54 protein-coding genes (2 of these 54 only partly in view) are annotated in these 55,008 nt (G+C 71.2%); 29 read left to right on the top strand and 25 right to left on the bottom strand.

The genetic code is table 11. From position 1 onward, the window contains the following. Both MWM08_RS25435 and iolG read right to left on the bottom strand, forming a co-directional pair. On the bottom strand, nt 1-264 hold the beginning of the coding sequence (locus tag MWM08_RS25435) for an SDR family oxidoreductase (protein WP_244457259.1). The gene continues 519 nt to the left of window position 1, outside the view; the window shows 264 of its 783 coding nt (coding positions 1-264); the start codon lies at nt 262-264; its stop codon lies beyond the left edge, outside the window. Continuing rightward, nucleotides 261-1,250 carry an inositol 2-dehydrogenase gene (gene iolG / locus MWM08_RS25430; RefSeq protein ID WP_244457258.1) on the bottom strand — a complete coding sequence of 330 codons (990 nt, stop codon included), beginning with the start codon at nt 1,248-1,250 and terminating at the stop codon, nt 261-263. Before iolG ends, MWM08_RS25435 begins: the two co-directional genes overlap by 4 nt. Nucleotides 1,251-1,332: 82 nt before the next feature. On the opposite strand from iolG, the gene iolD reads away from it, so the two are divergent. The 3 genes from iolD to MWM08_RS25415 all read left to right on the top strand — a co-directional run bounded on the left by iolD (nt 1,333) and on the right by MWM08_RS25415 (nt 4,959). Beyond that, the gene (gene iolD, locus MWM08_RS25425) at nt 1,333-3,159 is read left to right on the top strand and encodes a 3D-(3,5/4)-trihydroxycyclohexane-1,2-dione acylhydrolase (decyclizing) (protein ID WP_244457257.1); all 1,827 of its coding nucleotides are present in this window, start codon (nt 1,333-1,335) and stop codon (nt 3,157-3,159) included. Next, complete coding sequence (iolE, locus tag MWM08_RS25420; RefSeq protein ID WP_244457256.1) at nt 3,156-4,043, top strand: myo-inosose-2 dehydratase; 888 nt, start codon at nt 3,156-3,158, stop codon at nt 4,041-4,043. Before iolD ends, iolE begins: the two co-directional genes overlap by 4 nt. Nucleotides 4,044-4,116: 73 nt before the next feature. Then, on the top strand, nt 4,117-4,959 hold the full coding sequence (locus MWM08_RS25415; protein WP_244457255.1) for a universal stress protein: 843 nt from the start codon (nt 4,117-4,119) through the stop codon (nt 4,957-4,959). Here the strand turns inward: MWM08_RS25415 and MWM08_RS25410 are convergent. From MWM08_RS25410 to MWM08_RS25390, 5 genes are read right to left on the bottom strand one after another with little or no spacing between them, the layout of a single operon-like run. Further along, nucleotides 4,951-5,871 carry a DUF6282 family protein gene (locus tag MWM08_RS25410; RefSeq protein ID WP_244457254.1) on the bottom strand — a complete coding sequence of 307 codons (921 nt, stop codon included), beginning with the start codon at nt 5,869-5,871 and terminating at the stop codon, nt 4,951-4,953. The two genes, MWM08_RS25415 and MWM08_RS25410, sit on opposite strands and share 9 nt — an antisense overlap. A 14-nt stretch (nt 5,872-5,885) precedes the next feature. Then, complete coding sequence (locus tag MWM08_RS25405) at nt 5,886-6,575, bottom strand: amino acid ABC transporter permease (protein WP_244457253.1); 690 nt, start codon at nt 6,573-6,575, stop codon at nt 5,886-5,888. A 2-nt stretch (nt 6,576-6,577) separates the two neighbouring features. Beyond that, nucleotides 6,578-7,252, bottom strand: a complete 675-nt coding sequence (locus MWM08_RS25400) for an amino acid ABC transporter permease (protein WP_244457252.1) — start codon at nt 7,250-7,252, stop codon at nt 6,578-6,580. A 6-nt stretch (nt 7,253-7,258) separates the two neighbouring features. Beyond that, complete coding sequence (locus MWM08_RS25395; protein ID WP_244457251.1) at nt 7,259-8,083, bottom strand: transporter substrate-binding domain-containing protein; 825 nt, start codon at nt 8,081-8,083, stop codon at nt 7,259-7,261. A 25-nt stretch (nt 8,084-8,108) separates the two neighbouring features. Next, a complete protein-coding gene (locus MWM08_RS25390; protein WP_244457250.1) occupies nt 8,109-8,849 on the bottom strand; it encodes an amino acid ABC transporter ATP-binding protein in 741 nt (246 codons plus the stop codon). A gap of 106 nt (nt 8,850-8,955) precedes the next feature. Here MWM08_RS25390 and MWM08_RS25385 point away from each other — a divergent pair, with 106 nt between their 5' ends. From MWM08_RS25385 to MWM08_RS25370, 4 genes are read left to right on the top strand one after another with little or no spacing between them, the layout of a single operon-like run. Next, nucleotides 8,956-9,228, top strand: coding sequence for a (2Fe-2S)-binding protein (locus MWM08_RS25385; protein ID WP_244457249.1), 273 nt, complete (start codon nt 8,956-8,958; stop codon nt 9,226-9,228). Further along, nucleotides 9,225-10,622 (top strand): FAD-dependent oxidoreductase, encoded by a 1,398-nt coding sequence (locus MWM08_RS25380; protein ID WP_244457248.1) that lies wholly within the window; start codon nt 9,225-9,227, stop codon nt 10,620-10,622. The genes MWM08_RS25385 and MWM08_RS25380 overlap by 4 nt, the downstream gene beginning before the upstream one ends. Further along, nucleotides 10,619-11,731 (top strand): NAD(P)/FAD-dependent oxidoreductase, encoded by a 1,113-nt coding sequence (locus MWM08_RS25375; RefSeq protein ID WP_244457247.1) that lies wholly within the window; start codon nt 10,619-10,621, stop codon nt 11,729-11,731. The genes MWM08_RS25380 and MWM08_RS25375 overlap by 4 nt, the downstream gene beginning before the upstream one ends. Continuing rightward, nucleotides 11,728-12,642, top strand: coding sequence for a dihydrodipicolinate synthase family protein (locus tag MWM08_RS25370; protein ID WP_244457246.1), 915 nt, complete (start codon nt 11,728-11,730; stop codon nt 12,640-12,642). The genes MWM08_RS25375 and MWM08_RS25370 overlap by 4 nt, the downstream gene beginning before the upstream one ends. On the opposite strand, the gene MWM08_RS25365 is transcribed toward MWM08_RS25370, so the two are convergent. From MWM08_RS25365 to MWM08_RS25350, 4 genes are all read right to left on the bottom strand, one after another. Then, complete coding sequence (locus MWM08_RS25365; RefSeq protein WP_244457245.1) at nt 12,623-13,333, bottom strand: amino acid ABC transporter permease; 711 nt, start codon at nt 13,331-13,333, stop codon at nt 12,623-12,625. The genes MWM08_RS25370 and MWM08_RS25365 overlap by 20 nt on opposite strands. A gap of 3 nt (nt 13,334-13,336) precedes the next feature. Beyond that, complete coding sequence (locus MWM08_RS25360) at nt 13,337-14,005, bottom strand: amino acid ABC transporter permease (protein ID WP_244457244.1); 669 nt, start codon at nt 14,003-14,005, stop codon at nt 13,337-13,339. 133 nt (nt 14,006-14,138) lie between these two features. After that, on the bottom strand, nt 14,139-14,960 hold the full coding sequence (locus MWM08_RS25355) for a transporter substrate-binding domain-containing protein (RefSeq protein WP_244457243.1): 822 nt from the start codon (nt 14,958-14,960) through the stop codon (nt 14,139-14,141). Nucleotides 14,961-14,993: 33 nt separating this feature from the next. Continuing rightward, nucleotides 14,994-16,745 (bottom strand): metallophosphoesterase family protein, encoded by a 1,752-nt coding sequence (locus tag MWM08_RS25350; protein ID WP_244457242.1) that lies wholly within the window; start codon nt 16,743-16,745, stop codon nt 14,994-14,996. Nucleotides 16,746-16,823: 78 nt separating this feature from the next. Between MWM08_RS25350 and MWM08_RS25345 the strand changes: the two genes are divergently transcribed. The 6 genes from MWM08_RS25345 (at nt 16,824) to MWM08_RS25320 (ending at nt 25,625) form a co-directional block, all read left to right on the top strand. Then, nucleotides 16,824-17,654, top strand: a complete 831-nt coding sequence (locus tag MWM08_RS25345; RefSeq protein WP_244457241.1) for a GGDEF domain-containing protein — start codon at nt 16,824-16,826, stop codon at nt 17,652-17,654. Nucleotides 17,655-17,799: 145 nt separating this feature from the next. Beyond that, a complete protein-coding gene (locus MWM08_RS25340; RefSeq protein WP_244457240.1) occupies nt 17,800-18,846 on the top strand; it encodes an AbrB family transcriptional regulator in 1,047 nt (348 codons plus the stop codon). A 382-nt stretch (nt 18,847-19,228) separates the two neighbouring features. Next, nucleotides 19,229-21,448 (top strand): polyribonucleotide nucleotidyltransferase, encoded by a 2,220-nt coding sequence (gene pnp, locus MWM08_RS25335; RefSeq protein ID WP_244457239.1) that lies wholly within the window; start codon nt 19,229-19,231, stop codon nt 21,446-21,448. An 88-nt stretch (nt 21,449-21,536) separates the two neighbouring features. Next, on the top strand, nt 21,537-22,937 hold the full coding sequence (locus tag MWM08_RS25330) for an NAD(P)H-dependent flavin oxidoreductase (RefSeq protein WP_244457238.1): 1,401 nt from the start codon (nt 21,537-21,539) through the stop codon (nt 22,935-22,937). A gap of 10 nt (nt 22,938-22,947) precedes the next feature. Beyond that, on the top strand, nt 22,948-24,660 hold the full coding sequence (locus MWM08_RS25325) for a DUF8201 family protein (protein ID WP_244457237.1): 1,713 nt from the start codon (nt 22,948-22,950) through the stop codon (nt 24,658-24,660). Then, nucleotides 24,657-25,625 carry a glycosyltransferase gene (locus tag MWM08_RS25320; protein ID WP_244457236.1) on the top strand — a complete coding sequence of 323 codons (969 nt, stop codon included), beginning with the start codon at nt 24,657-24,659 and terminating at the stop codon, nt 25,623-25,625. The genes MWM08_RS25325 and MWM08_RS25320 overlap by 4 nt, the downstream gene beginning before the upstream one ends. A gap of 10 nt (nt 25,626-25,635) precedes the next feature. On the opposite strand, the gene trpS is transcribed toward MWM08_RS25320, so the two are convergent. After that, nucleotides 25,636-26,637 (bottom strand): tryptophan--tRNA ligase, encoded by a 1,002-nt coding sequence (trpS, locus tag MWM08_RS25315; RefSeq protein ID WP_244457235.1) that lies wholly within the window; start codon nt 26,635-26,637, stop codon nt 25,636-25,638. Between the two features lie 82 nt (nt 26,638-26,719). Here trpS and MWM08_RS25310 point away from each other — a divergent pair, with 82 nt between their 5' ends. Further along, nucleotides 26,720-27,244, top strand: a complete 525-nt coding sequence (locus MWM08_RS25310) for a hypothetical protein (RefSeq protein WP_244457234.1) — start codon at nt 26,720-26,722, stop codon at nt 27,242-27,244. Nucleotides 27,245-27,273: 29 nt separating this feature from the next. On the opposite strand, the gene MWM08_RS25305 is transcribed toward MWM08_RS25310, so the two are convergent. Then, entirely contained in the window at nt 27,274-27,954 is a 681-nt protein-coding gene (locus MWM08_RS25305) for a YggS family pyridoxal phosphate-dependent enzyme (RefSeq protein WP_244457233.1), read from the bottom strand. Nucleotides 27,955-28,011: 57 nt separating this feature from the next. On the opposite strand from MWM08_RS25305, the gene MWM08_RS25300 reads away from it, so the two are divergent. The 4 genes from MWM08_RS25300 to MWM08_RS25285 all read left to right on the top strand — a co-directional run bounded on the left by MWM08_RS25300 (nt 28,012) and on the right by MWM08_RS25285 (nt 33,220). After that, nucleotides 28,012-28,590, top strand: coding sequence for a thiamine phosphate synthase (locus MWM08_RS25300; RefSeq protein ID WP_244457232.1), 579 nt, complete (start codon nt 28,012-28,014; stop codon nt 28,588-28,590). A 170-nt stretch (nt 28,591-28,760) separates the two neighbouring features. Further along, nucleotides 28,761-30,197, top strand: a complete 1,437-nt coding sequence (locus MWM08_RS25295; RefSeq protein ID WP_244457231.1) for a porin — start codon at nt 28,761-28,763, stop codon at nt 30,195-30,197. Between the two features lie 106 nt (nt 30,198-30,303). After that, entirely contained in the window at nt 30,304-32,604 is a 2,301-nt protein-coding gene (locus tag MWM08_RS25290) for a tetratricopeptide repeat protein (RefSeq protein ID WP_244457230.1), read from the top strand. Between the two features lie 58 nt (nt 32,605-32,662). Beyond that, nucleotides 32,663-33,220, top strand: a complete 558-nt coding sequence (locus MWM08_RS25285; RefSeq protein WP_244457229.1) for a DUF3576 domain-containing protein — start codon at nt 32,663-32,665, stop codon at nt 33,218-33,220. 94 nt (nt 33,221-33,314) lie between these two features. Here MWM08_RS25285 and MWM08_RS25280 read toward each other — a convergent pair whose 3' ends face one another. Beyond that, entirely contained in the window at nt 33,315-34,424 is a 1,110-nt protein-coding gene (locus MWM08_RS25280; RefSeq protein WP_244457228.1) for an alpha/beta hydrolase family protein, read from the bottom strand. Nucleotides 34,425-34,454: 30 nt separating this feature from the next. Between MWM08_RS25280 and leuS the strand changes: the two genes are divergently transcribed. The 3 genes from leuS (at nt 34,455) to holA (ending at nt 38,793) form a co-directional block, all read left to right on the top strand. Further along, nucleotides 34,455-37,100 (top strand): leucine--tRNA ligase, encoded by a 2,646-nt coding sequence (gene leuS / locus MWM08_RS25275; protein ID WP_244457227.1) that lies wholly within the window; start codon nt 34,455-34,457, stop codon nt 37,098-37,100. Between the two features lie 67 nt (nt 37,101-37,167). Then, complete coding sequence (gene lptE, locus MWM08_RS25270; RefSeq protein WP_244457226.1) at nt 37,168-37,761, top strand: LPS assembly lipoprotein LptE; 594 nt, start codon at nt 37,168-37,170, stop codon at nt 37,759-37,761. Between the two features lie 6 nt (nt 37,762-37,767). Next, nucleotides 37,768-38,793, top strand: a complete 1,026-nt coding sequence (gene holA, locus MWM08_RS25265) for a DNA polymerase III subunit delta (protein WP_244457225.1) — start codon at nt 37,768-37,770, stop codon at nt 38,791-38,793. Between the two features lie 20 nt (nt 38,794-38,813). Here holA and MWM08_RS25260 read toward each other — a convergent pair whose 3' ends face one another. The 7 genes from MWM08_RS25260 to MWM08_RS25230 are packed head-to-tail and all read right to left on the bottom strand — an operon-like array spanning nt 38,814 to nt 45,451. Beyond that, nucleotides 38,814-39,602 carry a class I SAM-dependent methyltransferase gene (locus tag MWM08_RS25260; protein WP_244457224.1) on the bottom strand — a complete coding sequence of 263 codons (789 nt, stop codon included), beginning with the start codon at nt 39,600-39,602 and terminating at the stop codon, nt 38,814-38,816. An 8-nt stretch (nt 39,603-39,610) separates the two neighbouring features. Further along, the gene (locus MWM08_RS25255) at nt 39,611-40,468 is read right to left on the bottom strand and encodes a ParB/RepB/Spo0J family partition protein (RefSeq protein ID WP_244457223.1); all 858 of its coding nucleotides are present in this window, start codon (nt 40,466-40,468) and stop codon (nt 39,611-39,613) included. Next, entirely contained in the window at nt 40,465-41,277 is an 813-nt protein-coding gene (locus MWM08_RS25250; RefSeq protein WP_244457222.1) for a ParA family protein, read from the bottom strand. Before MWM08_RS25250 ends, MWM08_RS25255 begins: the two co-directional genes overlap by 4 nt. Further along, nucleotides 41,264-41,851: a 16S rRNA (guanine(527)-N(7))-methyltransferase RsmG gene (gene rsmG / locus MWM08_RS25245; RefSeq protein ID WP_244457221.1), complete on the bottom strand. Its 588-nt coding sequence runs from the start codon at nt 41,849-41,851 to the stop codon at nt 41,264-41,266. The genes MWM08_RS25250 and rsmG overlap by 14 nt, the downstream gene beginning before the upstream one ends. A gap of 8 nt (nt 41,852-41,859) precedes the next feature. Next, nucleotides 41,860-43,731 (bottom strand): tRNA uridine-5-carboxymethylaminomethyl(34) synthesis enzyme MnmG, encoded by a 1,872-nt coding sequence (gene mnmG / locus MWM08_RS25240; RefSeq protein ID WP_423816059.1) that lies wholly within the window; start codon nt 43,729-43,731, stop codon nt 41,860-41,862. Between the two features lie 32 nt (nt 43,732-43,763). Further along, a complete protein-coding gene (mnmE, locus tag MWM08_RS25235) occupies nt 43,764-45,086 on the bottom strand; it encodes a tRNA uridine-5-carboxymethylaminomethyl(34) synthesis GTPase MnmE (RefSeq protein WP_244457219.1) in 1,323 nt (440 codons plus the stop codon). Nucleotides 45,087-45,097: 11 nt separating this feature from the next. Beyond that, nucleotides 45,098-45,451, bottom strand: a complete 354-nt coding sequence (locus MWM08_RS25230; RefSeq protein WP_244457218.1) for a (2Fe-2S) ferredoxin domain-containing protein — start codon at nt 45,449-45,451, stop codon at nt 45,098-45,100. Between the two features lie 108 nt (nt 45,452-45,559). Between MWM08_RS25230 and MWM08_RS25225 the strand changes: the two genes are divergently transcribed. Together MWM08_RS25225 and MWM08_RS25220 are read left to right on the top strand one after the other, a co-directional pair. After that, nucleotides 45,560-46,066 (top strand): methylated-DNA--[protein]-cysteine S-methyltransferase, encoded by a 507-nt coding sequence (locus MWM08_RS25225; RefSeq protein ID WP_244457217.1) that lies wholly within the window; start codon nt 45,560-45,562, stop codon nt 46,064-46,066. After that, nucleotides 46,063-47,037 carry a quinone oxidoreductase family protein gene (locus MWM08_RS25220; protein ID WP_244457216.1) on the top strand — a complete coding sequence of 325 codons (975 nt, stop codon included), beginning with the start codon at nt 46,063-46,065 and terminating at the stop codon, nt 47,035-47,037. Before MWM08_RS25225 ends, MWM08_RS25220 begins: the two co-directional genes overlap by 4 nt. 84 nt (nt 47,038-47,121) lie before the next feature. Here the strand turns inward: MWM08_RS25220 and zigA are convergent, their stop codons facing one another. The 3 genes from zigA to MWM08_RS25205 form a co-directional block, all read right to left on the bottom strand. Beyond that, nucleotides 47,122-48,348 (bottom strand): zinc metallochaperone GTPase ZigA, encoded by a 1,227-nt coding sequence (gene zigA, locus MWM08_RS25215; protein WP_244457215.1) that lies wholly within the window; start codon nt 48,346-48,348, stop codon nt 47,122-47,124. After that, the gene (locus tag MWM08_RS25210) at nt 48,345-48,983 is read right to left on the bottom strand and encodes a DUF1826 domain-containing protein (protein WP_244457214.1); all 639 of its coding nucleotides are present in this window, start codon (nt 48,981-48,983) and stop codon (nt 48,345-48,347) included. The genes zigA and MWM08_RS25210 overlap by 4 nt, the downstream gene beginning before the upstream one ends. 240 nt (nt 48,984-49,223) lie before the next feature. Next, the gene (locus tag MWM08_RS25205) at nt 49,224-49,619 is read right to left on the bottom strand and encodes a zinc-ribbon domain-containing protein (RefSeq protein ID WP_244457213.1); all 396 of its coding nucleotides are present in this window, start codon (nt 49,617-49,619) and stop codon (nt 49,224-49,226) included. 76 nt (nt 49,620-49,695) lie between these two features. On the opposite strand from MWM08_RS25205, the gene MWM08_RS25200 reads away from it, so the two are divergent. The 4 genes from MWM08_RS25200 (at nt 49,696) to MWM08_RS25185 (ending at nt 52,895) form a co-directional block, all read left to right on the top strand. Then, nucleotides 49,696-50,370 carry a cell division ATP-binding protein FtsE gene (locus tag MWM08_RS25200; RefSeq protein WP_244457212.1) on the top strand — a complete coding sequence of 225 codons (675 nt, stop codon included), beginning with the start codon at nt 49,696-49,698 and terminating at the stop codon, nt 50,368-50,370. Then, nucleotides 50,363-51,220: a cell division protein FtsX gene (locus MWM08_RS26455; protein WP_279323222.1), complete on the top strand. Its 858-nt coding sequence runs from the start codon at nt 50,363-50,365 to the stop codon at nt 51,218-51,220. Before MWM08_RS25200 ends, MWM08_RS26455 begins: the two co-directional genes overlap by 8 nt. A 314-nt stretch (nt 51,221-51,534) precedes the next feature. Further along, nucleotides 51,535-52,104 carry a YdcF family protein gene (locus MWM08_RS25190; RefSeq protein ID WP_244457211.1) on the top strand — a complete coding sequence of 190 codons (570 nt, stop codon included), beginning with the start codon at nt 51,535-51,537 and terminating at the stop codon, nt 52,102-52,104. Beyond that, nucleotides 52,101-52,895: a lysophospholipid acyltransferase family protein gene (locus MWM08_RS25185; RefSeq protein ID WP_244457210.1), complete on the top strand. Its 795-nt coding sequence runs from the start codon at nt 52,101-52,103 to the stop codon at nt 52,893-52,895. Before MWM08_RS25190 ends, MWM08_RS25185 begins: the two co-directional genes overlap by 4 nt. A gap of 14 nt (nt 52,896-52,909) precedes the next feature. Here MWM08_RS25185 and MWM08_RS25180 read toward each other — a convergent pair whose 3' ends face one another. Next, nucleotides 52,910-53,533, bottom strand: a complete 624-nt coding sequence (locus MWM08_RS25180; RefSeq protein ID WP_244457209.1) for a gamma-glutamylcyclotransferase — start codon at nt 53,531-53,533, stop codon at nt 52,910-52,912. A gap of 61 nt (nt 53,534-53,594) precedes the next feature. Here MWM08_RS25180 and MWM08_RS25175 point away from each other — a divergent pair, with 61 nt between their 5' ends. Continuing rightward, a complete protein-coding gene (locus tag MWM08_RS25175; RefSeq protein ID WP_244457208.1) occupies nt 53,595-54,680 on the top strand; it encodes a DUF2125 domain-containing protein in 1,086 nt (361 codons plus the stop codon). Nucleotides 54,681-54,938: 258 nt separating this feature from the next. Then, on the top strand, nt 54,939-55,008 hold the 5' end (the start) of the coding sequence (locus tag MWM08_RS25170; RefSeq protein WP_244457207.1) for a hypothetical protein. The gene runs 155 nt beyond the window's last position; the window shows 70 of its 225 coding nt (coding positions 1-70); the start codon lies at nt 54,939-54,941; its stop codon lies off the right edge, out of view.

Raw genomic sequence — 55,008 nt, 5'->3', positions numbered from 1 at the left:
GTCGACCGGGCCGAGCGCGTCCTCGGCCAGCGCCAGGATGCGCGCGCACGCGTCGGCATCGGCCAGGTCGGCGGGAATGAACAGGGTTGGCACGCCGAGCGAATCCGCCACCGCCCGGCCGCGCCCGATGTCGCGGCCGGTGATGGCGATGCGGTCCGCGCCGGCTTCCACCGCGGCGCGCGCGATGCCCTCCCCGATACCCTGGGTACCGCCGGTGACCAGCACCACGCGGCCCTTCAGCGAGACCTTCGGCAGCGCGCTCATGCGACACGCACCGGACGGTTCTCGCGCAGCGACTGCAGCGCGGCGTCGGCCAGGACGAGTGCCCGGCGGCCATCCTCGGCGCCCACCGGCATCGGCGCCTGGTTCACCACCGCGTCGATGAAGGCGGCGAGCTCGATGCGATAGGCCTCTGCGTAGCGTTCGAGGAAGAAGTGCAGCGGCTTGTCGGTGGCGATGGAGGTGGCGTCCGCCTGTTCCACCGTGGTGCCCACGCGGTTGCCGGCGACGAGGCGGCCGAGGCTGCCATGCACCTCCACCCGCTGGTCGTAGCCATAGGTGGCGCGACGCGAGTTGTTGATATGCGCCATGCGGCCCGAGGCGCAGCGCAGCAGCACCATGGCGGTGTCGATGTCGCCCGCAGCAGCGATAGCCGGGTCGACCAGCGCGGCGCCGTTGGCGAAGACCTCGATGGGTTCCTCGTTCAACATCCAGCGCGCCATGTCGAAGTCGTGGATGGTCATGTCGCGGAACATGCCGCCCGAGACGCGGATGTAGTCGAGCGGCGGTGGGCCGGGGTCGCGGCTGGTGATGACCACTTGCTCCACCGTGCCGATGGCGCCGGCGCCGATGCGGCGATGCAGTTCCGCGAAATTGGGGTCGAAGCGACGGTTGAAGCCGACCAGCATCGGCATGCCGGCGTCACGCACCGCGGCCAGCGCTTCGTCGACGTGGGCCAGCGACAGGTCGATCGGCTTTTCGCAGAAGATCGCCTTGCCCGACCGGGCGGCGGCGATCACGAGGTCCGCATGCGTGTCGGTCGATGACGCGATGATCACAGCGCCGACCGCCGGGTCGGCCAGCGCGGTGGCGGTATCCGACACGCGCGCGCCGTGTTTCCGCGCAAGCGCGGCGCCCGCGGCCGCGTTCACGTCCACCACATGCGCGAGCCGCGCGCTGCCACTCGCCGCAAGGTTGGCGGCGTGGATGGCCCCGATGCGGCCGGCACCGAACTGCGCGAAGACGAGCATGGCGTTTCCCTGGGCGGCCTGCTTGTGGCCGGCGCCATCCATCCGTATCACTGGGCCGCCGTCAATGCGTGGAGGAGACGCCATGGCCACCATCCGCCTGACTGCGGCCGAGGCCACCATTCGCTTCCTCGCTGCGCAGGACACCGAGATCGACGGCAAGCGCGTGCCGCTGTTCGGCGGCGTCTTTGCCATCTTCGGGCATGGCAACGTCGCTGGGCTCGGGCCCGCGTTGCAGGCGGCGGGCCGCGCGCTGCCCACCTTCCGCGCGCACAACGAGCAGGCCATGGCCCTTGCGGCCATCGCCTATGCCAAGACCCATGCGCGGCGGCGGATGATGGCCTGTACAAGTTCGATCGGGCCGGGTGCCACCAACATGGTGACGGCGGCGGCGGTGGCTCATGTGAACCGGCTGCCCGTACTGCTGCTGCCTGGCGACGTTTTCGCGGATCGTCGGCCTGACCCGGTGCTGCAGCAGGTCGAGCATTTCGGCGACCCGACCATCAGCGCGAATGACTGCTTTCGCCCGGTCTCGCGCTTCTTCGACCGCATCATGCGCGCCGAGCAATTGCTGCACAGCCTGCCCGCCGCGCTGCGTGTGCTGACCGACCCGGCTGAATGCGGCCCTGCCACCATCGCCTTCCCGCAGGATGTGCAGACCGAGGCACATGACTTCCCTGCGTCCTTCTTCGCCCGCCGCCTGCACCGTATCCGCGCGCCCGAACCGGATGCGCGCGACATCGCGGATGCGGGCGAGGCCTTGCGCCGCGCGAAGCGACCCCTGCTCATCGCCGGTGGTGGCGTGAAGTATGCCGGCGCCGCGGCTGCGCTGGGGGACTTCGCGCAGCGCCACGGCCTGCCCGTCGTGGAGACCCAAGCCGGCAAGGGCAGCCTGTCCTGGGACCATGCGTGGAACATGGGTGCGATCGGCGTGACCGGATCGGCGGCGGCGAATGCGCTGGCCGAAAAGGCCGACCTGGTCGTCGCGATCGGCACGCGCCTGGCCGACTTCACCACCGGGTCGCGCGCGCTATTCGCGCAGGCGCGACTGGTCACGCTGAACGTGGCACCCTTCGACGCTGCGAAGCATGGTGCGCTGGCGGTCGTTGGCGACGCGGCCCGCGGGTTGGTCTCTCTGGATACCGCGCTGGGCGACTGGGCGGCGCCAGCGACCTGGACGCGGCGCATGGCGCCCGCCATCGCGCAGTGGAACGCCACCGTCGCGCGCGTAACTGCCGCGCCGGCGCCTGTGGCCTTGCCGACCGACGCGCAGGTGCTGGGCGCAGTTAACCGCGCCATCCCGCACGACGGCATCGTGGTCTGCGCCGCCGGCGGCCTGCCGGGCGAGTTGCACAGGCTGTGGCGGGCGACCGACGCGGCCTCCTACCACCTGGAATACGGCTTCTCCTGCATGGGCTACGAGATTGCCGGCGGGCTCGGTGCGAAGCTGGCCATGCCGAGGCGCGAGGTGGTCGTACTGGTTGGCGACGGGTCGTACCTGATGATGAACAGCGAGATCGCGACGAGCGTGGCGATGGGGCTGAAGCTGACCATCGTGCTGCTCGACAACCGTGGTTTCGGCTGCATCAACCGATTGCAGCAGGGCACTGGCGGCGCGCCGTTCAACAACCTGCTGGACGCCGCCGCGCCGCCGGTCGATTTCGCCGCGCATGCGCGCAGCCTCGGCGCCGAGGCCATGGTGGTCGATGGCATCGCCGCGTTGGAATCGGCACTGCCCGCCGCACTGCACGCGAAGCGCACCACTGTGCTTGTGGTCGCGACCGACCCCCAGGCCGCCACGCAGGAGGGCGGCGCCTGGTGGGACGTGCCGGTCACCGCCGTCCCGCGTGACGCCGCGCAGAAGTGCGCCCGCGCCGCGTACGAAACCCGGCGCGCCGGAGTCGCCACATGATCCGCCTCGCCATCAATCCGCTGACCTGGACCAACGACGACATGCCGGAGCTCGGCGCGGAGACACCACTCGAGACCTGCCTGGCCGAGGCGAAGCAGGCCGGCTTCGCGGGCGTGGAATTGGGGAACAAGTTCCCGCGCGATGCCGGCACGCTGCGGCCGATCCTGGCGCGTCACGACCTTGCGCTGGCATCGGGCTGGTACGGATCGCGCCTGCTGGAGCGCGACGTGGACGCCGAGATGGCGGCGGCCGAACCCCACCTCGCGCTGCTGCAGGCGATGGGCTGCACGGCCTGCGTCTTCGCCGAGGTCTCGCGTGCCGTACATGGCGAACGCACCACGCCGCTGTCCCGCCGCCCGGTGCTCAGCGAGGCCGACTGGACGGTCCTGACGCCGCGGCTGGACGAGATGGCACGGCGCATTGCGGCGCGGGGCCTGCGCCTCGCTTACCATCACCACATGGGCACGGTGATCGAGACGGCGGCCGAGATTGACCGGCTGATGACTTCGACCGGGCCGGCGTTCCACTTGCTGCTCGATACCGGGCACCTGACCTTCGCGGGTGGCGATCCGGTGCTGGCGGCGCGCCGGCATGCCGCGCGTATCGCGCATGTGCATTGCAAGGATGTCCGCGCGCCGGTGATGGCGCAGGCTAAGGCGCGCGACCTGCCCTTCCTGGCGGCGGTGCTCGAGGGCGTGTTCACCGTGCCGGGCGATGGCTGCGTCGATTTTTCGGCGGTGTTCGCCGCGTTGCCTGGCTACGAGGGCTGGCTGGTGGTGGAGGCGGAGCAGGACCCGGCCCTCGCGCATCCACTCACCTATGCGCGCATGGGCCACGACCATGTTGCGGCGCTGGCACGGCGAGCCTTCGCGGAGCAGCCTTGACGCGGATCAAGCGCCGCGGCGAAGGCAGGGCTAGTCTGTCGCCGACAGCATCAGCGAAACGCGGGAGGATCCCATGGCCTTGAACGACGTCCTCGTGCATCTCGACAGCACGCCGCAGGCAGCAACACGGCTTGCCGTCGCCGCCGACGTGGCGCGGCGCCACCAGGCGCATCTCACCGGCCTGTTCGTGGTGGACGTCTCGCCGCCGATCATGGGTGCCGCCGACGCCGGCAGCGGCGCCGTGCTTGCCGGGCTGATCGACGCGATGCGCGCCGATGCGATTGAGGCCGCCGGCAAGGTGGAGGCGACCTTCCACGAGGCATTGCGCCGCGAGGGCATCGCCGGCGAGTGGCGCGCACCGGAAGGGTCCACGGCCGAGCTCGTGTCGTTGCATGCGCGCTATGCCGACCTGGTGGTGCTGGGCCAGGCCGATGCGGCTGGGGCGCCGGCGGGTGCGGCCGTGCTGGCGGCGACGATCTTCGACTCTGGCCGTCCCGTCCTGGTGATCCCGTACGCTGGCAGCTTCGCGTCCGTCGGCCAGCGCGTGCTGATCGGCTGGAATGCCGGGCGGGAGGCGACGCGCGCGGTGCACGACGCGCTGCCGCTGCTGGCGCAGGCCGCATCGGTGACGATCAGCGCGGTCAATCCGCGCATCGGCCTCGGTGCGCATGGTGAGCAGCCCGGTGCGGACATTGCGCGGCATCTTGCGCGCCACGGCGTGACCGTGACGGTCGAACACACGGTCGCGCCTGAGATTGGTGCAGCCGACATCCTGCTGAACCGCGCGTCGGAGCTCTCGGCCGACCTGCTGGTGGTCGGCGCCTATGGTCATTCGCGGTTGCGGGAATTCCTGCTGGGCGGCGTCACGCGGTCGCTGCTGCACCAGATGACCGTGCCGGTGCTGCTCTCACACTGAAGCGCCGCCGATCCGGAACAGCCGGGCCGGATTCTCCGCCGACATGCGGCGGATCTCGGCCTCGGTGAAGCCTTCGCTCTCGATCAGCATGAGGTATTCGCGGAAGGCCTCGACCGGCGGCGGCAGCAGGTAGACGCCGGCATCGGAGGAGACGATGGCGCGGTCGCCCGCGGCGCGCAGCCGCGGCGTGAAGTCCTGGATCACGCTGTTCGACGCGATCTTGTGCTTTTCCTCATCGACATGCGTGAGGCCGACCTGCGTTGCGTGCGTCAGCACGAAGAAGGAGAACTCGGCATAGCCGCCGAGGGCCGTGATGGCCTCGATTTCCTCCAGCGCGTAGCGGGAGCAATGCGTGCGGATCCGGGTGCAGCCGCGGCGCTTCGCCTCCTCGGTCAGCGCCACCGCTTCGCGGCCGGAGACGTGGCCGCAGTCGAAGACCACGTCCTTCGCGGCGCAGAGTTCCATGATCGCCGGCACAGGGTCGGGGATGCGGCCGTTCTCGGGGACCGAAAAGGTGGTTTCCAGGAAGGCGGGGCTGCGGCCCTCGCGCGTCGCGACATGGCGCGTGTGGTGGGTGGGCAGGCTGACGAAGCGCGCACCGGTGCCCGGGCCATAGCCGTAGCCGATGGCGGTTCGCGCGGCCTCCAGCGTCACGCCGCCGGCAGTGGGCTGCATGATGAGGCCGCCGAACGCCTCGATGCCGAGGTCACCCAGTTCGTCATTCGCCAGCGCCGCGAAGCCCGAGGTGTTCTGGAAATTGCACATGATGCCGATGGCGCGCATGCCGGCCGCGGCGGCCTGGCGCACCGCCCCGAACACGTTGACCGAACGGCCTGACAAATGCGGCGCGCAATGCACGTGGCAGTCGATGGCACCCTGCAGCAGGTGCGTACCGGGGGGGACGAACGGCATGGCGATGATGCTCCTCAGGCCTTGGCGCGATGGCCCAGTCGCGCTTCCAGCCTTTCGCCGAAGCGCTTGGTGGGCCAGCAGATCAGGAAATACACGACCAGGATGGTGCCGAAGCACAGCAGGGCCGAGAAGCCGCGCGTGTTCAGGATCTTGGCCGCGTAGGTGAGTTCCAGCACGCCGATCTGCGAGGCGATCGAGGTGGACTTGATGAAGCCCACCGCATAGCCGAACAGCGGCGGCAGCGCGACGCGCCAGGATTGCGGCGCGACGATGCGCGTGAGCACCTTCCAGCGGGAGAAGTTCATCGCCTCCGCCGCGTCCCATTGCGGCGCGGGGACAGATTCGATGCCCGCCCGCGCGATTTCCGCCGCGAAGGCGGCGGCCGAAAGCACAACGGTGACCAGTGCCACCATGAACAGCGACACCTGCGCGCCCGAGAGCTGGAAGGCGAAGAACACGCACATCAGCTTCACCAGGAAGGGGATACGCCGGAATACCTCGACATAGAGAGTGGCCGCGATGCGCAACGGCAGCACGCCGTATAAGCGCGGATGGCGCCCGATCGCCAGACCGAAGCCGATCGCGAACCCGATCGCGGCACCAAGGTAGGAGAGCAGCAGCGTGTTGAGCAGCGCCTCGCCCAGGAACAGCAGGTTGTAGGGGCCGAAGAAGCGCGGCGCGTCCTCGATCAGCTGGTCCCACATGGCTACAGAATCCTCGCCTTCACGCGGAACAGCCAGCGCCCGATCAACGCCAGCGCCAGCGAGCAGGCGAGCGTCAGCACGACATAGATCAGCGCCGTGATGGAAAAGACCTCGAGCGAGCGGAAGGTGAGCGAGTTCACGTTATAGGCGCGCCCGGTCAGTTCCTCGACCGCGAAGATGGAGGCGATCGATGTGGTCATCACCTGGATGATGAACTGGTTGGACAGTGGCGGGTACAGCGCCTTGGCGATGTGCGGCAGGATCACGTACCAGACCATCTGCGGCACCGAGAATCCCATCGCGGTGGCGGCGTCGATTTCCTCACGCCGCAGGGACTGGAAGCCAGCGCGCTGGATTTCCGTCAGATATGCACCGGCATTGAGCGACATGCCGATCGCCACCGCGGCGTAGGGCGACAGCAGGATACCGGCATCCGGCAGCACGAAGAAAATGAAGAAGATCTGCACCAGCAGCGGCGTGTTGATGAAGAAGGTGACGTAGGCCTGCACAGCCGCGCGTGCCGGGCGCGGCCCGAAATGCAGCACCGACGCATTCACCAGCCCGATCGCCCAGCCCGCGATGAAGGAGATCACCGCCAACTGTAGCGTCAGCACCGCACCCCCCAACAGATAGGGGATATGCGGCGTGACCTGCGAGTAAATGAGGCTGTAGTTCACGCGCCCTCAGAAGAACGGGCTGGCCGGCACCTTGGTGAACATCGGTCCGTCGAACCACTTCTCCCACAGGCGTTCGATCGTCCCGTCGGTGTGCAGTTCGTACAGTGCGATGTTGAGCCACAGGCGCAGCGAATCATTGTTCTTCGCCACACCCAGGCCGGAATAGGTGACGCCGAAGGACGGCACGGCGGTGACCTCCCACTGCACCTGGCGGAAGGGGCGCAGCGCGAAGCGCACCGCGTCGATGCCGTCGAACGATGCCTGCGCGCGCCCCTGTGCGATGGCGCGGTTGCGGTCGGGGTAGTTGTCCAGCAGCAGCACCTGCGCATTCGGAATGGCGCGCTGGATGTAGGGGATGGCGGTGGTGCCGCGCACCTGCGCCAGCGTGACCTCGGGCTTGTTCAGCGCCTCGATGGTGGTGAGGCCGCGCCCGGCGACCGAGACGATGCCGTAATTCTCCGAATGCACCGGCACGGTGTAGTCGATCACCTTGGCGCGTTCGCTGGTGCGGGACATCGCGCCCATCACGAAATCGATGCGTCCGGACGCCACCATCGGGATGCGCTCCGGCGAACCCACGGCCTGGAGGACGAGGCGCACGCCCAGCTTCTGCGCGATGGCGGCGGCGACTTCGGGTTCGAAGCCGTCGATCACGTTGCGATCGTTGAAAAGGGCGCGCGGCGGCAGAGTGGGGTTGACCCCCACGCGCAGTTCGCCGCCGCGCAGCACGTCCTCGAGCGAACGTGCGGAGGCTTCCTTCGGCGTCAGCAGCGTGGCAGCGGCCGCGGCGGCGGCTGCGCCACCCACGAAGATGGCCCGGCGGTCGGTCATGCTCGTTCTCCTGGTTGCCGCGCCGTCAATGGCGCAGGATTCGGGATGTGAAGTCGCGCAGGCGCGGGCTTTTCGGCGCATCGAAGATCTCGGCCGGAGGGCCGATCTCGACCACCGATCCCTGGTCGAGGAATGCCACGCGGGAGGCGACTTCGCGGATGAAGCCCATCTCGTGGCTGACGATCAGCATGGTCATGCCGTCGCGCTGCAGGGCGCGGATGGTGTCGAGCACCTCGCCCACCAGTTCCGGGTCGAGAGCCGCGGTCACTTCGTCCAGCAGCAGGATGTCGGGCTTGAGCGCGAGCGCACGCGCGATTGCCACGCGCTGCTGCTGCCCGCCGGACAGTTCGTCCGGATACGCGTTGACCTTCTCGGCCAGGCCGACGCGGGCGAGCAGCGCGCGGGCCTCGGTCTCGACCTGTGCGCGGTCACGCTTCTTCACCAGCGTCGGCGCGATCGCCACGTTGCGCAGCGCCGTCATGTTCTGGAACAGGTTGTACTGCTGGAACACGATGGCGAAGCGGTCGCGCGCGGCGCGCAGGCTGCCACGGCTGGAATAGTCCACCGGCGCGCCGTCGACGCTGACCCGCCCCGCCTTGGGCTTCATCAGCCCGACCAGCGTGCGCAGGATGGTCGATTTGCCCGAACCGGAGGGGCCGATCAGCCCCACCACCTCGCCGCGTTCGACCTCCAGCGAGACATCGCGCAGCACGTCGGCCTTGCCGCTGTAGCTCACGGTCAGTCCTGCGATGGAAAGGAACGCCAAGCGAGATATCCCGGGTCTTGATTTCCGCCATGGTTCAGGGCGAAGCGCCGTCGCGTCAAGCCCGCGCGGGAGTTGCGCGCGCGGCGCGCGTGCCTATCCTCGCGTCATGGACCTGCGCATTTCCGGTGTGGCCCGACCTGCCGCCGTCACGATCATGGTGGGCGGCAATCCCGTGCGCGCGCATGCCGGCGAGAGCCTCGCAGCCGCGCTGATCGCGGAAGGCCTGTGGCGCTTCGGCGAGGGCGATGATCCCGCCCGGCCCCGCACCACCTTCTGCATGATGGGCGTCTGCCAGCAATGCCTGTTGCGCGTGGATGGCCGGCTGGTGCAGGCCTGCTTGACACCGGTGGTGGCGGGCCAGGTGGTGACGTCGGCATGATGCACGACGTCGCAGTGCTGGGCGGCGGCCCGGCGGGCATGGCCGCCGCAACCGAAGCCGCGTCGCGTGGCGCGCGCACGGTCCTGCTGGAGGAATCGCCGCTGCCGGGCGGGCAGGTCTACCGGGCGCCGCCGGCGGGCTTCACGCTGCCCGCCGATGCCGACCGCCGCACCGGCGATGCATTGCGCGCCGCCCTGGCCGCGAGCGGCGCGGAACTCCGCACCGGCTGCCGCGTCTGGGGCCTCGGTGGCGGGCCGCTGGTGCCGCAGGGCAGTGATGCGGCGCCCTTCACGCTGTCTGCGCTCGGCGCGGATGGCGTGCCCTTTACCGTAACGGCGCGCGCGCTGGTGCTGTGTACGGGTACGCATGAACGCATCATCCCCTTCCCGGGCTGGACGCTGCCGGGCGTGATCGGGTTGGCGGCGGCCACCATCCTGCTGAAGGCGCAAGGCGTCCTGCCCGGGCGGCGCGTGGTGGTGGCGGGGGTGGGCCCGCTGCTCTACGCGGTCGCGGCGAAAGTGCTGGCGGGTGGCGGGAAGGTCGTGGCGGTCGTGGATGCAGCGACGCGTGGCGAATGGCTGCGTGCCCTGCCGGGACTGGCCGCGCGGCCGGATCTTCTGGCGCAGGGTGCGGCCTGGCGGGCAAAGCTGGTCGCCGCGCGCGTGCCGGTTCTCCACGGAGCCACGGTCACGGCGGCGGAGGGCGATGGCGTCCTGGCCCGCGTGCGCGTGGGCGACCGCTGCTTCGACGCGGATGCGCTGTGCATCGGTCACGGCCTGGTGCCTGCCACCGAGGCCACGCGCACCTATCGGGCGCGCCATGAGCATCGCGCCCAGGATGGCGGATGGGTGCCGGTGCTGGACGCGCGGCAGCGCACCAGTGTGACGTTGCTCTATGCCGCTGGCGATGGCGCCGGCGTGCGCGGGGCGGCGGCGGCACCGGCCGCGGGGCGCGTGGCGGCGCGTGCGGCGCTGCAGGATCTCGGCCTGGCGCCCGAGGCGCCCGAGGATGCGACGCTGGCCCGCGCGCGGCGCGCCGGTGCCGCGATGGCAGGGATCATGGCGCTGCGGCCCGCAATGGTGGCCGTCATCCCGCCCGACACCATCATCTGCCGCTGCGAAGGCGTCGCGCGTGCAGCGATCGATGCCGCGGCCGCGGATGGCGCCGCCACGCTGAACCAGCTCAAGCACTTCACCCGCTGCGGCATGGGGCCCTGCCAGGGGCGCATGTGCGGCGAGGCGGCGGGCGCGCTGCTCGCCGCCGCGCGCGGCGTGCCGGTGGCCCATGTCGGCTTCTCTACCGGCCGCATACCGCTGCGGCCGGTGCCGATGGAGGCGATCCTCGGCGCCTTCGACTACGCGGACATTCCCGTGCCGGCGGCGGCACCGATATGACCGCGCCCTTCGACGTGGCAGTGGTCGGCGCCGGGGTGATGGGGTGCTCCACAGCGTTGTTCCTTGCGCGCGGTGGGATGCGCGTAGCGCTGCTCGACCGCGGCGAGATCTGTCGCGAGGCCTCCGGCGTGAATGCCGGCACGCTGACCATGCAGATGACGCGCGCCGCGCTGATCCCCTACGCGCTGCGGGCGCATGAGATGTGGCTGACCATGCCCGCCTGGTGCACCGGCGGTGACGTGCTGGCCACCGCCTGCCCGGGGCTGTCGGTCGCCTTCACCGATGGCGAGGTGGCGATGCTGGAGGAACGCGCGCGCATCCGCCGCGCCGCCGGTGCGCCGATCGAACTGATCGACGGGCGCGCCGCGCAGCGCATCGAACCCGGTTTGGCCGATGGCGTGAAGCTGGCGGGGCATTGCCCGATCGACGGCTTCACCTCGGCCTATCTGACGGGTCGCGCGTTTCGCCCCGCGCTGCTGGAAGCGGGCGTCGCGCTGATGGAGAACACGCCGGTGCGCGGCGTGGATGGGCGGTTCGCGCTGGAGACCCCCGTGGGCGTCGTGCGCGCAACACGACTGGTTCTGGCGGGCGGCGTCTGGCTGCAGGACATGGCGACCTGGCTGGGTATCGACCTGCCGATCAAGGTGCTCGTGAACCAGCTCGTCGTGACGGAGCGGATGTCGCCAGTGATGCGCACGGTGCTGGGCGTGGCGTCGGGCCTGCTCAGCCTGAAGCAATACGCGAATGGGTCCGTGCTGATCGGCGGTGGTTGGCAGGGGATCGGCGACCGCGCGCGCGGCGGTGTCGCGGTGCGGCCGGAGAATTTCCTCGGCAACGTCCGCCTTGCTGCTCATACCGTGCCGGCGCTGCGGGAGGCACGGGTCCTGCGGTCCTGGCTGGGACTGGAAGCCGAGACCACGGATGCGCTGCCCGCCATCGGCCCCATCCCCGGCATCGACAACGCGTGGATCATCGGCAGCGTGCATTCGGGCTACACCAGCGGTCCCTACATGGGCCGCATCCTGGCGCAGGCGGTGCTGGGCCAGGAACCGGAGCTGCCGCTGTTCCCGATCGATCGCCTGCTGAACGCACGGAGCAACGCCGCATGACGTTCCACGGCATCTACCCCAGCACCGTGCTGCCGATGCGCGCGGATTTCTCGCCCGATTGGGAAGCCTATGCGGTGCACACCTCGCACTGCGTGATGCGCCCTGGCATCCGCGGCGTGCTGATCAACGGGCATGCGGGCGAGAACTACGTGATCTCCCGCGCCGAGAAGGCGCGCGCGGTCGAGGTCACGCGCGCCACCGTGGATGCGTCCCGCCTGGTGGTGGCCGGCGTGAACGCGGAATCCTCGCTGGAAGCGGCGGAGGAGGCAAAGGACGCGCAGGCTGCCGGCGCGGATGCCATCATGGTTTTCCTGCCCAACGCCTTCGCGCTCGCGCAGACCACCGCCATGGCCGTGCTGCACCACCGCATCATCGCCGACGCCGTGCCCGGCATCCCGCTTTTCTTGTTCCAGGCGCACCACGCCGCCGGCCGCATGGGCTTCACGCCCGAGACGATGGCCGAGCTGCTGAAGATCGAGGCCGTCGTCGGGATCAAGGAAGGCGGGTGGGAGGTTGACGGCTACGACGCGCTGCGCCGCCAGGTGAAGCGCCTGCGCCCGGATGTCGCGGTGTGTGCGAGCGGGGACGAGCATCTGCTCGCCTGCATGGTGCACGGCAGCGATGGCAGCCTGGTCTCGCTGGCCGACCTGATGCCGGATGAGATCGTCGCCCTCGATGCCGCGGTGCGCGCCAATGACCTCCCGGCGGCGCGCGCTCTGCACGAACGCCTGGAACCTCTGGCCGAGGCAATCTACGGCGCGCCGCCGGGCGGGCGTGCCACCGCGCGGCTGAAATGGTGCCTGCGCGAGATGGGCATCATCCCCGACGCCACGGTGCGCCCGCCACAGCCGCCGGTGGACGAGGCCGATGCCGCCGCGTTGCGCGCCGCGCTCAAGGCGTCGGGATTGTAAGGACCGGCCGCGTCACCAGCCGCCGTTCCGCCGCCCGCGCCAGCGAGGCCAGCGCCCAGGAGACGCAGAAATACAGCACCAGCGCCGTGCCGTAGGTGATCATGGCGCTGAAGCCGCGCTGGGTGAGCATCTTCGCCGCGAAGGTGATCTCGATGAAGCCGATCTGAGAGACCAGCGACGTCTCCTTCACCATCGACAGCACATGCACGATCGAGGGCGGCAGGATGACCCGCCAGGATTGCGGCAGCACCACGCGACGCAGCGCGCTCAGCGCCGGGATGTTCATGGTGAGCGCGGCTTCCCATTGCTGGGGCCGAACGCTTTCGTAGCCGGCGCGGACATTCTCGGCGGCCAGCGCCGACATGCGGATGGCAACGGCGCTGACGGCGATGGCCCAGAGCGGCGCTTCGAGCTTCAGCGCCTGGCTCAGGAAGAACACCAGCAGCAGCAGCACCAGGAACGGGATGCGGCGGAAGGCCTCGACCCACAGTATGGCCGCCGCGCGTACGGGCGCGACCGGCATCACCTGCGGCAGCCGCAGTGTCGCCAGGGCGAAGCCCAGCGCGTAGCCGACCGCGCAGCCCAGAACCGACGCCACCAGCGTGTTCAGCACCGCTTGGCCCAGGAACAGCATGTTCCACCAGGTGAAAAAGCGCGGCGCCTCGTTGGCCAGGATATCCCAGGGCGACATCCCTCAGAACACCCGCGCCCTGACGCGGAACAACCACCGTCCGAGCAGCCACAGCAGCACCGAGGCGATGATGGTCAGCACGATGTAGATGCCCGCGGTGAGGGAGAAGATCTCGACCGCCCGGAAGGAGATGGCATTGGCGTTCAGCGCGCGGCCGGTCAGTTCCTCCACCCCGAAAATCGCGGCCATCGAGGTGCCGAGCGTCATGATGATGTACTGATTGGACAGCGCCGGATACAGCGTGCGCACCACATGCGGCGCGATCACGTACCAGACCGTCTGCGGCCGCGAGAAGCCAAGGGTCTCCGCCGCATCCAGCTCCGCCTGCGGCACGGACGCAAAACCCGCCCGTTCGATCTCGGTGAGATACGCACCGGCATTCAGCGTCATGCCGATCAGCACGGCGGTGATCGGCGACAGGATCACGCCGAATTCGGGCAGGGCGAAGAACAGGAAGAAGATCTGTACCAGCTGCGGCGTGTAGGTGAAGAAGCGCACGTACATGATGACGGGCACGCGTGCCCAGCGCGGCCCCTGCGTCAGCACCGCCGCGCCCACCAGCCCGATCAGCAGCCCGCCGGCGAAGGCGACCAGCGCGATCCACAGCGCCATGCCCGCGCCGACCAGCAGGTCGGGCAGGTAGTGCAGGACCTGCCCGTACTGGAGCGACATTCGCCTGTCCTCAGCCGCCGCGCGCCGCGCTTCCGCGCGGCCTGGCTATGGCGGACTCCCGGCGGCGGCCGTTCGACCGCTCGGCCCGCCATGTGGCGGGCCGCAGGGGCTCCAGATGCGTTGGGGCCATGTTCTAGAACATCGGGTTGAATGGAATGGGCGTGGTCATCGGCACGCCGAACCACTTCTCCCAGGTTGTGTTCACGAAGCCCGACCTGTGCATCTCGAACAGCACCACGTTCAGCACGTCGCGCAGGCCGGTATTGCCCTTCTGCACGCCGATGCCGACCCAGAAGCTGGCGAGCACCTGGTCCAGGATCCTCCATTGTACGCCCTGGAAGTTGCGCATCGGGATGACAACGGATTCCGCCACGTCCACCATGGCGTCGGCGCGGCCCTGCGCCAGCGCGCGGAAGCAGTCGGGATAGTTGTCGAGCAGAGTGACCTGCGCCTGGGCCGCATTGGCCTGGATCCAGGGCACGCCCACCGTCCCGCGCACCTGCACGAGGCGCACCGCGCGGTTGTTGAGGTCCGCCGGCGCGTTGATCGGCACCGCGGTGCCGGATGCCTTGGTGAGCACCACCATGGATTGCGTGTGCAGCGGCTGGGTGTAGTCAATCACCAGCGCGCGTTCGACGGTGCGGGTGATGGCACCCAGCACGATGTCGATGCGGTCGGCCTGCAGGAAGGGAATGCGGTCGGGGCTGCCGACCTGCACGATCTCAAGTTCGATATTCATCCGCCGCGCGATTTCGCGCGCAATGTCGGCGTCGAAGCCGTCGATCTGGTTGCGGTCGTTGAAGGTGCCAAAGGGGGGCAGGGTCGGGTTGATGCCCGCGCGCAGCCGCCGGCTGGACAGAACCTGGTCGAGCGGCCGTGCCGCGGCCGGCAGCGCAGCACCGGCCCCCAGTGCGGCCGCGAGTGCGAACATGGAACGGCGGTCGGTGGTGCGCATCGTCATCTCCTGCATGAAGCCTTTGCGCGAAGGCTATGGGGCAGGGGGCGACGCGGCAAGGGCGGGGTCGGGCACCACGACGCGCAATGGCGCCAGCATCGCCAGCCCGCCATCCGCCGCTGGCGCCAGTGCGTGGATCCAGAAATGCGCCTCTGCCCGGTCGGGCGCGCCCATGACGACGGACGGCGCCGAGACGATCCGCAGCGCGCCGCTGCGCCCCATCCAGTCGAAGTGCCGGTGGCCATGCAGCACCAGCACGCGCGCCGCCACGCGCCGCAGCCGGCCCAGCACCCAATGCCCGTTCACCAGTGCCGTGCCGATCCGGTCGGCCAGGGGCGCGCCTGGGCGCGGGTATTCCATCAGATGGTGATGCAGCGCCACCAGCCAGCGCGCGGCCGGGTATTGCGCCATCGCTGCCTCCGCCGCGCGCATCTGGTCCATCCCCACCAGGCCCAGGGCATTGGTGAAGGAGAAATGCGTCTCGGCATTCGAATCCAGCAGCAGCACACCGAGCCCGTCCGGTGTGGGCGGCGGCACCACCATTGGATAGGCCTCGTTCCAGACCTCGCGCGCCGCGATCCCGGCGCGGATGCCGCCATCGTCCATGAAGCGCGCCAGCGTGGCACCGCGATCCTCGGCGGCCAGCCAGTCGTTCAGCGTGGCACCCACGCGGCGTGCCGCGCGATTCATGACGTGCACCCGATGCCCCTGCAGCCGCGCCGTCGCCGCCAGCAGGCGCAGCCGCCGCAGCGACCCGCCCGGCGCGATCGGCAGTTCGAGCCGCGCGGGATTGGCGCGGTCCACGATGTTCACGTCGTGGTTGCCGGGAATGACCAGAATCCGCTCGCGCAGCGCGGGGTGGCGCGCCGTTATCTCCTCGAAGGCGATGTATTCGGCATTGCGCCCGGCATCCGTCACGTCGCCGGTGACCAGCACCCAGTCGATCCGTGCACGGGCATCCTCGGCTTCCAGCACCGCCAGCGCGGCATCGACGCGCGCATTGCCGCGTGGCCCGTCGCGGCCGCATTCCAGGCGGAATCCGTAGGGGTCGCCGACCACATGGATGTCGGACAGGTGCGCCACGCGCCAGGTGGCGTCGCCCGGGACGATGGCATCGTCGATCTCGCGCGGCGACCCCGCCAGCATTTCCGCGACCGACCAGGCCGGCGCGCCGATCATCAGGTACACGGCCACCGCCCAGATGCCGTTCGACAGGGAATCCCTCGCCGCGCGCAGCAGGCCGGGCAGCGAGGTATCCTCGACGATCACGCTGGGCAGCGGCCCCACCGCCAGCGCGACCAGCGCCGCGCCCACTGCGAGCACGCCACCCGCCACCAGGCCGGCGAGGCGCCTGGCCGCGGCGAAGTCCCGGGTCGGCGCCACGCGTTCCAGCACCAGGCCCACCAGTTCGCGGACCGCCATGTACAGCGGCTGCACCAGCGCAGCGTTCAGCGCCCAGAAGTTGCGCTCCACCGCGCGCAGAACGCGCCCGCCCCATCGCCACAGGACGACGGCCGCGACCAGCAGCACAAGCAGCACGGTGAGCCAGCGCGCGGCATCCGAGACCTGCGCCCAGACCGCCTCGGCGAACCACAGCGCCACCTTCGGCGCGGCGCCGATCAGTACCGCCGGCACCACCAGCAGCAGCAGCACCGCCAGCGCCAGCTTGGGCAGGCTGATCTCGAGCAGGATGTGCGAGGCATGGCCCAGCAGCGAATGGCGCGACGTGCTCGACGCGTCATCCTCGAGATCCCCATCGCGCGGGTCGGCGAAGGCCATCGGCATCGATCCATTAAGGGCGGTGTGGCAGTCTAGGTCGTGATCGCGGTGCGGCACCACGCCCGGCGCGACGGGACCAGGACCGTGACGACGGACGTCTACATTCATCTCGCGCTGCGCGGCCTGACGGCGATGCTGGCGCTGGCCGCGGTTGTCTTCGGGGTGATGCGCGCGGTCAGCGTGCGGGGCGACTGGTTCCGCCGTGCCAAGCGCCTGGTCGGCGCGCTGGTGTTGCTGGGCATTGCCTGGCTGGCGGTGCGCGATGCGCTCGCGACCATCGCGCGCGGCGCCGCGCCGGAAACCACGATCGAGGCCTGGGGCTGGCTCGTGGTCGACGCCCTGGTGCCGATCTTCGTCCTGATGCTGATCGAAGGCTGGCGCCGGCGCGATGCGCTCGAGGCGCGGCTGGCGGAACAATCCGAGACCGACCCATTGACCGCCCTGCCCAACCGTCGCGGCTTCGCCGCGCTTGGCGGGCCGGCGCTTGCGGCGGCGCGGCGGCAGGGCGCGCCCAGCGTGGTGGTTGCGATGGACCTCGACCGCTTCAAGGCGATCAATGACGGCCACGGCCATGCCGCGGGCGACGTTGTGCTGCGCGGCGTGGCGGCGGCGATCCGCGCCGCGGTGCGCGGCAGCGACGTGGCTGGCCGGCTGGGCGGGGAGGAATTCGCGCTGCTGCTGCCCGGCGACGACATCGCCGAAGGCGTTTCTGTGGCCGAACGCCTGCGCGCGCTGGTCCGCGCCACCGTGCCGCATCCGGCCGGCGGAGATGCCGCGGTGACGCTCAGCGTGGGCGTGGCCGCGATCGGCGCGGGCCCGGCACCGGCGGCGATCGACGCAGCCCTGGCGGCCGCCGACAAGGCACTTTATGCGGCGAAGCAGCAGGGGCGCGACCGCGTGCTGGTCGCGGCATGACGGGCGCGCTGGAACGAAACCTGCTAGGAGATGCCGATCCAGGAGATGCCGATCCAGCCGGCCGGTAGGCTCGTGATGCGGCGTTGCCTCGCGGCCGCGCGGCGCAGTGAATGGAGCAGGGTCGCATTTCTTCCATCGGTCAGACTTGCGGCAGGGACCGGTGACGGCCGCGCGGATCCTGCGCCTGCTGCTGGGCGGGGTGATCGGCGGGCTGGGCGGGGCGGCCTTCGCCTGGCTGCATCTGCCGCTGCCCTGGCTGATCGGGTCGCTGGTGGCGGTGGCGGCGGCGCGGCTGCTGGGCGCACCGGCCGAGGCCGACCCGCGCCTGCGCAACGGCTTCCTCGGCATCATCGGCATCGCGCTCGGCGCCTATTTCACGCCGGCGACAGCGGCCGTGCTGGTCTCGCAGGCGGCGCTGCTGCTGCTGGCGGCCTTCATCACGCTCGCGATCGGTGCGGCGCTGGCGCCGGTGCTGGCGCGGCGGGGCAAGGTGGACATGGCGACGGCCTGGTTCTCCTCGATCCCGGGCGGTGTCGCGGACATGGCGATGCTGGCGGAATCCTATGGCGGGCGGCCGGCGCCGGTGGCGCTCGCGCAACTGCTGCGGGTCTGCTCGGTGGTTGTGCTGGTGCCCAACCTGTTTGCACTCGCGGGGCTTCGCGGGGATGTGCCGCAGGCCTCCACCGTCCTGCCCTTTCTGCCCGGCATCCTGGCGCTGCAGGTGGCGGGCGGGTTGGCGGCGGGGTGGGCGCTGGTGCGCGTGGGCGTCCGGGCGGGGTGGATGCTGGGGCCCCTGGCTGTGACGGCGGCCTTCACGGCATCGGGTGTGGCGTTGTCGGGAGTTCCGGGCTGGCTTTCGGCGCTGGCGCAGGTGGTGCTGGGCGCCAGCCTGGGCGCAGCCTTCGGGCGAGAGACCATCCGCCCGCTGCGCCGCTTCCTGCCCCATGCGGTGATGCAGGTGGCGTTGCTGATGGTCGCCTGCGCGGTGGCCGGCGCGGCGCTGGCCTGGCTGTTCGGCGCGCCGATGGGTGCGATGCTGCTGGGCACCGCGCCGGGCGGGGTCGCGGAGATGAGCCTGACCGGCAAGGTCCTGAGCATGGATGTGGCGTTGATCGTGACGCTGCACGTCACGCGCATCTTCCTGGTGACGGTACTGACGCCGCCGGCCTTCCGCTGGCTGCATGGGCGGTAGTGCGCCGGCCGGGAGTTTCCGGTAGCCTTTTCCGCCAAACCGCGCCATACGCCCCTCTGGAAGCGACCGGCCCGAGGCCGGGGCGCGCCAACCGCCGCGACCGCGGCGGGCTGACAGTGCTGCCGCGGGCCCCCTGACCGGACCGGCGCGGCGCCTCCGGCCACATGGGCGGCCTTCCCGTCGCGCGACCCGCGATGGGCCCACCCCATGCCGCCCGAGACGCCGACCACGCCGGTCCTGGACCCGCGGTCCATCCCTGTTCCGCCCTCCGTGTCGCTCCCGGGGCCATGCCTGGCCCCATCCGCCGTGCCGCCGCCCGCGCAAGGACGGGCGGGCATGGTCCGCAAGGCGCATCCGGCGCCGCGCGACGAGAGGACGACCGATGTTCGACAAGTACTTCCGCAAGGAAATCCCCTGGGGCGGCAAGACCCTGGTGCTGGAAACCGGCAAGATCGCCCGCCAGGCCGATGGCGCCGTGCTGGCGCGCCTGGGCGACACCATCGTGCTGTGCACCGCCGTCGGCGCGCGCAGCGTGAAGCCGGGGCAGGATTTCTTCCCGCTCACCGTGAACTACCAGGAAAAGGCCTTCGCGGCCGGCAAGATCCCCGGCGGCTTCTTCAAGCGCGAAGGCCGGCCGTCCGAATTCGAGACGCTGACCTCCCGCCTGATCGACCGCCCGATCCGCCCGCTGTTCCCGGATGGGTTCCGCAACGAGGTCCAGGTGGTTGCGACCGTGCTGTCGCATGACCTCGAGAACGAGGCCGACATCGTCGCCATGGTCGGCTGCTCCGCCGCGCTGACGCTGTCGGGCATTCCCTTCTTCGGGCCGATCGCCGGCGCGCGCGTGGGCTACATCAACGGCCAGTACGTGCTGAACCCGACCGCCGAGGAACGCAAGGAGAGCGTGCTCGACCTGGTGCTCGCGGGCACCGCCGAGGGCGTGCTGATGGTGGAATCCGAGGCGTCCGAGCTCACCGAGGACGTGATGCTCGGCGCCGTCGAATTCGGCCACAAGTCGTTCCAGCCGGTGATCCAGGCGATCATCGACCTGGCCGAGGTCGCCGCCAAGGAACCCTGGGCCGTGCCCGAGGAATCCGACGCGACGAAGGCGCTCAAGGCGCGCATCTCGGAACTCGGCCGCGCCGAGATGGCGGTCGCCTACACCGAGACGCAGAAGCTGCTCCGTCAGGAGAAGGTCGGCGCGGTCAAGAAGAAGATCGCCGCCGCGCTGGAAGCCGAGGGTGCCGACGTCGCCGCTGCCAAGGGCCTCCTGAAGGAGCTCGAGGCCGACGTGGTGCGCAACAACATCCTCGACACCGGCAAGCGCATCGACGGGCGCGATACCCGCACCGTGCGCCCGATCGTGGCCGAAGTGGGCGTGCTGCCGCGCGCGCATGGTTCGGCGCTGTTCACGCGCGGCGAGACGCAGGCGCTCTGCGTCGCCACGCTGGGCACCGGGCAGGACGAGCAGATCATCGACGCCCTCGCGGGCGAGTACCGCGAGGACTTCATGCTGCACTACAACTTCCCCCCCTATTCGGTGAACGAGACGGGCCGCATGGGCTCGCCCGGCCGCCGCGAAGTGGGCCATGGCAAGCTGGCGTGGCGCGCCATCCACCCGCTGCTGCCGGAGAAGGCGAAGTTCCCCTACACCATCCGCGTCGTGTCGGAGATCACGGAATCCAACGGTTCGTCGTCGATGGCGACCGTCTGCGGCACCTCGCTGTCCATGATGGATGCCGGCGTGCCGCTGAAGCGCCCCTGCGCCGGCATCGCCATGGGCCTGATCAAGGAAGACCGAGGCTTCGCCGTGCTGTCCGACATCCTGGGCGACGAGGATCACCTCGGCGACATGGACTTCAAGGTGGCCGGCACCGATGTGGGCATCACCAGCCTGCAGATGGACATCAAGATCACGTCCATCACCTTCGAGATCATGAAGATCGCGCTCGACCAGGCGCGCGACGGCCGCCTGCATATCCTGGGCGAGATGTCGAAGGGCCTGTCGGGTAACCGTTCCGACGTGGCGGCGACCGCGCCGCGCATCACCGTCATCAATGTGCCTAAGGACAAGATCCGCGACGTGATCGGATCCGGCGGCAAGGTGATCCGCGAGATCACCGAGCAGACCGGCACCAAGGTCGACATCGAGGATGACGGCACCATCAAGGTGGCGGCGACGAGCGTCGAGGCCGCGCAGCGCGCCATCGACTGGATCCGCGGTATCGTGGCCGAACCGGAAGTGGGCGTGATCTACAATGGCAAGGTCGTGAAGACTGCCGAATTCGGCGCCTTCGTGAACTTCCTCGGCGCCAAGGACGGCCTGGTCCACATCAGCGAGCTGTCGCAGGAGCGGGTCAACAAGACGACCGACATCGTCAAGGAAGGCGACCAGGTGAAGGTCAAGGTCCTGGGCTTCGACGACCGCGGCAAGGTGAAGCTGTCCATGCGCGTGGTCGACCAGGCGACGGGTGCCGATATCTCCGACCAGGTCGGTGCGAAGCGCCCGCGCGAGGATGGCGACCGTGGCGACCGCGCGGACCGTGGCGAGCGCCGCGATCGTGGCCCGCGCCGCGACCGCGGTGGCGAAGCGGCGGACTGATCCACCACGCCGATCCAGCCGGGGCCCCTGTCAGGGGCCTCGGTGCATGCCATATTGCTGTCATGAAGTCCCGGGGGAGCGCCTTTCGTTGAAGGCCATCAATGCAATCCGCATGGGCGGCGTGGACGTCCTGCCGCTCGTCGAAGGCGGCAAGGGCGTAGCCGTTTCGAATGGTGCGACCTGCGGGGCCTGGGCCGCCGCGGGCGGTGCCGGCACCTTCTCCGCGGTCAATGCCGATTCCTACGACGCGGACGGGCAGCCGATCCCGCAGATCTATCACGGCAAGACGCGCCGCGACCGGCACGAGGAGCTGGTCCGCTACGCGATCGACGGAGCCGTCGCGCAGGCGAAGCGCGCGCACGACATGGCCGGCGGCAAGGGCCGCATCCACGCCAATATCCTGTGGGAGATGGGCGGGGCGGAACGTGTCGCGCGCGGCATGCTGGAAGGGGCCAAGGGCCTGGTCCATGGCATCACCTGCGGTGCCGGCATGCCGTATCGCCTGGCCGATATCGCGCGCGACTATGGCGTGCACTACTACCCCATCGTCTCATCGGCGCGCGCCTTCAACGCGCTGTGGAAGCGCGCCTATTCCAAGACGCGCGAATGGCTCGGCGGCGTGGTCTACGAGGACCCCTGGCTGGCCGGTGGCCATAATGGGCTGTCGAACAGCGAGGACCCGAAGGTTCCGGAAGCGCCCTATGCCCGCGTGCTGAAGCTGCGCCAGCAGATGCGCGAATTCGGCCTCGACGACACGCCCATCATCATGGCCGGCGGCGTCTGGTGGCTGGAGGAGTGGGAGGACTGGATCGACAATCCGGAGCTCGGCCCGGTGGCGTTCCAGTTCGGCACCCGCCCGCTGCTGACCCAGGAGAGCCCGATCCCGGAAGCCTGGAAGCAGCGGCTGCTGACGCTCAAGCCCGGCGATGTGCTGCTGCAGCCTTTCTCGCCGACCGGCTTCTATTCCTCGGCGGTGCGCAACGACTTCCTGCAGGAGCTCGAGGACCGCAACGAGCGCCAGGTGGCCTTCACCACCGAACCGGTCGGCGACCATATCGCCGAATACGGCGTGGGGCCGCGCAAGCGGATCGTCTACCTGGCGCCGCACGACCTGGCGCGGGTATCGCACTGGGAATCCGAGGGCTTCACCGAAGCCATGCGGACGCCCGACAACACGCTGATCTTCGTGACGCCCGCCAAGGCGCAGGAGATCGTGAAGGACCAGGTGGACTGCATGGGCTGCCTGTCCCATTGCCGCTTCAGCAACTGGGCGCAGACCGAACCCGACTATTCCACCGGCCGCAAGGCCGACCCGCGCAGCTTCTGCATCCAGAAGACGCTGCAGGATGTGGCCCATGACCGCGGCATGGAGAACAACCTGATGTTCGCCGGCCACAACGCCTATCGCTTCTCGCGCGACCCGTTCTACTCGAACGGCTTCGTGCCGAGCGTGAAGCAGTTGGTCGAGCGCATCCAGACCGGGCGCTGAACGGCGCCGTATGTTGGGGGCGGCGGCCAGCCTCGCGCTCGCCGCCGTCGCCTGTCTGGGCATCGGCGTGGGATGCTTGCGCCTGTTCCCGCTCGGCGCCGCGCGCTGCCTCGCCTTCGGCGAGGTCGGGTTGCTGGGCGTGGCGGCGCTCGCCGCGCTGGGCGCCACGATAAACCTGGTCCTTCCGCTGACGCCCTGGCCGGCGATGGTTTTGTCGGCCGGCGGTGCGGTGCTGCTGGTGCTCGGGTGGCGGGGCGCCGCGCCCTGCCTGCTCACGGACTGGCGCTCCGCCGCGGTGCCTGCCTTGCTGCTCGCCGGCATCCTGCTCGCGCTGCTGCCCGCGATGTTGCGCAGCAGCGCCTGGCATTTCGACAGCGGCCTCTATCACATGCAGCACGTCCGGCAGGCCATGGAACTGCCGGTCGTGCTGGGCATGGCGAGCATCCACGAACGGTTCGGCTACAACTCCCTCTGGTTTCCGGCCGCCGCGCTGGCCACCGCGGGCGTGCCGGGCGTCGCCGGCGCCTTCTCGCTGAACGCGTTGCTCGCGGGCTTCGTGCTCCTTGCGATGGCCGAGCGTACTGTGGCCGCCATCCGTACCGGGCAGGCGCGCGTTGCGGTCTTCGGCACCCTGGTCGTGGGGCTGCTGGTTCTCACGCCGGTCTTCACGCTGCGCGGCTGGATAGGGTCCCCCAATACCGACATCCCGGTGACGTTGCTCGCGCTCTACGCTTTTCTGCTCGGCCTCCAATACACGGAGGCTGATGAAGACCGCTTCGCCATCGCCGGGATCCTGACGGCAACGGTTGCGCTGGCGGTTGCGGTGAAGCTCTCGGCACTGCCGCTGCTGCTGCTGCTTCTTCTGCCGATCGTGGACTGGTGGCGGGGCCGGATGGACCGCCGGCAGGTCGCTCTGCTCGCCGTTATCGGGCTGGCCCTCGGGATGCCGTGGCTGCTGCGCGGGATCGCGACCTCGGGCTGCCTGGCCTATCCTCAGCCGGCCTCCTGCCTGCCGCTGCCCTGGACGATCGACCCGGCAGTGGCGCGCGGCGACATGGACTGGGTGCGCGCCTGGGCGCGGCTGCCCGGGGTGCCGCCGGAGGTCGTGCTGGCTGACCGATCCTGGATGCTGCCCTGGGCGCGAGAGGCGCTGGCGGACCCGGTCCTGCCCTTCGTGGGAGCCCTGGCGGCGCTGGCTGTGGTCCTGGCGGCCGTATCGCTCAGGCGGCGGCGGTTGGAATGGCGCGGACCTGGCATGGAGGGTGCAATCCTCCTGGCCGCGGCACTGGGAGCCCTGGCCTTCTGGTTCGCCACGGCACCGCTGATCCGCTATGGCCGGACCTTCATGCTCCTGCCGCTGCTGCTTGCCGTCGCCATGCTGGCTCCGCCCGCCGCCATCGCCTGGGTGAACGCGCGGCTGCCCGCCCGCGGGCTCGGCCCCGGCATCCTCGCAATCGGCGTTGTCGCGCTGGCGGTGCACGCGGGTATGCAGCGCCCGCGCGGCATGCCGCTCGGCCTCGGCGGCTACCCTGTGTTGCCGCAGGTCGCGGTGCGCCCCCTGCCGGTGCCAGGCATGCTGCCGGTGACGCAGCCGATCGAGGGCCAGCAGTGCTGGGATGCGCCCCGCCTCTGCACGCCGGCGCTGCACCGGCCGGTCACGGTCGAGCGGGTCGGGCCCTGGTTCATGGTGCGCGCCGCGGGGGCGGAGGCGCCGGCGCCATGACCGCCCGCGTCGCCGTACTCATCCCCTGCTTCGACGAGGCCGCGGCGATTGGCGGGGTCGTCGCCGCCTTCCGCGCCGCGCTGCCGGACGCGACCATCTACGTCTACGACAACAACTCCCGCGACGACACGGCGCGCATCGCCGCCGAGGCGGGCGCCGAGGTCCGCCGCGAGCCGCTGCAGGGCAAGGGCAACGTCATCCGCCGCATGTTCGCCGACATCGAGGCGGACGCCTATGTGCTGGTGGATGGCGACGGCACTTACGACGCTACCGCCGCCCCTGGCATGGTCGCGCTGCTGCTCGCCGACCGGCTCGACATGGTCACCGGCCTGCGGGTCAGCGTCGCGGGCGCGGCGACCTACCGGCCCGGCCATCGCTTCGGCAATGTCATGCTCACCCGCATGGTCGGCGTGGTCTTCGGCAACCGCGTGGGCGACATGCTCTCGGGCTACCGTGCCTTCTCGCGCCGCTTCGTGAAGTCCTTCCCCGCCCTGGCCTCGGGTTTCGAGACCGAGACCGAGTTCACCGTCCACGCGCTCGAACTACGCCTGCCGATCGCCGAGATCGCTACCGACTACCGCGAGCGGCCAGCGGGATCCCAGAGCAAGCTCAGCACGTGGCGTGACGGCTGGCGCATCCTGCGCACCATCGGGCTGCTGGTGCAGCGCGAGAGGCCGCTGGCCTTCTGCGGCGCGTTCGGGGCGCTGCTGATTGCGAGTGCGGTCGCGCTCGCGCTGCCGCTGCTTGCGACCTACGCCGAGACGGGGCTGGTACCGCGCTTCCCCACTGCGATCCTGGCGACCGGCCTGAGCATCCTCGGCTGCCTGTCCTTCGCCAGCGGGCTCGTGCTCGACACCGTCACGCGCGGGCGGCTCGAGGCGAAGCGCATCGCCTACCTGACCATCCCCGCCTGGCAGCCGCCGACCGTTGCCGCGAAACCCGAGGCCACGGCCAGCCTGACCTGACCGCCGCGCGCTACCGCGCCGGCAGGAACCCCACGATCTCGCGCGCCCGCGCCGCGATCGGCTCGGCGATCGCGCGCGCACGCTCCGCCCCCACATGCAGCGCCGAATCCAGCGCGCCGGGGTCGTCCAGCAGCCGCTTCATCTCGCCCGCGATCGGCTGCAGGTGGGCCACCAGCGCATCCGCCAGCGTCGACTTGAAGGCACCGAAGCCCTGCCCGCCATGTTCGCGCAGCACGTTCTCGGGCAGCGTGTTCGTGATGGCGGCCAGGATGCCGACCAGGTTGCGCGCCTCCGGCCGGTTCTCGAGGCCCGCCATGTGGTCGGGCAGCGGCTCAGGGTCCGTCTTCGCGCGACGGATCTTCATGGCGATGGTGTCGGCATCGTCGGTCAGGTTGATGCGCGACTGGTCCGACGGGTCGGACTTCGACATCTTCTTCGTCCCGTCCCGCAGCGACATCACGCGTGCCGCCACGCCCTGGATCAGTGGCTCGATGGTCGGGAAGAACTCCACGCCGTAGTCGTGGTTGAACTTCTGCGCGATATCGTTGGCCAGTTCCAGGTGCTGCTTCTGGTCGTCGCCGACCGGCACCTTGGTCGCGTGATAGGTCAGGATGTCGGCCGCCATCAGGTTCGGATAGACGTACAGGCCCGCGCTGGATGCCTCCTGGTTCTTGCCGGCCTTGTCCTTGAACTGCGTCATGCGGTTCAGCCAGCCCAGCCGCGCGACGCAGTTGAAGATCCAGGCCAGCTCCGCATGCGCGCGCACATGGGACTGCACGAACAAGATGCAGCGCTGCGGATCCAGCCCGCAGGCAATCAGCGCCGCCGCCATCTCGCGCGTCTGGCGTGTCAGTTCCGCGGGGTCCTGCCAGACGGTGATCGCGTGCAGGTCCACCACGCAATAGATCGCCTCGGCCTGGTCCTGCAGCGGCACCCAGTTACGGATGGCGCCGAGGTAGTTGCCGAGGGTGGGCACGCCCGAGGGCTGGATGCCGGAGAAGACGCGCGTCATGGATAGCCTTGCCTGAGCGGGATGGCGCCGTGAATCCCGCGCCCGCCGCGGGGCGTCAAGGCTCTGGCGGGAGGGGGACCCGATGCATGACCGTTTCGCCGGCCTGCCCGGCTGGGCCGCCGCCGTCGCGTGGCGGCTGGACTTCTTCGCCCGGGGCCGGCCGCGGGCGCGCCACCGCCGCCGCGCGCTGCGCCGGACGCTGCAGGCCCTGCGCGCGCGCAGCGCGACGCCGGATGACGAGGCGCGCGCCCTCGCCGCCTTCTGCAATGCCTGCCTCGGCCTCGCGCAGGCAGGCGTCGCCGCACGCCCGGACCTGATGGTGTTCGCGCCGGCCGTGGCGCGGCTCTGCACGCTCGCCCGCGACGAGATCGCCGGATCGCGGGACGACCGGCCGCTGATGGTCGCGCTGGAGGCCCTGCTGGCCGCCCAGCCCGATATGCCCTGGCCGCTCGGGGCGCTGCCTGGTCGGGCGGTGTTCCTCGCCAACATGGCGCAGCACGTGCCGGCGGAAGCGCCGGCGGCGGCGGCCATGCTGGTGAACGATCTCGCGACGCTCGGCGCCGACCTGCCGCGCCTGGCGCTGGAGGCCGCGGCCGCGGCCGGCTGACCGGCCGCCCGCGTCGTCCGGCCCGCGCGTCATGCCGGCGCGCGCGCCCCGAAGATGGCGCTGCCGACGCGCACATGCGTCGCCCCCTCGGCGATCGCCGCCTCGAAGTCGCCGCTCATGCCCATCGAGAGCACCTTCAGCCCGTGCCGCGCTGCGAGGTCGCGCAGGAAGGCGAAGTGCGGGCGCGGGTCGTCCTCGACCGGCGGGATGCACATCAGCCCGCTCACGGGCAGGCCGTGCTCCTCGCGCGCGGCGCGGATGAAGGCGTCGGCCTCGTGGCGCGCCACGCCGGATTTCTGGGGTTCCTCCCCGGTATTCACCTGCACCAGGCAATCGGGGCGCCGGCCCTCCTTCTGCATCGCCTCGGCGATCGCGGAGGCCAGCTTCGGGCGGTCGATCGTCTCGATCACGTCGGCGATGCGCACCGCGTCGCGCGCCTTGTTGGTCTGCAGCCCACCGATGATGTGCAGGCGCATGGCCGGGTGGGCGGCGCGCAGGGCCGGGAATTTCTCGGCCGCCTCCTGCACGCGGTTCTCGCCGAACACCTGCTGGCCGGCGGCCAGCGCCTCCAGCACGGCCTGCTGTGGGTTGGTCTTGGATACCGCGACCAGCGTCACGCTGCCGGGCGGGCGGTTGGCGCGGGCGCAGGCCTCGGCGATCCTGGCGTGGATGGTGGCGAGGTTGGCGGCGATGGCGGAGGGTTCGGACATGGCGGGGTCAACCTAGTGCATCTGGCGCGGCTGCACAGGGCGCGGCCGGCGCGCGGCGTGCCCCGGCTGTGGCTGTTCTCCGACCCGGTGCGCCTGCCCGACCCTTTGGCCGCCGCCGCCCGGCTGCCGCGTGGCGCAGGGGTGGTGGCGCGCGGGCTGGACCCGGCGGTGCTGGCGCGCCTGGCGGTCCTGGCGCGGCGGCGCGGCCTGGCGTTGGTGGTGGCGGGGGATGGCCGCGCGGGCCTGGCGCTGCGCGCGGGGATGCACCTGCCGGACCGGCGGGCCTCGCGCCACCTGCTGCCGATGCTGCTGGCGCGGCGGGCGGGCGCACCGGGCGCGGTGCTGACCATGGCGGCGCATGGCGGGGCGGTGGCGGCGGCGCGGGCGCGGCGGCTGCGGCCGGCGCTGGTGTTCCTGTCGCCGATCTTTCCGACTGCGAGCCATCCGGGCGCGACGGCGCTGGGCCCGCTGCGCTGGGCGCTGGCGGCGCGTCGGCTGGGGCATCGGCCGGTGGCGGCGCTGGGTGGTATCGCGCCGGCAACGATCCGGCGGCTACCGAGGGGCGTGGCCGCGGTCGGGGCGATCGGCGGGTTGCTGCCACAGCCTGTGGCCGGTCAGCCACAGTGTCTCAGGTAAGTCGCGGGACGGCTGACTGCACGGTTGCCCCTCCTGGCTCGGGCGGGACATATTCGCCCCAGGCCGCGACGCCGCCATTCCGCCTGTTGCGGGAAGCGGCGGCGTACCTTGTCCGGGGGGGCAAGGGGGCCGAGGGAAATGCCGGTTCGCCGGCCATGAGGAGGACTAGAATGCGCAAGATTCTGCTGGGGACGACCGCCGTTGTCGGCGCCGCCCTTCTGGCGCCGGGGGCTTTCGCTCAGCCCGCGGCAACGCAGGTTCCCGCCGGTGGCGGTGCCCCCACGGCCGGCCAGGCTCCGCTGGTCCCGTCGGGCGCCGGTACGGGTGGCGTGGCCGTGCAGCCGACCCCGGCGATCGCCGGCGCCGGCGGCCTGACGGTCCGCCTGGGCGGCTACTTTGCCTTCACGGGCGGCTACATCCAGGACGACTGGGACCGCGCCCGCAGCCGCAACTCGTCGGTGCCGAACAACAACGCCCAGGCCCGTCAGCGCGGTGACTTCCGCAACGACATGGAGCTGAACGTCTTCATCGACGGTCGCTCGGCCAACGGCATGACCTACGGCGCCGTGTTCGAGTTCCAGATGGACAACGTCGTCGCGACGGCGGGTGACGGCACGACCGTCTCCTTCGACGAGATGTACGGCTTCATCTCCATGCCGAACCTCGGCACGCTGCGCTTCGGCCAGGAAGACAACGCGGCCTCGCTGCTGCAGGTCCGCGCGCCGGCCTCCGCCGCGCTCGGCGGCGACGCCGAATGGGACGAGTTCATCGTCCAGACCGGCCTCGCCGACAGCTCGCCCTACATCATCTCGGGCATCAACGACGGCAACGACGCGACGAAGATCATCTACCTGTCGCCGCAGTTCGCCGGCTTCGACTTCGGCCTCTCCTACGCCTTCAACTCCGGCGAAGGCGAGCGCACGAACGTCGAGGGCAGCACCACCACCGCCCAGCGTGACCGCACCGGCCTCGAGAACGAGATCTCGGCCGCGATCCGCTACCGCGGCACCTTCGGGGCCGTTGGCGTGCAGGCCGGCGTCGGCGCCATGTGGGCCGATCCGCCGAAGCTGAACGCCGCGGGCACCGCCTTCGGCGCCATCGGCAACCCGCGCGCGCAGTCGGTCAACGCCTACACGGTCGGCGCGTCCATCACCGCCTACGGCTTCGGCTTCGGCGGCGAGTACACCTGGGGCCAGTATCGCGGCGCCTCGGTTGGCCGCACCGCGGTGAACGCGGGCGTTGACGGTGCCAGCCACTATGCCCTCGGCATCACCTACACGATGGGTCCGGTGGTGTTCGGCGGCCTGTTCGGCCAGGGCTTCCAGGGCAACGGCGTGGCCCGCGTGGGCGGCACGGCGGCGGCTCCGGTGTTCCGCGACCTCGACGACCGCACCCACACCATCTGGGGCGTGGGCGTCGCCTACAACCTGGCGCCGGGCCTCGTGCTCTTCGCCCTCTACAACAACATCAACGACGAGAACGTGCCGACCTCGCAGCCGACCAACGCCCGCTACACCGGCGGCACCGGCACCACGCTCGCCTCGTTCAACGGTTCCAACACCCGCACGATCAACGTCGGCGTGGCTGGCATCCGTCTCGCCTTCTGATCCTTCGGGATCGGCAGGAACGGGGGCGGCAGGGGAAACCCTGCCGCCCTTCGTTTTTCCGGGGCGTCGTTTCCCCGCACCGCCGCGCTGCGATACACCGCGCCGCATGACCACCGAGTTCGACACCTGCATCGCGCTGCACCGCGCCGGGCGGCTTGACGACGCCATCCGCTGCTACCGCCGCGCCCTGCCGCGCGACCGTTCGGGCGTGCAGGTCAACCGCCTGCTCGGCCTCGCGCTGTTCGCCAAGGGCGATGCGCGGGACGCGCTGAAGCACCTGCAGGCCGCCCTGCTGCGCGCACCGGGCGACGCCGCACTGCTGAACGACGCGGGCAATGCGCTGCGCGCGCTCGGGCGGAACGCGGAAGCGGCGCAGGCCTTCCGCCGCGCCGTTGCCGCCGACCCGCGCGGCGGCGACGCGTTGTTCAACCTGGCTGACACGCTGCTCACGCTCGACCGCCCGGCCGAGGCGCTGGACGTCTATCGCGCCATCCTCGACCGCCGCCTGCCGGGCATCGATGCCGACTTCCACAACAACCTCGGCGCCTGCCTGATGGCGTTGGACCAGGCGGACCAGGCGCTGGTGGCCTTCCGCCAGGCGCTGGCGCTGGATGCGGCGCATCGCGGCGCGCTGGTCCATGTGGGGGCTGCGCTCCAGCGCCTGGCGCGGCATCGTGAGTCGGTCGACCACCTGCGGGAGGCCGCGCGGCGCCACGGCGCCACGCTGCCGCTGCTGGTCACGCTGGGGCAGGGGTTGCTCGACCTGCGCGACCTTGCGCCCGCGCTCGAGGTTTTCGCCGAGGCGCTGCGCCGCCAGCCCGACAGCCAGCGCGCCGCGATCGGCCAGGCCCTCGCGCTGTCGGGCCTGGGGCGTCATGCCGAGGCGATCGCCGCCATCGACGGCGCCGTCGCGCTGGACCCCGCGCATCGCCCCGCACAGATCGTCGCCGGCAACATCCACCTGGCGGCGAAGGACCTGCCGGCCGCGGCCGCGGCCTATGCGCGCGCCGCCGCGCTGCCGCCCGGCCGCCTGCCCGATGCCGCGGATGCGCTGCTGCTCTTCACCCGCATGCGCATCTGCGACTGGACGGGGTTCGAGGCCACGCGCGCGCGGCTTCTCGCCGGCGTCGCGGCCGGCACGGCGCGGCTGCCACCCTTCGAAGCGCTCGCCATCGTCGATGATCCGGGCCTGCACCTGCGCGCCGCGGCGCATCATGCGCGCGCCAACCTGCCGGCGCGGCGCGACGCGCTGCCCGTGCGCGGCACGGCCGGGCGCATCCGCATCGGCTATGTCAGCGGCGAACTGCGCATGCATGCGGTCGGCCACCTGATGGCGCGGCTGCTGGAATGCCACGACCGCACGGCCTTCGAGGTGCACGCGATCTCGCTCGGCCCGCTGACGGGCGATGCGGTGCAGGCGCGCATCCGCGCCGCGGTCGATGGCTTCCACGATTGCAGCGCGCTGCCCGATGCGGCGCTGGTCGATACCGCACGGGGCCTCGGGCTCGACATCGCCATCGACCTCAATGGCTATTCGGGGGATTCGCGCGGGGCGGTCCTGGCGCGCGGCATCGCGCCGGTGCAGGTGGGCTTCCTGGGGTATCCGGGCACCAGCGGCGGCGGCTTCCTGGACTACGTGGTCGCCGATGCCACCGTCATCCCGCCGGGTGCCGAGGCGGACTGGTCCGAACAGGTGGTGCGCCTGCCCGGCTGCGTCCTGCCGACCGACGATGGCCGCCGCATCGCGACCGCGGGCATCACCCGCGCCCGCTTCGGCCTGCCCGAAGACGGCTTCGTGTTCTGCTGCTTCAACAACACCCACAAGATCCTGCCCGCGGCCTTCGACGCGTGGATGCGCATCCTGGCGTCCGTGCCGGGGTCGGTGCTGTGGCTGCGCCAGGAGAACGCGCCGGCCACCCGGAACCTGCTGGCCGTCGCCGCGGCGCGGGGCATCGACCCGGCCCGCCTGGTGATGGCCCAGCGCGTGGACGACATGGCCGAGCACCTGGGCCGCCACGCCCTGGCCGACCTGTTCCTCGACACCTTGCCCTACAATGCCCACACGACGGCGGCGGACGCGCTTCAGGCTGGCCTGCCGGTGCTCACGGCGGCCGGGCGCGCCTTCGCCGGCCGGGTTGCGGCCAGCCTGCTGACCACGCTCGGCCTGCCCGAACTCATCACCGAAAGCCCCGCCGCGCAGGAGGCCGAGGCGATCGCGCTGGCCCGGGACCCGGCGCGGCTGGCCGCCCTGCGGGCCCGGCTGGCGGCCGCGCTGCCCGGATCGGCCGCCTTCGACACGCCGCGCCAGGCCCGTGCGCTCGAACATGCCTTCCGTCGCATGCACGCCCAGGCCCTGGCCGGCGCCCGGCCCGAGGCCTTCGCGATGGACGATTCGCCCGCGATCTGACCCCGTGGTGCGGCTTCGTCTTTTCAGTGCCCCAATCGAGGCGCTACAAGGCTGCGCCATGACCCGCGCATCCCCCCGCCGTCCCGCCGCCTTCCTGTGCGCCCTTGGTGCCGCTGCCCTGTTGGGCGCCTGCGGATCGGGCAACGTTCGCGATGTCGGGCGGGACGAATACACCTCCCAGTCCGGCCGCGACCGTGTGCGTGGCCGCCTGACCGGGCAGGATGACGGCATCGTGTTGTTCGGCACGGCGCGCTCGCGGCCGGAGGACAGTGGCGCCGGCAACGGCGGGCTTGGCGTGAATGCCTATCTGTGGCGCGCCACGCTCGACACGCTGGCCTTCATGCCCCTGGCCTCCGCCGATCCCTTCGGCGGGGTGATCATCACCGACTGGTATTCGCCCCCCGGCGCGGGCGCCGAGCGCTTCAAGGCGACCGCCTACGTCATGGGGCGGCAGCTACGGTCGGATGGCGTGCGCATCTCGATCTTCCGGCAGGTGCGCCAGGGGCAGGGCTGGGTGGACGCGGTGGTCGCCCCGGCGACGGGCGCCGAACTTGAGGACCGGGTGCTGGCGCGGGCGCGCGAATTGCGCAGCCAGTCGGGCGTCGCGTCGCGGTAGCGCGCCGGGCGGCGGCTCAGCGCCGCGTTTACCAAAGGCGGCTGCGCGCGTCGGAGCAGATACCGGTAGGGTGACGCTGCGCGCGAAAATCGCTCTAGCCGCCGCCGCAGGGTGCGCGGCGCAGGCCGCGCGCGACGGCGGCCTCCGGCGCCGTGACAAGCGTCAGCAGGCACGGGGCATGGCCGCGCGTGAAGCGCCAATCGCTACCGCCGCCATGGCCTTCGATCGGCGCGTCTGGATGCAGCGCCAGCGTGGGGGCGCGGCGCGTCGCGGCCGTATCCGCCACCATCGCGGCACGCGCCGCCGGGTCCGGGTCGAAGGGGTCGCGGTCGAAGACCGCCACGGCCAGGCGCGGGCGGGCCTCCGGGAAGCCTGCGAGCAGGCGGCGGAAATCCTCCAGCGCCGGCCCGTGGTTGTTGGGCAGCCGAGACTCGCCATGCGCCGCCGGCGCCACGGCAAGCACGGCATGCACCAGGTCCGGCCGTTCCGCCGCGGCCATCATGGACTGCCAGGCGCCGCGGGACTGGCCCGCCAGCACGATGCGGCGATACCCGGCCTGGCGCAGCAGCGGCAGCGCGCGGGCCAGGGTGGTCAGCGCGGCGGCAAGGTGGTCCTCCGCCGGGTCGCGGTCGAAGCGCAGGATGTCGTAGCCGGCATCGTTCAGCATCGCGAGCATGCCGGGGATCGGCCGGCGGCGATGGTCCACCTGCGCGCCGCCGAAGCCATGCGACCACACGACCACGCCCTCGGCGGCGCGCGGACCGTGGCGGAACATCAGCGGCGCCGCGCGGAACGGGCCGACCTGCGCGTCGACCGGGCGGAAGGCCGGCAGGGCGAGCGACATCACATTGCCGTCGAAGGCGACAACACGGCAGGTGGCGGTCTCGGGCGCGGAGGTCGCCTCGCGCTCGCAGGTGGGCTGCAGGCGGGCGCGCACTGCTTCGGGGCCGTCCTCGCCGCTGGCGAAGCGCCATGTGACCGAGCGTCCGTTGCCGGCCAGCACGAAGCCGGCATTGGTCATCGCGCCCCGGTAGTGCAGCGTGAAGCCGATCACGGTGGAGGGGCCGCGGGCCTCGCCGAGTGCGGCGACCGAAAACAGCGTGCGATAGGCCGCGAAGTCGGTGTTCGGGTCGGGCTGGGCGAACGCAGGTGGGGCGGCAAGCAGCCCGGCCGCTAGGAATCCGGCGCGGAGCGGCTTATGCATCGCGCTTCCCACACGAACCGCGCGCGCAGGATGAACGACAGCACCGCACCCCAGGACAAGCCGGGCCAGGACGCCCCGTCCCCCCGCTATGATTTCCGCGCGGCGGAACCCCGCTGGCAGGCCGAATGGGACGCGCGCGCGTGCTTCGCCGTGCCCGACGTGCCGCCGGCCGATGCGCGCAAATACTACGTGCTCGAGATGTTTCCGTATCCGAGCGGCAAGATCCACATGGGGCATGTGCGCAACTATACGCTGGGCGACGTTGTCGCGCGCTACAAGCGTGCGCGCGGCCACCTGGTGATGCACCCGATGGGCTGGGATGCCTTCGGCCTGCCGGCCGAAAACGCGGCGCGCGAGCGTGGCGTGCATCCCGCCGCCTGGACCTACGCGAACATCGCGAACATGCGCGACGAGCTGAAGCGCATGGGGCTGTCGCTGGAATGGGCGCGCGAATTCGCCACCTGCGACCCGGAGTACTACGGCCAGCAGCAGAAGCTGCTGCTGGATTTCTGGAAGGCCGGGCTGGTCGAGCGCCGCGAGTCCTGGGTCAACTGGGACCCGGTAGACAACACGGTGCTGGCGAACGAGCAGGTGATCGACGGGCGCGGCTGGCGATCCGGCGCGGTGGTCGAGAAGAAGAAGCTGGCGCAATGGGTGCTGGCCATCACGAAGTATGCGCCGGACCTGCTGGAGGCACTGTCCACGCTGGACCGCTGGCCCGAGCGCGTGAAGCTGATGCAGTCCAACTGGATCGGCCGCAGCGAGGGCGCGCGGGTGCGCTTCGCGCTGTCCGCGACGGTCGATGGCATCGATGATGTCGAGGTCTTCACGACGCGCCCGGACACGCTGTTCGGCATGTCGTTCCTGGCGGTGGCGGCGGAACACCCGATCGCGGCGGCCGCTGCGGCGCGCGATGCGAAGGCGGCAGAGTTCATCGCCGAATGCCGATCGATGGGCACGTCCGAGGCGGTGATCGAGCAGGCGGAAAAGAAGGGCCACGACACCGGCATCCGCGTGAAGCATCCCTTCACCGGCGCTGAATACCCGGTGTGGATCGCCAATTTCGTGCTGATGGAATACGGCACCGGTGCCATCTTCGGCTGCCCTGCGCACGACCAACGCGACCTGGATTTCGCGCGCAAGTACGGGCTGTCCGTTACCCCCGTCGTGCTGCCGAAGGGGGCCGATGCCGCCACCTTCGCCGTGGCGGACGAGGCCTTCACCGATGACGGCACGGCGTTCAATTCCGGCTTCCTTGATGGGCTTGACGTCGCGGCCGCCAAGCGTGCGGCGATCGATGCGCTGGAGAAGCAGCAGGCCGGCACCGGCGTGGTGAACTGGCGCCTGCGCGACTGGGGTGTGAGCCGCCAGCGCTACTGGGGCTGCCCGATCCCCTTCATCCATTGCGACGATTGCGGCGTGGTGCCGGTCCCCGATGCCGAGCTGCCGGTGCGCCTGCCGGAGGACGTGGATTTCGCGAAGCCGGGCAATCCGCTCGACACCCATCCGACGTGGAAGCACGTGGCCTGCCCGTCCTGCGGGAAGCCTGCGCGTCGCGAGACCGACACCTGCGACACCTTCGTGGATTCGTCGTGGTACTTCGCGCGCTTCTGCTCGCCGCGCGCCGACCAGCCCGTGACTCGTGCGGCGGTCGATGCCTGGCTGCCGGTCGACCAGTATATCGGCGGCATCGAGCACGCGATCCTGCACCTGCTCTATTCGCGCTTCTTCACGCGCGCGATGTCGGCCTCCGGCCATCTGTCGCTCGCCGAGCCCTTCGCCGGGCTGTTCACGCAGGGGATGGTGCAGCACGAATCCTACAAATCCGCCGATGGCCGCTGGCTGTATCCCGAGGAAGTGGAGTTCGGCACAGCCGCCGACGGGTCGCGCATCGCGACGCTGAAGGGCGGCAATGCGCCGGTCACCATCGGCCGTGTCGAGGCGATGTCGAAGTCCAAGCGCAACACGGTCGATCCCGGCGCGATCATCGCGAGGTACGGCGCCGACACCGCGCGCTGGTTCATCCTGTCGGACAACCCGCCCGAGCGCGACATGGAGTGGACGGAATCCGGCGTGGCAGGTGCCTACCGTTTCACGCAGCGCGTCTTCCGCATGGTGGAGGCGGCGTTGCCGTCCCTGCCCGCGCCGGATGGCGGCGCGCATGACGGCGTGGATCGCGCGGCGAAGGACCTGCGCCGCGCCACGCACCGCGCCATCGCGGCCGTCACCGAGGCGTTGGAGACCTTCGCCTTCAACGTCGCCGTGGCGCGGCTGTACGAATTCGCCAATGCCATCGAGGCGGCGCGCAACGAGGCGTCGCCCGCTGCCGCAGCCGCGCGGCGCGAGGCGCTGGAGATGCTGTCGCGCCTGTCCGCGCCGATGATGCCGCATCTGGCCGAGGAATGCTGGTCGATGCTGCGCCCGGGCGATGCCAGGCTGGTCGCGCAGTTGCCCTGGCCACAGGCCGATTCGTCGCTGCTGGTGGCCGAGAGCGTGAAGCTTGCAGTGCAGGTGCTGGGCAAACTGCGCGCCACCATCGAGGTGGCGGTCGGCGCCAGCGAGGAGAGCATCTTCGCCGCGGCGGAAGCGGAGGAGAACGTGCAGCGCGCGATCGCCGGCAAGCCCATCCGCAAGCGCATCCATGTGCCGGGGCGGGTGGTGAACCTTGTCGTGTGAACGGGGCCCGGCCGATGCTCGATCGGCGCGCGGCGCCGGGGTTGGCCCATCTGCCGCTGGGCGGGCGATGACCCCGACGGAATGCGCGACGCAACTCGCGCAGCCGCAGGGCAATGATCGTACCTCGCGGGTTGCGCCGGTGTCCGTGGGCCGTGCCCTCACGCGACGGGGCTCGATCCTGGGTGCACTGCTGCTCGGCGGGTGCGGCTTCCGCCCATTGTACGGACCGCGGCCCGAGGGGTCCGCAACGCAGGGGCTCGAGACCATCCGCGTCGGCCTGATCCCGGAGCGCAACGGGCAGTTGCTGCGCCGGCAGCTTGAGCTGCGGCTGGGCACCGGCGGGGCGCAGATGCGCTACGACCTGCGCGTTGGCCTGGCCTATGGGATCGAGCTGCAGGGCTTCGCGCGGGACGGCACGCCGTCCCGCGTGCGGATCACCGCCACGGCCAGCTGGTTCCTCTACGATACCGCGAGCCCCGCGCGACTTGTGGCCTTCGGCACCGAGCGCGCCTTCGACGCCTACAACGTGCCGGAGAACCAGTTCTTCTCGGCCGATACCTCGCGCGATGCGACCGAGCGACGGCTGCTCGACCAGCTCGCGGATGACATCGTGCGGCGCCTGGCGGTGCGCTTCGAATCCGGGCCACCGACGGCGGCCTGAGCGCGCATGGCGAAGCTCGACGCGCGCCGCATCTCGGGCTTCCTGGCCGACCCCGGCGCCGCGCGCATCGTGCTGGTGTTCGGCGAGGATGGCGGCCTGGTGCGCGAACGCGCTGACGCCCTGGTGCGCGCGGTGGCGGGCGATGATCCCTTCCGGCTGGTCGATGTGCCGCGCGAGGTCGCGGCGAAGGATGCCGGGTTGCTCGCCGCCGAGGCCGCGACGCCGGCGCTGACGGGCGGGCGCCGCCTCGTGCGTGTGCGCGATGCGACGGACGGGCTGGCGAATGGCGCGAAGGTCGTGCTCGCCGGCAACGGGCCGGGCCTGGTGCTGCTGGAAGGCGGCTCGCTCGATGGCCGCAAGGGGCTGCGCGCGGCGCTGGAGAAGGCGGGACCGGAAGCGGCGGTGATCGCCTGTTACGCCGAGACGGGCGCGGCGCTGGAAGGGTCCATCAACGCGTTGCTCAAGGGCTTCGGAGTAACTGCCGAATCCTCCGCAGTGTCCTGGATGGCGCAGCGCCTGGGCGAGGACCGCCTGGTGATGCGGCGCGAATGCGAGAAGCTGGCGCTGTACGTTGGCGCCGGCGGGCGTGTGACCGAGGAGGACGCGGTCGCATCGCTGTCCGAGGGTTCGACGCTCGACCTCGACGCCGCGCTGCTGGCGGCGACCGAGGGCGACCCCGCGCGCGCCGACCGCGCGCTCGACGCCGCTTTCGCCGAGGGCGCGCACGCGGTGCAGGTGGTGCGCGGCGCCCTGCGGCACGTGCAGCGGTTGGAAGTGGCTGCGATGGCGGTGGCGCGCGGCGCTGCACCGAAGGATGCGGTCGATGGGCTGCGCCCGCCGGTTTTCTTCAAGTCCCGCCCATCCTTCGAACGCGCGCTGCGGCTGTGGCGGCCCGAGATGCTGGCGGCGGCCGGCGCGGCGCTGCTGGAGGCTGAACGCGCGACCAAGACCACGGGGATGCCGGATACGGCGGTGGCGCGGGCAGCGGTGATGGGGTTGGCGCGGGAGGCGGTCAGGGCGCGGCGGGGGTAGGGCGCCGCGGCCCGACCGGTCTATACGGGCAGCCGGTCGTGATCCTGGTCGAGGCCGATGTAGTCGCGATCGTTTTCGCGAGGTCCGATCGAGTAGCAGCCGTAGTCGGCCGAGTCGGTGCTCTTGTGGATCGTGCAGACAAATCCGCAGCCACGCAGATGCGCGGCGAGGAACTTCCGCACGAGGCTTTCGTAGATGTCGAAATCGGCGGCGCGTACGATGTAGGCCTTTCGCTCGCCGCACAGGACCATGCGGTAGAGAGGCTGGCGGTCGCGCAGGAAGTGATAGACGGCGGCGGTGACCTGCGGATAGCGGGGGTTGAAGAAGTCGTCGACGCAGATGACGCCGCGTTCGGCGAGGAAGCGCTCCGCGACGTGCAGGTCATTGGTCGCGGCCGCGGCGGTATGGTCCCCGTCGATATGGATCCAGCGGGCGGCGCCGAAGAAGGGTGCGACCTGGGGTTGGTGGAGCAGTGAGGTCGACTTGACGATGACCGACAGCGCGTCCGGACCACCCAGCGACTGGACCTTCGCGACCGTGTCGTCCACCGGCGAGATGTCGTTCAGGATGATCGTCTCGCCGGCCTTCATGTGGCAGGCCGCGAGCAATGCGGATTTGCCGCGGTAGACCCCGATCTCGAGCGCATGGCCGGGCACCGCCATCGCGGTTTGCGTCGCGAGCAGATAGTCCCAGCACGCGATTGCGCCGTCCTGGAAGAAGCCCTCGATGTCGCTGGCCAAGGACCGGTAGCGCGCCAGCGGGGCCTCCACCTGAGGCGGCGTCGTCCGGAAGAAGGTGCCAAGGGCCATGGTGTTGGTCAGGCCTCCGGATCCAGCAACCGCAGCACCCCTTCGAGCTGGTCAAGGTCGCGATACGCGATCGTCACCTGCCCGCCCTTGCCGACGCTCTTGATGCCGACCTTGAGGCCGAGCTTTTCGGTCAGGCGGCGTTCCAGCGCCGCGGTGTCGGCATCCTGCTTTCCGGCGCGGCGCGTGGATGGATCGCGCGGCGCCGCAGCAGCGAGCGCTTCCGTCTGGCGTACGGACAACCCACGCACCACGACCAGGCCGGCTAGCCGTTCGGGATCCTCGGCGCCCAGCAGCGCTCGCGCATGGCCGGCCGACAGCGTGCCCGCGCGCAGCAGGTCCCGCACGCGGCCGGGCAGGTTCAGCAGGCGCAGCGTATTCGCCACGTGGCTGCGCGACTTGCCGACCGCCTGGCCCAGCGCTTCCTGCTTCAGGCCGAATTCGCCGAGCAGGCGCTGGTAGCCCTCGGCTTCCTCAAGCGCGTTCAAGTCCTCGCGCTGCAGGTTCTCGACCAGGCCGGCGGCCATGGCGGCACGGTCGTCGAGTTCGCGGATCACCACCGGCACTTCGTGCAGGCGCGCCTGTTGCGCAGCGCGCCAGCGGCGCTCCCCGCCCAGGATCTGGTAGACGCCAGGCGCCTTGGGCTTCGGACGGACCAGGATCGGTTGCAGGATTCCATGTTCCTGGATCGAGGCCGCGAGTTCCGCGAGCGCAGCCGGGTCCGGGGTTGCGCGCGCCTGGAAGGGGCTCGGTTCCAGGGCTTCGACGGGCAGGGAGCGCGGCGCGCCGGGGGGTGCGGCGGCGGCCGGCGCGGTGGTCTCGCCCATCAGCGCGGACAATCCCATGCCAAGGCGCGCGGGCTTCTTCATGCGGCGGATTTCCTGGCGCGGCGCTCGCGCTTCAGCAGCTCGGCGGCGAGGTCGACATAGGCCTGCGCGCCCGCGGAGCGGTGGTCGTACAGGATGACCGGCAGCCCGTGTGATGGGGCCTCGCTGATGCGAACGTTACGCGGGATGACGGTGCTGTAGACCTTGTCGCCGAAGAAGGCGCGGACGTCGGCGGAGACGAGCTCGGACAGATTGTTCCGCTTATCAAACATTGTCAGCACGATGCCTTCGAGCTCGATGTCCGGGTTCAGTCCGCGCTTCACTCGTTCGATGGTCCGGGTGATCTGCGAGACGCCTTCGAGGGCGAAGAACTCCGTCTGCAGCGGCACCAGCACGGATTGCGCGGCGACCAGGGCGTTAAGTGTGAGCAGCCCAAGCGAGGGCGGGCAGTCGATCAGGATGACCTCGGTGCCCGCAAGGGCGTCGGCCTGGGCTGCGAGCGCATCCCGCAGGCGGCGTTCGCGGTTGTCGAGGCCGACGAGTTCGATCTCGGCGCCGGCCAGCTCGGGGTCGGCGGGCAGCAGGGTCAGGTTCGGGATGCGCGTGGGCCGCAGCAGGTCACGCAGCGGCTTTTCGCCAGTGAGCAGCGCATAGCATCCCGCGCCGCGGTCCTGCCGCGCGATGCCGAGGCCGGTCGACGCATTGCCCTGCGGGTCCATGTCGATGAGCAGGACGCGGCGCTTCGCAGCCAGCGCGGTGCCGAGGTTGATGGCCGTGGTGGTCTTGCCCACCCCGCCCTTCTGGTTGGCAAGGGCGATGATGCGTGGCGGCGTGCGGTCAGTCGCTGGCACGGCGGATCTCGCTTAGGCGGAGGATGGTGGCCTCGGGGTCCGTGCGGCTGTCGAACCGCTCGATGTTGAAGTGCCAGTCTGCAGCAGCGCTCGTCAACTCCTGCGCGGCGGTGCGGCCTTTCGGCAGGATCGCGACGCCGTCCGGGGCGAGGAACCGCGTTGCGTACGCAAGCAGCGTGGCGAGTGGCGCCAAGGCCCGCGCGGTGATGGCCGCGACAGGCGGCAGGTTGGCCAGTTCGATCCGCTGCGCGTGCACCTTCACCTTCGCCAGGCCCATGCGGCCGGCGGCCTCGATCAGAAAGGCCGCCTTGCGCCTGTCGGATTCGACAAGATGGACATCGCGATCAGGCAGCGCGGCGGCGATGACGAGTCCGGGCAGCCCGCCGCCAGAACCGAGGTCGGCAATGGCGCCCTGTGCCGGCAGCAGTGGCAGCAGCTGCAGGCTGTCGGCGATGTGGCGTGCATCGATATCCATGGCGGTCCGGGCGGAGACCAGGTTGATGGTGACGTTCCAGCGCAGCAGCAGGTCGCGATAGGTCGCGAGTCGCGCTGCGGTGGCGTCGTCAACTGGCATCCAGTGTTTCACGTGGAACGCGCTGCCTCGGAGCGGCGGAGAGCGACGGCCAGCGCGGCGATGGCGGCGGGCGTCACGCCGGGCAGGCGGCCGGCGGAGCCGAGAGTCGCGGGGCGCGCGGCCGACAGGCGCTGGCGCATCTCCGCCGACAGGCCCGGCACTTGCGTGAAGTCCAGGCCATCGGGGATGCGCGCCTGTTCCTCGCGTTCGAGCAGGCGCATCTCCGCCTCCTGCCGGCGCAGATAGGGGGCGTAGAGCGCCTCGGCTTCCAACTGCGTGCGGAGCGCGGGCGACAGGTCGCGCAACCACGGGAAGGCCGCATCCACCAGCGCAGCGTCGACGCCGGGCAAGGCAAGCACCTCCAGGACACTGCGCCGCCGCCCGTCCTGGTTCACGGCGATGCCGGCGGTGGCGAGCGCGGCCGAGGTCGCGCCATCGCTCCGCGCGCGATCGAGCGCGTCGGTCAGGGCGCACGCGAAGGTCCGATGCCGGGCCGCGCGCTCCGGCCCGACACAGCCCCAGGCAAGGCCAACATCCGTGAGGCGCAGCCCGGCATTGTCGGCGCGCAGCGCCAGCCTATGCTCTGCCCGGGCCGTCAACATGCGGTAGGGCTCGGTCACGCCTTGCAGGACGAGGTCATCCACGAGCACGCCCATATAGGCCTGTGCGCGGGTCAGCACGCGGTCCGGCACGGCGCCGGAGGCTCGGGCGGCGGCGTTCAGCCCGGCCAGCAGCCCTTGTGCGGCGGCTTCCTCGTACCCGGTGGTGCCGTTGATCTGCCCGGCCAGGAACAGCCGCGGTACCGCCCTGACTTCCAGCGCGGGGCTCAGTGCCCGCGGGTCTACGTGGTCGTATTCGATGGCGTAGCCGGGCCGCAGGATGCGCGCACGTCCCAGGCCGGGCATGGAGGCGATCATTGCCGCCTGCACGGCCTCCGGCAGGCTGGTCGAGATGCCGTTGGGATAGACCGTGTCGTCGTCCAGGCCCTCGGGCTCCAGGAAGACCTGGTGGTGCTCGCGATCGGCGAAGCGAACCACCTTGTCCTCGATCGAGGGGCAATAGCGCGGACCGACACCCTGGATACGGCCGCCATAGACCGCGCTGTGGTGCAGGTTGGCGCGGATCAGCGCGTGCGTCTCGGGCGTGGTGGTCGTGATGGCGCAGGCGACCTGGCGGTTGGTGATCCGCGAGGTCATCCACGACAGGGGCTCGGGCGGGTCTTCACCGGGCTGCGGCTCCAGCGCTGCCCAGTCGATGGTGCGCCCATCGAGGCGCGGTGGCGTGCCGGTCTTCAGCCGCGCCAACGGCAGGCCCAGCCGTTCGAAGGCCAAGGCCAGGCCGATCGCAGGTTCATCACCAACCCGCCCCGCCGGGATGCGCCGTTCGCCGATATGGATCTCGCCCCGCAGGAAGGTGCCGGTCGTGACCACCAGGGCGCCGCAGGCGATTCGCCGGCCGTCGCCGGTCAGTACGGCGGTGATGCCGCCATCCGCCACGGTTTCGATGCCCTCCGCGACCGCTTCCAAGATCGTCAGCCCCGGCTGGTCCGCGAGCAGCGCCTGGATGGCCTCGCGGTACAGCGCGCGATCCGCCTGCGCGCGGGGGCCACGCACCGCCGGGCCCTTCGACCGGTTCAGCACCTTCACATGGATCGCGGCCGCGTCGGCGGCGCGGGCCATGATGCCATCCAGCGCATCCACCTCGCGCACCAGGTGCCCCTTGCCGATGCCCCCGATCGCCGGGTTGCAGGACATCTCGCCCAGTGTCGCGCGCTTGTGCGTCAGAAGCAGGGTGCGTGCGCCGCAGCGCGCCGCCGCGGCCGCCGCCTCGCAGCCCGCATGCCCGCCGCCCACCACGACCACGTCGAAGGATCCGTCCATGCGCGGCGGTATAGTCGAGACGTCGCTGCCGGTCATTTCCCGATGCAGAACTCGCCGAAGACGATGTCGAGCACGTCCTCCACCCCCACCCGTCCAGTGACCCGGCCCAGCGCGCGCAGTGCGGCGCGCAGCGCTTCGGAGACCAATTCCGGTAGCGGCGCGGCCTCGGCTTCGGCCAACCAGGCGGCGGCCTCGGTCAGGGCGGCGCGGTGGCGCGGGCGGGTGAGCATCGCGGCATCGCCGGCCCCGGCGAGGCGCCGCGCTTCCGCCTCAAGCCTTTCGCGCAGCGCCTGCAGCCCCTCCCCTGTCAGGGCTGAGACCGCCAGCGGCGCCACGCCGGCGATGCCCGCCGGCGCCAGTGCCAGATCCACCTTGTTCGCGACCACCACCGCGCCGCGTGCTGCCCATTCCAGCGTGGCCGCATCGGGCGCCTCATTCGCGGCGAAGACGGCCAGCACCAGGTCGGCTTCTCCGGCCCGGCGGCGCGCGCGGCGGATGCCTTCCTGCTCGATCTCGTCCCCCGCGTCGCGCAGGCCCGCCGTATCTGCCAGTGTCACCGGTACGCCCGCCAGCACCAGGCGCACCTCGACCACGTCGCGAGTGGTGCCGGCGCGGGCCGAGACGATCGCGGCCTCCCGTCCGGCGAGCGTATTGAGCAAGGATGATTTCCCGGCATTCGGCGCGCCGAGGATGGCGACCACCACGCCCTCGCGCAGGCGCTCGCCCTGCCCGCCATCCGCCAGGTGCGTCGCGATTTCCGCCTTCAGCGCCGCCGCCCCCGCCCGCGCGCGGTCACCCAGGTCGCTTGGCAGGTCGTCGTCGGCAAACTCGATGGCCGCCTCCTGGTGGGCGAGCAGCCGCATCAGGCGTGCCGCCCAGCCCTCCAGCAGCCGCGCCAGCGCCCCGTCGGCCTGGCGAAGCGCCTGGCGTCGTTGGGCTTCAGTCTCGGCCGCGATCAGGTCGGCGATCCCCTCGGCCGCGGTCAGGTCCATGCGGTTGTTGAGGAAGGCGCGGCGGGTGAATTCGCCGGGTTCGGCCGGGCGGGCGCCGAGCACTGCCAGCGCCTCGCTTACGGCGGCAATCACCGCGGGGCCGCCGTGCAAGTGTAATTCGGCGCAGTCTTCCCCCGTGTAGGATGCGGGGGCCGGGAACCACAGCACCAACGCCTGGTCGAGGACCTCGCCGCTGCCAGGTGCACGCAGGCGACGAAGGCTGGCCTGGCGCGCCTGCGGCAGCCCGCCAGCGACCCGCCGCAGCACGTCGCCACAGCCCGGGCCGGATAGCCGGACCACCGCGATGGCCCCGCGCCCGCCGCCGCTTGCCAACGCAAAGATCGTGTCCTGTCGGTGTTCCACGTGAAACAGGCTCAGCGCTTGGGGGGCGGCACGTCCTGCTCGGTCAGCATCAGCCGCGCTACCCGCCCGCCGCCGATCACGTGCACCTGGAGGATCTCCTCGACATCCTCGGTGCTGACCGGCCGGTACCAGACTCCCTCCGGGTAGATCACCATGGCGGGGCCGAATTCGCAGCGGTCGAGGCAGCCTGCGCTGTTGACCCGGATTGCCGGGATCTTCAGTTCCTTGGCCCGCGCCTTCATGTAGTCGCGCAGCTTCTCGCTGCCCGATGCGGCGCAACACCCCCGCGGGTGCCCGTCCTGCCGGCGATTGGTGCAAACGAAGACATGCGCGGCGTAGAAGGGCGGCGGGTCGGCATCGGTCACGCGGGCAGTCCCCTTGAATGAGCCTGATGCATGTAGCGACCGTCCGGACGGGCTCCAACCCGCCGCTTGACGTCGCCCTGCCGGAGGGTGTCTGTCCCGCCACGGACCATGCCCCAGCTTTCGCTCCACACCCCGCTCGGGGACCTGACCCTGTCGGAGGAAGACGGCGCCATCGTCGCCCTCGACTGGGGTCGCGGCCGCGACCAGGACGCCACCCCCCTGCTGGTGCGCGCGCGTGACCAACTCCAGGACTATTTCGACGGCACACGCACGGTGTTCGATCTGCCGCTTGCGCCTCATGGCACCGCATTCCAGCGCAAGGTGTGGGATGCGCTGTGCGCCATCCCTGCCGGGCAGACACGATCCTATGCCTACATCGCCCGCCAGGTCGGCTGCCGTGCGGCGCGCGCCATCGGCCAGGCCAATGGCGCCAACCCGATCCCGATCCTGATCCCCTGCCACCGCGTGGTCGCCGCCAATGGCGGCCTCGGCGGCTATTCGGGCGGCGAGGGAGAGGCTACCAAGCGCTACCTCCTGGACCTCGAGCGCCTGGCGCCCGGGGCCGACACCCTGTTCACGGCCCGCACGGCCCAGCGACGGATCCGCCCTTCATGACCCACGCCATTCGCATCCATGAGACCGGCGGCCCCGAGAAGATGGTCTGGGAGGACATCCCCCTGCCGTCGCCCAAGCCCGGCGAGGCCCTGGTTCGCCACAAGGCCGTCGGCCTCAACTTCATCGACGTCTATTTCCGAACCGGCCTGTACAAGGCGCCGTCCCTTCCGGCCATCATCGGCATGGAAGGCGCGGGCGTGGTGGAAGCCGTCGGCGACGGCGTGACCGAGGTCGCGGTCGGTGATCGCGTCGCCTACGCCACCGGCCCGATCGGCGCCTATGCCGAGGCGCGCTGCATCAAGGCCGACCGCCTGGTGAAGCTGCCCGAAGGCATCGGCTTCGAACAGGGCGCGGCCATGATGCTCCAGGGCATGACCGCCGCCTTCCTGGTCAAGAAGTGCTATCCCGTCCAGGCCGGCCAGACCGTGCTGGTCCATGCCGCGGCGGGCGGCGTGGGCCTCATTATGTGCCAGTGGCTCAAGCACCTTGGCGCCACCGTGATCGGCGTGGTCAGCACCGAGGAAAAGGCGGCCCTCGCCCGCGCACACGGCGCCGCCCATGCCTTGCTGACCAAGGACGACGTGCCGGCCCGCGTGAAGGAGATCACCGGCGGCGCGATGCTCCCGGTCGTCTTCGACAGCGTCGGGCGCGACAGCTTCAACATCTCGCTCGACTGCCTCGCACCCTTCGGCATGATGGTGTCCTACGGCAACGCCTCGGGGCCGGTCGCCATCCCCGATCTCGGTATACTGGCCGCCAAGGGGTCGCTGTACGTCACGCGCCCGACGCTCGCGACCTACACCGCCCGGCGCGAGGACCTGGTTGCCCGCGCCAACGACCTGTTCGAGGTTGTGGGATCCGGCGCCGTACAGATCCGGGTGAACCAGACCTTTGCGCTCAAGGACGCGGCCGAGGCGCACCGGGCGCTCGAAGCGCGGCAAACCACCGGCAGCACGGTGCTGCTGCCGTAAAGGAAGCGGCGGGGGAGAGAACTCCCCAACCCCTTGTTCTTTTGGCTGTCACCAAGGCGTGCCCGGGTCCAAAGGGCCGGCGCATCAACCTTCGCGCCAAGCCGGGAAGGGATCGGGCAGCTTCGCCCAGCCCTCCGGGCCGCGCGCCATCTCGCCATCGGTCAGCAGGCAGGCCTCGAGCTGCATCCGCAGCCGGGCCTCGTCCATCTCCACGCCGATGAACACGATCTCCTGGCGGCGATCGCCCCAGGGCTCTTGCCACTGGCCGGCTACCATCGCACGCCATTCTGCATCATCCGGCCAACGACTGCGCGGTTGCGCGGCCCACCAGAAGCCCGCCGCCTCGTGCCGGCCGACCCGCCCGGCCAATTGCCACTCGCCCGCCCAGGGCATGCGCGTCGCCAGCCAGAAAAAGCCCTTCGCGCGCACCACGCCGGGCAGGTCGCCCTCGATCAGCTTCTTGAACCGCGCAGGGTGCAGCGGGCGCCGCGCCCGCCACACGAAGGACCGGATGCCGAATTCCTCGCTCTCGGGCAGGTGGTGGCCGGACAGCGCCTGCACCCACCCCGCCGCCCCGCGTGCGGCGGCGAAGTCGAACCGCCCGGTCCCGAGCACGTCGGACAGCGGCACCTGCCCTCGCGTGCTCGCCACGATCCCGGCACGCGGGTTGAAAGTGGCGATGATGCCGGCGAGGCGGCGCAGCTCGGCCTCCGACACCAGGTCCGCCTTGTTCAACACGATGACATCGGCGAATTCCACCTGCTCCACCAGCAGATCGACCAGCAGGCGCGTATCCCCCGCGCCCGTCGTTTCGCCGCGCTTCGCCAGCGTATCGGCGGACCCGTAATCCTCCAGCCAGGCCTTGGCATCCACCACCGTCACCATGGTGTCGAGCCGCGCCAGGTCCGCCAGCGAGAACCCCTCCTCGGTCCGGAAGTCGAAGGTGGCCGCGACAGGCATCGGTTCGCTGATGCCCGTGCTCTCGATCAGCAGCGCGTCGAAGCGGCCCTCGCGCGCCAGCTTCGCCACCTCGGCCATCAGGTCCTCGCGCAGCGTGCAGCAGATGCAGCCGTTCGACATCTCGACCAGGCGCTCCTCGGTGCGCGACAGCGTGCCGGCGTCGCCCCGCAGTGGCGCGGGACCGTTACCAACCAGCGCGGCGTCGATGTTCACCTCGCTCATGTCGTTGACGATGACCGCGACGCGCCGGCCCTCGCGGTTCGCCAGCACATGGTTCAGCAGCGTGGTCTTGCCTGCGCCGAGGAAGCCCGAGAGCACCGTCACCGGAAGCCGCCCATCCGCGTCGCTCATGCGAAGATCCCCGGCTCGTCGATGCACAGCAGGATGCGCGCGCGTCGGTCCTCCGGCAGGCGGGAGACCGGCGGGGACCGATGCAGGCATCCCGCCGGCGGGGCCGGCTCATGCCGCGTGCCCTTCAGCAGCGCGACCGAGCAGGTTGGTGCCTGGTGCGGCGCGCGGCAGTCGGCCCCGCACATGGTCCATTGCGTGCCCTCGCCGCGATACGTGCACAGCAGCCGTAGCCCGATCGCATCCATGTGGAAGCGCCGGCAGGAATCATGCGTCACGCCATCGAGGCGCAGGCGCACCTGATCCCGGCCGCTGATTGCCGCGAACATCGCCGCCAGGCGCGTCATGTCGGCCGCGAGCGCGGTGGGCACCGGCTGGCCGAGTGCGGCCAGGACACCGTTCACCGCGGCGTCCGGCGCGTCCTCGCAGGTGGCGCGGAAGGGTGCGGTGGCGAGCAGCGGCGCCGTCATCCGGCGCCAGCCTGCGGGTTCGGGGCGCAGCCATAGCGCGAGCGCCACCTCCGGCCGCATGATTTCGAGCAGGACGGTGTCGTCGCCGCTGACGGCGGCACAGGCGCGGGGCGACGCCTCACTGACCTGCCCCGCCTCGGGCGGGAAAACCTCGCACAGAAAGGACATCCGTCGCGCCTCCCAGAGACGGCAATGTTATAGTATAACTCACCGCCGACCGCCAAGGCGTCGCGTCCCCCTGCAGGAGTGCCCCCGATCCGGCCAGCACCTTCGCCCGGCGTATCCGCGCGCAGCGTTGGCCCAGGCACGACCACCGAAGGCCGCCCCTCGCAGTGGCGCCCGCCCGCGATCCAGCCGGGCGACCGCTGGACGAAGTCAGGGCCACCCGCGGCGGCCCTCGCCCAACCTTCAGGCCAGGCCAAGCACCGCGAAAAGCCGTGTCACCGGCGGCCAGGCCGCCATCAGCTGGGCTCGGAACGCCAGCATCGCTGCCGCGCCGCCCGCCACCACCAGCACCGACGCCGCCCAGGCTCCCAGCAGCGCCCGGTCGCTCTGATCCTGCGCCACCGGCGTCCTCTCCGTAACGGTCGGCGCCACGGGCGGCTCGGCGGTGGGGGGCGGTGGCGCGGACTCCGGGGCCGGCTCCGGCGCGGCGGCCGGTGGTGGCGGTGCAGCCGCCGCCTCGGCGCGCGGCAGCGCGAAATCCGTCCCGCAGCGCGAACAGCGCAGCGTCCGCGCTGCGCCGGACAGCAGCCGGTCGGGCACGTTGTACTCCGCGCCACAGGATGGGCAGGCGATCCGCATGCCGCCCATATCAACCCGGGAGCGCCCGCCTGCAAGCAGCGGTTGAGCGCCGGGCCGCGTGCGGGCACAACAGCGCATGGTCCGATTCAGCCGCGTGGCCCTGGCCTATCCCGATCCGCGCGGGCGGCCGGGACAGCCCGTGCTGCGCGACCTCTCCTTCACCCTGGGCGACGGCTCCTTCACCTGGCTTCTCGGTCCCTCTGGCGCCGGCAAGACATCCGTGCTGCGCCTGATGCATGCTGCCCTTCGCCCGACCGAGGGCGAGGTCGAGATCCTCGGCGTCCGCGTCTCCCGCGCGCGGCGCGCCAACCTGCCGCCGCTGCGCCGGCGCATCGGCGTGGTGCACCAGGAATTCCGCCTGCTCGCGCACCTGTCCGCCTGGGACAACGTGGCGCTGCCGCTGCGCCTGGCCGGCACAGCGGAATCCACCATCCGCAGCGACGTGGCGGACCTGCTCGACTGGATCGGCCTGACCGGCAAGGAGGAACGCCGGCCCGAGGAACTCTCGGGCGGCGAGCAACAGCGCCTGACCATCGCGCGCGCCGTGGTCACCCGCCCTGCCTTGCTGGTGGCCGACGAACCGACCTCGGAACTCGATGCCCTGCAGGCGCGCCGCACCATCGCGCTGCTGGTCGAGATGAATCGCCTCGGCACCACCGTGGTGGTCGCGACCCATTCCGAGGACCTGCCCGCGCGCCATCCCGCACGCATGCTCACCCTCGCGGGCGGAAGGATGGTGGCGGATGGCTGAACCGCGCCGTCGCCTCGCGCGGGACCCGCTCGGGCTCAGGCGCGCCCTGGCCGACCGGCTGCTGCTGGGCCTGGTGGCGGCGATGGCCCTGCTGGCGGCGCTCGCGCTGGCTGGGCGCGACGGTGCCGACCGCCTGGCCCAGCGCTGGCGCGACGGGGCGCGGGCCGCCGTGACGGTGCAGATCCCGCAGCCGGATGCGGATCGCATGGCGCGTGCCCTGGCCACGCTGCGCGCGTTACCGGAGGTCGCCGCCGCCGAACCGGTCGACCCCGCACGCATGGCCGAATTGTTGCGCCCCTGGCTAGGCGGCGCCAACAGCGTCCCGCTGCCCGGCGTCATCGAACTGCGCCTGGCCGACCTCGCGGCGGACCCGGTGCGCATCGGCGACCGCGTCGCTGCCGAGGTGCCCGGCGCCGTGACCGAGGCCCATGGCGTCTGGGTCGCGCATCTCGCGGCGCTGGCGCGGGCGGTGCAGGGCGTGGCGCTGGCGGTGCTGGCGCTGGTGGCGGCGGTCGCGGCCGCGGTGGTGGCGGTGGCGGTGCGCGCTGGCATCTCGGCCCGCCGCGATGCGGTGCTGGTGCTGCATGGGCTGGGTGCGACCGATGCCGATGTGGCGGGCCGCTTCGCCCGTCGGGTCGCGACGCTGGTGGCCTTGGGGGCGGCGGGCGGCACGCTGGTGGCGCTGCCGGCACTGTCGGGCCTGGTCGCTGTGGCGGGGCCGCTGGCCGGTGCGGCGGACTGGCATGGGCTGCCGTGGCTCGACCTCGCGCTGGTGCCGCCGGTGGCTGCGCTGGTCGGCTGGACCACCACCCAGGCCACCGTGCGCCTCTGGCTGCGGCGCCTGCCGTGAGCCCGGGGCCGCATGGCGTGCCCCCAACCGGCACGCCGGGCGGCGCCGCCGGTCCAGCCTCGCCCTTGCCCGTCACGCCGGCAGGCGCGCCAGCCGCCATTGCGCCGGCAGGTGCGCCAGTCACCCCCGTACCGGACGCCGTGGACTTGCCGGCGCCGCCGCACGGCGTGCGCTTGCCTGCCTTCGCCGCATCCGCGCTGTCGGACGCCCCGACCGGTCCGAGCCCGTCTGGCGTGACCTCAACATCGCAGTTGCCGCACCGTGTCCCCGGTGGCCGGCGTCGTCGCCGCCTCGGACTCGGGCTGCTCCTCGGCATGACGTTCCTGGTGCTCGGCGGCTTTGTCGCCTTCGTGCTGGCGGCGATCGACCCCGCCCCGTCGCCACCCGGCGAGACCGACGGCATCGTGGTGCTGACTGGCGGGACCGAGCGCGTCGGCACCGGCTTCCGCTTGCTCGCCGAAGGTCAGGCGCGGCGGCTGCTGATCTCGGGCGCGCATCCCGAGGCCAATCTTCCCGAGATCGCCGCCGCCGCGGGCATCGACCCCGCGCCCATCGCCGGGCGTGTCGATGTCGGCCACGCCGCTGCCTCGACCCGCGGCAACGCCGCCGAGGCCGCCGCCTGGGCCCGCGCGAACGAGATGCGCTCGCTGCGCATCGTCACCGCCGGCTACCACATGCCGCGCGCCATGCTCGAGATGCGGCGCGCCCTGCCGCAGACCCGCCTGGTCGGCCACCGCGTGCCCTCCGCCGCGCTGCGCGCGCCCGGCGCGCTATGGCGCCCGCAACTCTGGGCATTGCTGGCAGGGGAATATGCCCGCTACCTGGGGGCATGGGCGGGGCTGTCGGGGGCCTTCGTGCCGCGACGGGAGGCTCACGCGACATGACCTGGCTACGCTCGGCGGTGTTCAACGCCGTTTTCCTGGGCGGCACCGTGCTCACGGTGCTGGTCGGCACGCTGCTGCTGGCGGCGCCGGCGCCGGTGATGGTGCGCTACATCCGCGGTTGGGCGGAACTCGTGCTCGGCGCGCTGCGCCTGATCTGCGGCATCCGGGTCTCGGTCAGCGGCCTCGAGAACCTGCCGCCCGGCCCCGCCATCATCGCCGCCAAGCACCAGTCGGCCTTCGACACGGTTGTCTGGCTCACGCTGCTGCCGCCCGGGCGCGACGCGGTCTATGTGCTCAAGCAGGAACTGGCGAACATCCCGCTCTGGGGCCGGCTGGCGGCGCGCTGCGGGCATATCTCGGTGGACCGCGCGGCCGGCGCCTCGGCGCTGCGCGGCATGGTGCGCGCGGCCCAGGGCGCGATCGCGGCCGGCCGGCCGGTGGTGATCTTCCCCGAGGGCACCCGCACCGCGCCGGGCGAACGCGTGCCCTACCAGCCAGGCGTGGCGGCCCTGGCCAGCGCGACTGGTGCGCCGGTGGTGCCGGCGGCGACCGACAGCGGCCTGTACTGGGGTCGCCGTGCCTTCCACAAGCGCGCCGGCACCATCCATGTCGCGATCCTGCCGTCGCTGCCCAGCGGGATGCCGCGGGCGGCGCTGATGGCGGCGCTGGAGACGGCCGTGGAGGATGCCTCGGCCGCGCTGGCCGGGTTGCCCACCCCTGTGGACAAGTCTGGGGACGGCACCCGTGTCATTTCTGATTCGCGGGCGAAGCAGGGCGCGGCAACGTCTTGATTCGGCTTGAAGCGTTAACCGACGATCAAGCCTGTGGATAAATTGGCGCCGCCGTCGGTGGGCAGCAACGCGGCGATGCGGTCGAGCCCGGCATCGCGCACCCCCATCTGCCGCAGGTGCCGCAACGTGTTCAGCAGGTAGTCCCGGTTGGCGCCCATCTGGCCATGCCCCTGGGCGATCGCCGCCGCCGCCCGTTCGGCCGACAGCCGGCCGCAATACAACCGGCATCCGCGGTTCGCGACATAGGCCACCGCGCGCACCATCCGCCCGGTGTCGAGCAGCCGAAGCGGCAGCATCCGCCGGTGGTAGACCTGCTCGGCCCCATCCGGCAGTTCGCGGTCATCCAGGTAGGCGAGCACCTCCGCCGCTTCCGCCGCGCGCACCCCGAAGGCGAGGCCCCGGCACGCGCCGCCGCGGTCGAGCCCGAGCACCAGCCCCGGCTGTTCCGGCGTGCCGCGATAGCGATGCGACCACAGGCAGAACCTGCGGTGGAAGCCGCGCAGCAGAGCCGGATGCGCGCGGGCATGGTCGAAGCCAGGCCGCCAGATCAACGAGCCATAGGCGAAGACATACAGGTGGCCGTCCGCGTCGATCAGGTCGCGCAGCGCGACGGCGTCCGCTCGTGATGCGTGTTGCATGGCGCTGTCCCGCAGCCCGGCAGCGTCGCGCCGCGGCGGGCGCGGCGCTATACCCGGGGCCGTGACCGACGTGAAGCCGCCCCGCCCGCCGCGCCGCCGCGCCCGCCGCATGATCGCCGGGACGCTCGTGCTGGCCGGATTGGCCGTGGCCGCGCATGCAGCGGCATGGACCTGGTCGACCGGCGCGCTGGCCGTCGGCATGTCCGACTGGGTGACGCAGCGCCGCGCCGAGGGCTGGACCATTTCCCACCAGCCGCCCACGCGTGGCGGCTGGCCGTTCGCCGCGCGCGTCAGCGTGGCGGAGGTGCGCATCGAGACGCCGGCGCGCGCGAACGAGGCCGGCATCGTGCACCAGGCCGCGCGGCTGGTGGTGCAGGTTGCCGCCCCGCGGCCGACCCATCTGGAGGTCCTGGCCGACGGGCCGCAGCGCATCGAACTGGGCGGCACCGCAATTCCCTTCGCCGCCCGTCGCTTCGCGCTGGCGGTGCCGCTCGCGGCCGGGCCGGCGCCCCCGGTCGAACTCGATATCGCGGGACTGGAGGCGCTGCTGCCCGCCGGGCCGGTGCGCCTGCGCGCGGCGCGAATTCTGCTCCACCCGGGCGGCCGGCTGCCGCGGCCTGCCGAGTCGGAACCCTCGGTTGCGCTCGCGCTGCAAGCGGAGGGGCTGGAGCCACCGGCATCGCCGCTGACCGCGGCGCTGGGCGCCGAGATCGAGGCGCTGTCGGCCGACGCGGTGCTGGTGGGCGCGCAGCCGCTGCGCGGGCCGCCGGCGTCGATGGCCGCGGCCTGGCGGGACGCCGGGGGCGTGTTCGAGATCCCGGCGCTGGCGCTGCGCTGGGGACCGCTGCAGGGCGATGCGCAGGCGTCCTTCACGCTCGATCGTGCACTGCAGCCGCGCGGGCGTGGCAGCCTGCGTGTGGCGGGTGCGCCGGCGGCGGTCGAGGCGTTGGCACGCGCTGGGCTGGTCGATGCCTCTGCTGCGCGCAGCGTGCAGACGGTGCTGATGCTGATGTCGCGCACGCCGCCGGAGGGCGGGCCGCCGCGCGTGGAACTGCCGATGGCGCTGACGGACGGCACGCTGTCGGCGGCGCGCGTGCCGCTGTTGCGCATGGCGCCGATCGACTGGTCGCGGCCGCGCGGCTGGTGATCCGGCGACGTGCACCGCGCACCTGGCGCGCGGATGGCGGTCTGTGACCGATCCTTCGTAGAGCGCGGCAGCGCAACGGATTAACGACGGGCAAGCGTATCGCTCCGCAAATCGCGTGCTGCGCGAGAGGGTCGTGAAAACGACGTCAATCACGCCTGTGCCACCGTGAGAGGCCTGTCGGTTGCCGCCAGCGCAGCGTTAAAGATGGGGCATCGCTCTCCTGACTGTGACAGGGCGGGCCGCCACCGAAAGATGCGGATGGATGATGTGACGTTCGAAGCCCAGTCTGACGCGGAAGGCACCGACCGCAGTGCCATCATCATGATGC

Source organism: Roseomonas fluvialis (assembly GCF_022846615.1).
GTDB classification, from domain to species: domain Bacteria; phylum Pseudomonadota; class Alphaproteobacteria; order Acetobacterales; family Acetobacteraceae; genus Neoroseomonas; species Neoroseomonas fluvialis.
Note: the sequence above shows the minus strand (reverse complement) of the source record. Positions and strands in the feature narration are given on the sequence as shown.

What these genes read in the sequence shown, in the direction of transcription:
- MWM08_RS25180 (WP_244457209.1), bottom strand. Translation starts at nt 53,533, where the DNA reads ATGCAACACGCATCACGAGCGGACGCCGTCGCGCTGCGCGACCTGATC.
- MWM08_RS25410 (WP_244457254.1), bottom strand. Translation starts at nt 5,871, where the DNA reads ATGCCGTTCGTCCCCCCCGGTACGCACCTGCTGCAGGGTGCCATCGAC.
- MWM08_RS25325 (WP_244457237.1), top strand. Translation starts at nt 22,948, where the DNA reads ATGTTGGGGGCGGCGGCCAGCCTCGCGCTCGCCGCCGTCGCCTGTCTG.
- MWM08_RS25200 (WP_244457212.1), top strand. Translation starts at nt 49,696, where the DNA reads ATGGTCCGATTCAGCCGCGTGGCCCTGGCCTATCCCGATCCGCGCGGG.
- MWM08_RS25205 (WP_244457213.1), bottom strand. Translation starts at nt 49,619, where the DNA reads ATGCGGATCGCCTGCCCATCCTGTGGCGCGGAGTACAACGTGCCCGAC.
- MWM08_RS25260 (WP_244457224.1), bottom strand. Translation starts at nt 39,602, where the DNA reads ATGGCCCTTGGCACCTTCTTCCGGACGACGCCGCCTCAGGTGGAGGCC.
- mnmG (WP_423816059.1), bottom strand. Translation starts at nt 43,731, where the DNA reads ATGGACGGATCCTTCGACGTGGTCGTGGTGGGCGGCGGGCATGCGGGC.
- MWM08_RS25190 (WP_244457211.1), top strand. Translation starts at nt 51,535, where the DNA reads ATGACGTTCCTGGTGCTCGGCGGCTTTGTCGCCTTCGTGCTGGCGGCG.
- MWM08_RS25225 (WP_244457217.1), top strand. Translation starts at nt 45,560, where the DNA reads ATGCCCCAGCTTTCGCTCCACACCCCGCTCGGGGACCTGACCCTGTCG.
- MWM08_RS25380 (WP_244457248.1), top strand. Translation starts at nt 9,225, where the DNA reads ATGATGCACGACGTCGCAGTGCTGGGCGGCGGCCCGGCGGGCATGGCC.
- MWM08_RS25375 (WP_244457247.1), top strand. Translation starts at nt 10,619, where the DNA reads ATGACCGCGCCCTTCGACGTGGCAGTGGTCGGCGCCGGGGTGATGGGG.
- MWM08_RS25280 (WP_244457228.1), bottom strand. Translation starts at nt 34,424, where the DNA reads ATGCATAAGCCGCTCCGCGCCGGATTCCTAGCGGCCGGGCTGCTTGCC.
- MWM08_RS25310 (WP_244457234.1), top strand. Translation starts at nt 26,720, where the DNA reads ATGCATGACCGTTTCGCCGGCCTGCCCGGCTGGGCCGCCGCCGTCGCG.
- trpS (WP_244457235.1), bottom strand. Translation starts at nt 26,637, where the DNA reads ATGACGCGCGTCTTCTCCGGCATCCAGCCCTCGGGCGTGCCCACCCTC.
- MWM08_RS26455 (WP_279323222.1), top strand. Translation starts at nt 50,363, where the DNA reads ATGGCTGAACCGCGCCGTCGCCTCGCGCGGGACCCGCTCGGGCTCAGG.
- MWM08_RS25255 (WP_244457223.1), bottom strand. Translation starts at nt 40,468, where the DNA reads ATGAAGAAGCCCGCGCGCCTTGGCATGGGATTGTCCGCGCTGATGGGC.
- MWM08_RS25210 (WP_244457214.1), bottom strand. Translation starts at nt 48,983, where the DNA reads ATGTCCTTTCTGTGCGAGGTTTTCCCGCCCGAGGCGGGGCAGGTCAGT.
- MWM08_RS25185 (WP_244457210.1), top strand. Translation starts at nt 52,101, where the DNA reads ATGACCTGGCTACGCTCGGCGGTGTTCAACGCCGTTTTCCTGGGCGGC.
- holA (WP_244457225.1), top strand. Translation starts at nt 37,768, where the DNA reads ATGGCGAAGCTCGACGCGCGCCGCATCTCGGGCTTCCTGGCCGACCCC.
- MWM08_RS25295 (WP_244457231.1), top strand. Translation starts at nt 28,761, where the DNA reads ATGCGCAAGATTCTGCTGGGGACGACCGCCGTTGTCGGCGCCGCCCTT.
- MWM08_RS25370 (WP_244457246.1), top strand. Translation starts at nt 11,728, where the DNA reads ATGACGTTCCACGGCATCTACCCCAGCACCGTGCTGCCGATGCGCGCG.
- MWM08_RS25365 (WP_244457245.1), bottom strand. Translation starts at nt 13,333, where the DNA reads ATGTCGCCCTGGGATATCCTGGCCAACGAGGCGCCGCGCTTTTTCACC.
- zigA (WP_244457215.1), bottom strand. Translation starts at nt 48,348, where the DNA reads ATGAGCGACGCGGATGGGCGGCTTCCGGTGACGGTGCTCTCGGGCTTC.
- pnp (WP_244457239.1), top strand. Translation starts at nt 19,229, where the DNA reads ATGTTCGACAAGTACTTCCGCAAGGAAATCCCCTGGGGCGGCAAGACC.
- leuS (WP_244457227.1), top strand. Translation starts at nt 34,455, where the DNA reads ATGAACGACAGCACCGCACCCCAGGACAAGCCGGGCCAGGACGCCCCG.
- rsmG (WP_244457221.1), bottom strand. Translation starts at nt 41,851, where the DNA reads ATGCCAGTTGACGACGCCACCGCAGCGCGACTCGCGACCTATCGCGAC.
- MWM08_RS25385 (WP_244457249.1), top strand. Translation starts at nt 8,956, where the DNA reads ATGGACCTGCGCATTTCCGGTGTGGCCCGACCTGCCGCCGTCACGATC.
- MWM08_RS25290 (WP_244457230.1), top strand. Translation starts at nt 30,304, where the DNA reads ATGACCACCGAGTTCGACACCTGCATCGCGCTGCACCGCGCCGGGCGG.
- MWM08_RS25285 (WP_244457229.1), top strand. Translation starts at nt 32,663, where the DNA reads ATGACCCGCGCATCCCCCCGCCGTCCCGCCGCCTTCCTGTGCGCCCTT.
- MWM08_RS25395 (WP_244457251.1), bottom strand. Translation starts at nt 8,083, where the DNA reads ATGACCGACCGCCGGGCCATCTTCGTGGGTGGCGCAGCCGCCGCCGCG.
- MWM08_RS25305 (WP_244457233.1), bottom strand. Translation starts at nt 27,954, where the DNA reads ATGTCCGAACCCTCCGCCATCGCCGCCAACCTCGCCACCATCCACGCC.
- lptE (WP_244457226.1), top strand. Translation starts at nt 37,168, where the DNA reads ATGACCCCGACGGAATGCGCGACGCAACTCGCGCAGCCGCAGGGCAAT.
- MWM08_RS25415 (WP_244457255.1), top strand. Translation starts at nt 4,117, where the DNA reads ATGGCCTTGAACGACGTCCTCGTGCATCTCGACAGCACGCCGCAGGCA.
- MWM08_RS25350 (WP_244457242.1), bottom strand. Translation starts at nt 16,745, where the DNA reads ATGCCGATGGCCTTCGCCGACCCGCGCGATGGGGATCTCGAGGATGAC.
- MWM08_RS25405 (WP_244457253.1), bottom strand. Translation starts at nt 6,575, where the DNA reads ATGTGGGACCAGCTGATCGAGGACGCGCCGCGCTTCTTCGGCCCCTAC.
- MWM08_RS25355 (WP_244457243.1), bottom strand. Translation starts at nt 14,960, where the DNA reads ATGCGCACCACCGACCGCCGTTCCATGTTCGCACTCGCGGCCGCACTG.
- MWM08_RS25320 (WP_244457236.1), top strand. Translation starts at nt 24,657, where the DNA reads ATGACCGCCCGCGTCGCCGTACTCATCCCCTGCTTCGACGAGGCCGCG.
- iolG (WP_244457258.1), bottom strand. Translation starts at nt 1,250, where the DNA reads ATGCTCGTCTTCGCGCAGTTCGGTGCCGGCCGCATCGGGGCCATCCAC.
- iolD (WP_244457257.1), top strand. Translation starts at nt 1,333, where the DNA reads ATGGCCACCATCCGCCTGACTGCGGCCGAGGCCACCATTCGCTTCCTC.
- MWM08_RS25360 (WP_244457244.1), bottom strand. Translation starts at nt 14,005, where the DNA reads ATGTCGCTCCAGTACGGGCAGGTCCTGCACTACCTGCCCGACCTGCTG.
- MWM08_RS25220 (WP_244457216.1), top strand. Translation starts at nt 46,063, where the DNA reads ATGACCCACGCCATTCGCATCCATGAGACCGGCGGCCCCGAGAAGATG.
- iolE (WP_244457256.1), top strand. Translation starts at nt 3,156, where the DNA reads ATGATCCGCCTCGCCATCAATCCGCTGACCTGGACCAACGACGACATG.